This is a genomic window from Sphingosinicella microcystinivorans (assembly GCF_027941835.1).
GTDB lineage: Bacteria > Pseudomonadota > Alphaproteobacteria > Sphingomonadales > Sphingomonadaceae > Sphingosinicella.
Map to the genome: position 1 here is coordinate 569,444 of NZ_CP116005.1, position 56,819 is coordinate 626,262.

At 68.7% G+C, this 56,819-nt stretch carries 53 protein-coding genes (2 of these 53 running past the window's edge); 29 read left to right on the forward strand and 24 right to left on the reverse strand.

The genetic code is table 11. The annotated features are described in order from the left end of the window. From PE061_RS02660 to rpoN, 6 genes are all read left to right on the forward strand, one after another. On the forward strand, positions 1–28 hold the 3' end of the coding sequence (locus PE061_RS02660; protein WP_271259114.1) for a TerC family protein. 722 nt of this gene lie to the left of the window's left edge; only the last 28 of its 750 coding nucleotides appear in the window; its start codon lies off the left edge, out of view; it ends in the stop codon at positions 26–28. Next, entirely contained in the window at positions 25–642 is a 618-nt protein-coding gene (locus PE061_RS02665) for a ribonuclease D (RefSeq protein ID WP_271257676.1), read from the forward strand. Before PE061_RS02660 ends, PE061_RS02665 begins: the two co-directional genes overlap by 4 nt. Before the next feature lie 10 nt (positions 643–652). After that, positions 653–1,282 (forward strand): LPS export ABC transporter periplasmic protein LptC, encoded by a 630-nt coding sequence (gene lptC / locus PE061_RS02670; protein ID WP_271257677.1) that lies wholly within the window; start codon positions 653–655, stop codon positions 1,280–1,282. Continuing rightward, positions 1,279–1,815 (forward strand): LptA/OstA family protein, encoded by a 537-nt coding sequence (locus tag PE061_RS02675; RefSeq protein WP_271257678.1) that lies wholly within the window; start codon positions 1,279–1,281, stop codon positions 1,813–1,815. Before lptC ends, PE061_RS02675 begins: the two co-directional genes overlap by 4 nt. A 163-nt stretch (positions 1,816–1,978) precedes the next feature. Further along, on the forward strand, positions 1,979–2,749 hold the full coding sequence (lptB, locus tag PE061_RS02680) for an LPS export ABC transporter ATP-binding protein (protein WP_271257679.1): 771 nt from the start codon (positions 1,979–1,981) through the stop codon (positions 2,747–2,749). A gap of 4 nt (positions 2,750–2,753) precedes the next feature. Continuing rightward, on the forward strand, positions 2,754–4,304 hold the full coding sequence (gene rpoN / locus PE061_RS02685; RefSeq protein ID WP_271257680.1) for an RNA polymerase factor sigma-54: 1,551 nt from the start codon (positions 2,754–2,756) through the stop codon (positions 4,302–4,304). Between the two features lie 24 nt (positions 4,305–4,328). On the opposite strand, the gene dapD is transcribed toward rpoN, so the two are convergent. Next, entirely contained in the window at positions 4,329–5,150 is an 822-nt protein-coding gene (dapD, locus tag PE061_RS02690) for a 2,3,4,5-tetrahydropyridine-2,6-dicarboxylate N-succinyltransferase (protein ID WP_271257681.1), read from the reverse strand. After that, complete coding sequence (locus tag PE061_RS02695; protein ID WP_271257682.1) at positions 5,147–5,857, reverse strand: pyrimidine 5'-nucleotidase; 711 nt, start codon at positions 5,855–5,857, stop codon at positions 5,147–5,149. Before PE061_RS02695 ends, dapD begins: the two co-directional genes overlap by 4 nt. 71 nt (positions 5,858–5,928) lie before the next feature. On the opposite strand from PE061_RS02695, the gene PE061_RS02700 reads away from it, so the two are divergent. Beyond that, positions 5,929–8,250: a S8 family peptidase gene (locus tag PE061_RS02700; RefSeq protein WP_271257683.1), complete on the forward strand. Its 2,322-nt coding sequence runs from the start codon at positions 5,929–5,931 to the stop codon at positions 8,248–8,250. On the opposite strand, the gene PE061_RS02705 is transcribed toward PE061_RS02700, so the two are convergent. Continuing rightward, positions 8,247–8,453, reverse strand: coding sequence for a hypothetical protein (locus tag PE061_RS02705; RefSeq protein WP_271257684.1), 207 nt, complete (start codon positions 8,451–8,453; stop codon positions 8,247–8,249). The two genes, PE061_RS02700 and PE061_RS02705, sit on opposite strands and share 4 nt — an antisense overlap. Positions 8,454–8,675: 222 nt before the next feature. Next, complete coding sequence (locus tag PE061_RS02710) at positions 8,676–9,356, reverse strand: EF-hand domain-containing protein (protein ID WP_271257685.1); 681 nt, start codon at positions 9,354–9,356, stop codon at positions 8,676–8,678. Positions 9,357–9,491: 135 nt separating this feature from the next. Between PE061_RS02710 and PE061_RS02715 the strand changes: the two genes are divergently transcribed. Both PE061_RS02715 and PE061_RS02720 read left to right on the forward strand, forming a co-directional pair. Next, the gene (locus PE061_RS02715; protein WP_271257686.1) at positions 9,492–10,706 is read left to right on the forward strand and encodes an argininosuccinate synthase; all 1,215 of its coding nucleotides are present in this window, start codon (positions 9,492–9,494) and stop codon (positions 10,704–10,706) included. Positions 10,707–10,761: 55 nt separating this feature from the next. Then, the gene (locus PE061_RS02720; protein WP_271257687.1) at positions 10,762–11,844 is read left to right on the forward strand and encodes a phosphatase PAP2 family protein; all 1,083 of its coding nucleotides are present in this window, start codon (positions 10,762–10,764) and stop codon (positions 11,842–11,844) included. Positions 11,845–11,847: 3 nt separating this feature from the next. On the opposite strand, the gene PE061_RS02725 is transcribed toward PE061_RS02720, so the two are convergent. Both PE061_RS02725 and PE061_RS02730 read right to left on the reverse strand, forming a co-directional pair. Beyond that, positions 11,848–12,225 carry a GtrA family protein gene (locus PE061_RS02725; protein WP_271257688.1) on the reverse strand — a complete coding sequence of 126 codons (378 nt, stop codon included), beginning with the start codon at positions 12,223–12,225 and terminating at the stop codon, positions 11,848–11,850. Next, positions 12,222–13,196, reverse strand: a complete 975-nt coding sequence (locus PE061_RS02730; RefSeq protein WP_271257689.1) for a glycosyltransferase — start codon at positions 13,194–13,196, stop codon at positions 12,222–12,224. The genes PE061_RS02725 and PE061_RS02730 overlap by 4 nt, the downstream gene beginning before the upstream one ends. Before the next feature lie 124 nt (positions 13,197–13,320). Between PE061_RS02730 and PE061_RS02735 the strand changes: the two genes are divergently transcribed. Further along, the gene (locus PE061_RS02735; protein WP_271257690.1) at positions 13,321–15,096 is read left to right on the forward strand and encodes a hypothetical protein; all 1,776 of its coding nucleotides are present in this window, start codon (positions 13,321–13,323) and stop codon (positions 15,094–15,096) included. Here the strand turns inward: PE061_RS02735 and PE061_RS02740 are convergent. The 4 genes from PE061_RS02740 to PE061_RS02755 are packed head-to-tail and all read right to left on the reverse strand — an operon-like array spanning position 15,086 to position 17,422. Beyond that, the gene (locus PE061_RS02740; RefSeq protein WP_271257691.1) at positions 15,086–15,706 is read right to left on the reverse strand and encodes a MarC family protein; all 621 of its coding nucleotides are present in this window, start codon (positions 15,704–15,706) and stop codon (positions 15,086–15,088) included. The genes PE061_RS02735 and PE061_RS02740 overlap by 11 nt on opposite strands. Beyond that, positions 15,706–16,605 (reverse strand): bifunctional methylenetetrahydrofolate dehydrogenase/methenyltetrahydrofolate cyclohydrolase FolD, encoded by a 900-nt coding sequence (folD, locus tag PE061_RS02745; RefSeq protein ID WP_271257692.1) that lies wholly within the window; start codon positions 16,603–16,605, stop codon positions 15,706–15,708. The genes PE061_RS02740 and folD overlap by 1 nt, the downstream gene beginning before the upstream one ends. An 11-nt stretch (positions 16,606–16,616) precedes the next feature. After that, entirely contained in the window at positions 16,617–16,919 is a 303-nt protein-coding gene (locus PE061_RS02750) for a YggT family protein (RefSeq protein WP_271257693.1), read from the reverse strand. A gap of 38 nt (positions 16,920–16,957) precedes the next feature. Continuing rightward, on the reverse strand, positions 16,958–17,422 hold the full coding sequence (locus PE061_RS02755) for a MarR family winged helix-turn-helix transcriptional regulator (RefSeq protein WP_271257694.1): 465 nt from the start codon (positions 17,420–17,422) through the stop codon (positions 16,958–16,960). A gap of 80 nt (positions 17,423–17,502) precedes the next feature. Between PE061_RS02755 and hppD the strand changes: the two genes are divergently transcribed. The 5 genes from hppD (at position 17,503) to PE061_RS02780 (ending at position 22,806) form a co-directional block, all read left to right on the forward strand. After that, positions 17,503–18,585: a 4-hydroxyphenylpyruvate dioxygenase gene (gene hppD, locus PE061_RS02760; RefSeq protein WP_271257695.1), complete on the forward strand. Its 1,083-nt coding sequence runs from the start codon at positions 17,503–17,505 to the stop codon at positions 18,583–18,585. Positions 18,586–18,588: 3 nt separating this feature from the next. Then, a complete protein-coding gene (locus tag PE061_RS02765; protein WP_271257696.1) occupies positions 18,589–19,716 on the forward strand; it encodes a homogentisate 1,2-dioxygenase in 1,128 nt (375 codons plus the stop codon). An 11-nt stretch (positions 19,717–19,727) separates the two neighbouring features. Beyond that, positions 19,728–21,134: a M20/M25/M40 family metallo-hydrolase gene (locus PE061_RS02770; RefSeq protein ID WP_271257697.1), complete on the forward strand. Its 1,407-nt coding sequence runs from the start codon at positions 19,728–19,730 to the stop codon at positions 21,132–21,134. Beyond that, a complete protein-coding gene (locus PE061_RS02775; RefSeq protein WP_271257698.1) occupies positions 21,131–22,138 on the forward strand; it encodes a fumarylacetoacetate hydrolase family protein in 1,008 nt (335 codons plus the stop codon). Before PE061_RS02770 ends, PE061_RS02775 begins: the two co-directional genes overlap by 4 nt. Before the next feature lie 122 nt (positions 22,139–22,260). After that, positions 22,261–22,806 carry a PAS domain-containing protein gene (locus PE061_RS02780; protein WP_271257699.1) on the forward strand — a complete coding sequence of 182 codons (546 nt, stop codon included), beginning with the start codon at positions 22,261–22,263 and terminating at the stop codon, positions 22,804–22,806. Between the two features lie 113 nt (positions 22,807–22,919). Here PE061_RS02780 and PE061_RS02785 read toward each other — a convergent pair whose 3' ends face one another. After that, entirely contained in the window at positions 22,920–23,654 is a 735-nt protein-coding gene (locus tag PE061_RS02785; protein ID WP_271257700.1) for a cold-shock protein, read from the reverse strand. Positions 23,655–24,000: 346 nt separating this feature from the next. Between PE061_RS02785 and PE061_RS02790 the strand changes: the two genes are divergently transcribed. From PE061_RS02790 to PE061_RS02805, 4 genes are all read left to right on the forward strand, one after another. Beyond that, positions 24,001–25,827, forward strand: a complete 1,827-nt coding sequence (locus PE061_RS02790) for a DUF885 domain-containing protein (RefSeq protein WP_271257701.1) — start codon at positions 24,001–24,003, stop codon at positions 25,825–25,827. Positions 25,828–26,076: 249 nt separating this feature from the next. Continuing rightward, positions 26,077–26,877 carry a crotonase/enoyl-CoA hydratase family protein gene (locus PE061_RS02795; RefSeq protein WP_271257702.1) on the forward strand — a complete coding sequence of 267 codons (801 nt, stop codon included), beginning with the start codon at positions 26,077–26,079 and terminating at the stop codon, positions 26,875–26,877. 29 nt (positions 26,878–26,906) lie between these two features. Continuing rightward, entirely contained in the window at positions 26,907–28,130 is a 1,224-nt protein-coding gene (locus PE061_RS02800) for a CaiB/BaiF CoA transferase family protein (RefSeq protein ID WP_271257703.1), read from the forward strand. Between the two features lie 18 nt (positions 28,131–28,148). Continuing rightward, positions 28,149–29,315, forward strand: a complete 1,167-nt coding sequence (locus tag PE061_RS02805) for an acyl-CoA dehydrogenase family protein (RefSeq protein WP_271257704.1) — start codon at positions 28,149–28,151, stop codon at positions 29,313–29,315. Here the strand turns inward: PE061_RS02805 and PE061_RS02810 are convergent. Then, the gene (locus PE061_RS02810) at positions 29,275–30,240 is read right to left on the reverse strand and encodes a formylglycine-generating enzyme family protein (protein WP_271259115.1); all 966 of its coding nucleotides are present in this window, start codon (positions 30,238–30,240) and stop codon (positions 29,275–29,277) included. The two genes, PE061_RS02805 and PE061_RS02810, sit on opposite strands and share 41 nt — an antisense overlap. A 149-nt stretch (positions 30,241–30,389) precedes the next feature. On the opposite strand from PE061_RS02810, the gene PE061_RS02815 reads away from it, so the two are divergent. Beyond that, a complete protein-coding gene (locus PE061_RS02815) occupies positions 30,390–31,871 on the forward strand; it encodes a sulfatase-like hydrolase/transferase (RefSeq protein WP_271257705.1) in 1,482 nt (493 codons plus the stop codon). A 76-nt stretch (positions 31,872–31,947) separates the two neighbouring features. After that, the gene (locus PE061_RS02820) at positions 31,948–32,400 is read left to right on the forward strand and encodes a MarR family winged helix-turn-helix transcriptional regulator (protein ID WP_271257706.1); all 453 of its coding nucleotides are present in this window, start codon (positions 31,948–31,950) and stop codon (positions 32,398–32,400) included. Positions 32,401–32,406: 6 nt separating this feature from the next. Here the strand turns inward: PE061_RS02820 and PE061_RS02825 are convergent, their stop codons facing one another. From PE061_RS02825 to PE061_RS02845, 5 genes are all read right to left on the reverse strand, one after another. Continuing rightward, positions 32,407–33,009, reverse strand: a complete 603-nt coding sequence (locus PE061_RS02825) for a hypothetical protein (protein WP_271257707.1) — start codon at positions 33,007–33,009, stop codon at positions 32,407–32,409. After that, positions 33,006–34,055, reverse strand: coding sequence for a hypothetical protein (locus PE061_RS02830; RefSeq protein ID WP_271257708.1), 1,050 nt, complete (start codon positions 34,053–34,055; stop codon positions 33,006–33,008). Before PE061_RS02830 ends, PE061_RS02825 begins: the two co-directional genes overlap by 4 nt. Before the next feature lie 18 nt (positions 34,056–34,073). After that, entirely contained in the window at positions 34,074–35,291 is a 1,218-nt protein-coding gene (locus PE061_RS02835) for an acyl-CoA dehydrogenase family protein (RefSeq protein WP_271257709.1), read from the reverse strand. Positions 35,292–35,311: 20 nt separating this feature from the next. After that, complete coding sequence (locus PE061_RS02840; protein WP_271257710.1) at positions 35,312–36,136, reverse strand: alpha/beta fold hydrolase; 825 nt, start codon at positions 36,134–36,136, stop codon at positions 35,312–35,314. A 226-nt stretch (positions 36,137–36,362) separates the two neighbouring features. Next, positions 36,363–39,011 (reverse strand): TonB-dependent receptor, encoded by a 2,649-nt coding sequence (locus PE061_RS02845; protein WP_271257711.1) that lies wholly within the window; start codon positions 39,009–39,011, stop codon positions 36,363–36,365. 166 nt (positions 39,012–39,177) lie between these two features. Here PE061_RS02845 and PE061_RS02850 point away from each other — a divergent pair, with 166 nt between their 5' ends. Then, a complete protein-coding gene (locus tag PE061_RS02850) occupies positions 39,178–39,819 on the forward strand; it encodes a TetR/AcrR family transcriptional regulator (protein ID WP_271257712.1) in 642 nt (213 codons plus the stop codon). A 41-nt stretch (positions 39,820–39,860) separates the two neighbouring features. Here the strand turns inward: PE061_RS02850 and PE061_RS02855 are convergent, their stop codons facing one another. Continuing rightward, complete coding sequence (locus PE061_RS02855; protein WP_271257713.1) at positions 39,861–41,429, reverse strand: lysine--tRNA ligase; 1,569 nt, start codon at positions 41,427–41,429, stop codon at positions 39,861–39,863. An 83-nt stretch (positions 41,430–41,512) separates the two neighbouring features. On the opposite strand from PE061_RS02855, the gene PE061_RS02860 reads away from it, so the two are divergent. Further along, complete coding sequence (locus tag PE061_RS02860; protein WP_271257714.1) at positions 41,513–44,278, forward strand: ATP-dependent DNA helicase; 2,766 nt, start codon at positions 41,513–41,515, stop codon at positions 44,276–44,278. Then, positions 44,275–44,814 carry a SixA phosphatase family protein gene (locus tag PE061_RS02865; protein WP_271257715.1) on the forward strand — a complete coding sequence of 180 codons (540 nt, stop codon included), beginning with the start codon at positions 44,275–44,277 and terminating at the stop codon, positions 44,812–44,814. The genes PE061_RS02860 and PE061_RS02865 overlap by 4 nt, the downstream gene beginning before the upstream one ends. A gap of 23 nt (positions 44,815–44,837) precedes the next feature. Here the strand turns inward: PE061_RS02865 and PE061_RS02870 are convergent, their stop codons facing one another. From PE061_RS02870 to PE061_RS02880, 3 genes are all read right to left on the reverse strand, one after another. Continuing rightward, a complete protein-coding gene (locus PE061_RS02870) occupies positions 44,838–46,079 on the reverse strand; it encodes an alpha/beta hydrolase (protein WP_271257716.1) in 1,242 nt (413 codons plus the stop codon). Between the two features lie 104 nt (positions 46,080–46,183). Further along, positions 46,184–48,097 carry a potassium transporter Kup gene (locus PE061_RS02875; RefSeq protein WP_271257717.1) on the reverse strand — a complete coding sequence of 638 codons (1,914 nt, stop codon included), beginning with the start codon at positions 48,095–48,097 and terminating at the stop codon, positions 46,184–46,186. Between the two features lie 161 nt (positions 48,098–48,258). After that, a complete protein-coding gene (locus tag PE061_RS02880; protein ID WP_271257718.1) occupies positions 48,259–48,705 on the reverse strand; it encodes an Lrp/AsnC family transcriptional regulator in 447 nt (148 codons plus the stop codon). A gap of 132 nt (positions 48,706–48,837) precedes the next feature. On the opposite strand from PE061_RS02880, the gene ald reads away from it, so the two are divergent. Further along, positions 48,838–49,941 (forward strand): alanine dehydrogenase, encoded by a 1,104-nt coding sequence (gene ald, locus PE061_RS02885; protein WP_271257719.1) that lies wholly within the window; start codon positions 48,838–48,840, stop codon positions 49,939–49,941. 73 nt (positions 49,942–50,014) lie between these two features. On the opposite strand, the gene PE061_RS02890 is transcribed toward ald, so the two are convergent. Beyond that, positions 50,015–50,620 carry an outer membrane protein gene (locus tag PE061_RS02890; protein ID WP_271257720.1) on the reverse strand — a complete coding sequence of 202 codons (606 nt, stop codon included), beginning with the start codon at positions 50,618–50,620 and terminating at the stop codon, positions 50,015–50,017. A 202-nt stretch (positions 50,621–50,822) separates the two neighbouring features. Further along, entirely contained in the window at positions 50,823–52,571 is a 1,749-nt protein-coding gene (locus PE061_RS02895; RefSeq protein WP_271257721.1) for an acyl-CoA dehydrogenase, read from the reverse strand. Between the two features lie 50 nt (positions 52,572–52,621). Here PE061_RS02895 and PE061_RS02900 point away from each other — a divergent pair, with 50 nt between their 5' ends. From PE061_RS02900 to PE061_RS02915, 4 genes are all read left to right on the forward strand, one after another. Further along, a complete protein-coding gene (locus PE061_RS02900; RefSeq protein ID WP_271257722.1) occupies positions 52,622–53,572 on the forward strand; it encodes an L-threonylcarbamoyladenylate synthase in 951 nt (316 codons plus the stop codon). Positions 53,573–53,642: 70 nt separating this feature from the next. Then, positions 53,643–54,329 carry an aquaporin Z gene (gene aqpZ, locus PE061_RS02905; RefSeq protein WP_271257723.1) on the forward strand — a complete coding sequence of 229 codons (687 nt, stop codon included), beginning with the start codon at positions 53,643–53,645 and terminating at the stop codon, positions 54,327–54,329. A gap of 120 nt (positions 54,330–54,449) precedes the next feature. Beyond that, the gene (locus tag PE061_RS02910; protein ID WP_271257724.1) at positions 54,450–54,899 is read left to right on the forward strand and encodes a hypothetical protein; all 450 of its coding nucleotides are present in this window, start codon (positions 54,450–54,452) and stop codon (positions 54,897–54,899) included. Positions 54,900–54,984: 85 nt separating this feature from the next. After that, positions 54,985–56,472: a flavin-containing monooxygenase gene (locus PE061_RS02915; RefSeq protein ID WP_271257725.1), complete on the forward strand. Its 1,488-nt coding sequence runs from the start codon at positions 54,985–54,987 to the stop codon at positions 56,470–56,472. Positions 56,473–56,574: 102 nt separating this feature from the next. On the opposite strand, the gene PE061_RS02920 is transcribed toward PE061_RS02915, so the two are convergent. Continuing rightward, positions 56,575–56,819, reverse strand: the end of a protein-coding gene (locus PE061_RS02920; RefSeq protein WP_271257726.1) for an acyl-CoA dehydrogenase family protein. 928 nt of this gene lie beyond the right edge of the window; the window shows 245 of its 1,173 coding nt (coding positions 929–1,173); the start codon falls outside the window, past its right edge; the stop codon is at positions 56,575–56,577.

Genomic DNA, 56,819 nt, shown 5'->3' on the forward strand with positions numbered 1-56,819 from the left:
GCGCCGCCGCGAAGGGAAAGACAATTGACCGCGTATCTCCACAAGGGCGACCTGCCCGCAGACGTGCTCGCACCCGGCGCCATCGCCGTGGACTGCGAGGCGATGGGCCTCAACCAGCTCCGCGACCGGCTCTGCGTCGTGCAGCTTTCGGACGGCGGCGGCGACGAGCATCTCGTGCAGTTCCCGATCGGGCAATATGACGCGCCGAACCTGAAGGCGGTGCTCGCCGATCCCGCGCGCCTCAAGATCCTGCACTTCGCGCGCTTCGACGTCGCGCTCATCCTGCAGTATCTCGGCGTCGTCATGGCCCCGGTGTGGTGCACCAAGATCGCCTCGAAGCTCGTGCGCACCTACACCGACCGCCACGGCCTCAAGGACCTCGCGCGCGAGGTCCTCAGCGCGGACATCTCCAAGCAGCAGCAGTCGTCGGACTGGGGCGCCGACACGCTCAGCGAGGCGCAGATCGAATACGCCGCGTCCGACGTGCGCTACCTGCACCGCATCAAGGCGATCCTCGAGGAACGGCTGGAGCGCGAGGGGCGCAGGGCGCTCGCCGAGGCCTGCTTCGGCTTCCTGCCGACGCGCGCCGCGCTCGACCTTGCCGGCTGGGCCGACAAGGACATCTTCAGCCACGAGAGCTAGGCCGCAAGCGATGACGCAGGCCGCCGACGATCTTGCCAGCGACCGCCGCCGCTGGGCGATGCCGGGCAGCGCGTGGGACCGGCAGGTCGCCATCCTGAAGCGCCTGCTGCCGGCGACCGCAGCGGTGATCCTGCTCGCCTGCCTCGTCTGGCCGCTCACAGCGCAGCAGGAATTCAGCTTCATCCTCTCCCGCGACGGGGTGGAGAAGGCCGGCGAGCGGCTGCGCATGGAAGCGCCGATGTACCGCGGCGAGGACAGCCGGGGTCGCCCGTTCAGCATCCTCGCCGACGAGGCCGTGCAGCGCACCTCGAACACGCCGGTCGTCGAGCTGAAACGCATCGAGGCGCGCCTGACGATGGAAGAGGGCATCGCCACCGTGACCGCGCCGAGCGGACGCTACGACCTCGAAGCGGAAAAGCTGAACGTGCTCGGCCCGGTCGTCTTCCACCGCCCGGACGGCTTCGCGCTGCAAACCGGCGACGTCGCCGTGGACCTGCCGACGCGCAAGGTGGAAAGCATCGGGCGCGTCAGCGGGCAGATGCCGCTCGGCTCGTTTTCCGCCTCCCGGCTCGACGCCGACATCGAAACGCGCGTTGTCACCTTGTCAGGCGGCGTGAAAATGCGGATTACGCAGCGATGATCCGCACCCCCCTTCTCCTCGCCGCCGCCGCAGTGCTCACGCTTCCCCTTGCCGCCTCGGCGCAGAGCGGTTTCGGCAGCTCGGCGCTCAAGGGCCACGACACGCGCGCGCCCATTGACATCGACGCCGCGCGCATCGAGGTGCGGGACCGCGATTCGCAGGCGATCTTTTCGGGGGCGGTGCGCGTCGTGCAGGGCAACATGACGCTGAACGCGGCAGCGATGCGCGTGTTCTACGAAAACGCCGCGGGCGGGAACCTCGCGATCAACCGCCTCGACGCCGAAGGCAGCGTCCAGCTCGTGAGCCCGAGCGAGCGGGTCAGCGCCCGCCTCGGCATCTACGACGTCGAGACCCGCCAGATCACCTTCGTCGGCGGCGTCGTGCTCAACCGCGGCGACAGCGTGCTGCGCGGCGACCGGCTGGTCATCGACCTCGAAAACGGCCGTTCCACGCTCGACGGCTCGGCGAGTTCGACCGACAGCGGCACCCGCGTCACCGGCCGCTTCGTGGTGCCGCCGCGCGATACGCAGTAAGCCGCCTGCGGCATTTCTGCACCGCCCGCACCCTCCTTTTGCTCTGTTTCGTCCCGTTCGGCTTGCATTGCCGAAACCGACCATGCACAAATTGCGCCAACTGGCCGCCGAGCGGCCAGTTCCTGCATTTGTCGTTAAGTATTCGTGAGGTAGAAAGCCCGGCATGAGCGAAATCATGACGATGGAGCGCGAGACTCCCGCGGTCGACACCGATCGCGGGCTCGCGGTCGTGTCCATCGGCAAGCGCTACGACAAGCGCGTCGTGCTGCGCGACGTGTCGCTCGGCGTGCGGCGCGGCGAGGTCGTCGGCCTGCTGGGGCCGAACGGCGCGGGCAAGACCACCTGCTTCTATTCGATCATGGGCCTCGTGATGCCCGATTCGGGGCGCATCCTCCTCGACGGCATCGACATCACCGGGCTTCCCATGTACCGCCGCGCCGCGCTCGGCCTCGGCTACCTGCCGCAGGAGACCTCGATCTTCCGCGGCATGACCGTGGAGGACAACATCCGCGCCGTTCTCGAAATCTCCGAGCCCGATCCGGCGGCGCGGACGGCGCGGCTCGACCAGTTGCTCGGCGAGTTCTCGATCACGCGCCTTCGCAGCGCACCGGCCATGTCGCTCTCCGGCGGCGAGCGGCGGCGCTGCGAGATCGCCCGCGCGCTTGCGGCGAACCCGTCGATCATGCTGCTCGACGAGCCGTTCGCGGGCATCGACCCCATCTCGATCGCCGACATCCGCAATCTCGTCAGCCATCTGAAGGACCGCAACATCGGCGTCCTCATCACCGACCACAACGTCCGCGAGACGCTGGAGATCGTGGACCGCGCCTGCATCATCTACGACGGCCGCGTGCTGTTCGAAGGCACGCCCGAGGCGCTCGTCGCCGACGAGACGGTGCGCAAGGTCTACCTCGGCGAGGGCTTCAGCCTCTAGCGTCATGGCGATCGGTCCCCGTCTTGATCTGAGGCATTCGCAGCAGCTGGTGATGACCCCCCAGCTGCAGCAGGCGATCAAGCTGCTGGCGCTGTCGAACCTCGAACTCGAAAGCTACATCAACGGCGAGCTGGAACGGAACCCGCTGCTCGAGGCCGCCGGGGAAACCCCCGCCGAACCGGGCGCCTTCGATGCGCCCGAGCCCGCCGACATGCCGGAGGCGCCGCCCGACGACTGGACCGCACCCGACCCCAGCGGCGCGGACCAGCTGATCGCGGCCGGCGGCGGCGATGCCGATGCGCCGCTCGACGTCGATCACGCCGCCGAGACCTTCCACCACGACTGCGCGAGCGACATGCCCGCCCCCGGCACCGGCGGCCTCGACGGCAGCCTCAGCGTCGCCGGCCCCGCCGTCGCGGGCGCGGGCGGTGGCGAGGACGCGGAAAGCTTCGACGCCACGCTCGCCGCCGAGCTGTCGCTGCACGACACGCTGCTCGCCCAGCTCGCGGGGATGGACAGCGTCCAGCAGATCATCGCCCGCCACATCATCGACCTCATCGACGAAAGCGGCTACTTCACCGGCGACCTCAATGACATCGGCGCGCGTCTCCAGATTCCCACCGCCGATGTCGAGGCGGTGCTGAAGATCGTCCATACCTTCGAGCCGACCGGCGTCGGCGCGCGCTCGCTCGGCGAATGCCTCGCGCTGCAGGCGATGGAGGCGGACCGCTACGACCCCGCGATGGCGGCGCTGCTCTCCAACCTCGACCTGCTCGCGCGCGGCGAGATGGCAACGCTGCGCCGCCTCTGCGGCGTCGATGCCGAGGATCTCGCCGACATGATCGCCGAGCTGCGCGGCTACAATCCGAAGCCCGGCCTCGCCTACGGCGGCGAGCGGCCGCAGCCGATCATGCCCGACATCTTCGTCGCGCGCACCGCGTCGGGCGGCTGGGCGGTCGAGATCAACGCCGCGACGCTGCCGCGCCTCCTCGTCAACCGCAGCTATTATGCCGAGCTTTCGGGCGCGGGCGGCAAGGCGGCGAAGAGCTTCCTGTCGGACTGCCTGCAATCCGCGAACTGGCTCATCAAGGCGCTCGACCAGCGCCAGCGCACGATCATCAAGGTCGCGACCGAGCTCGTCCGCCAGCAGGAGGCGTTCTTCCTCCACGGCGTGCAGCACCTGAGGCCGCTCAACCTCCGCGCCATCGCCGACGCCATCGGGATGCACGAATCGACGGTGAGCCGCGTCACCTCGAACAAGTACCTGTCGTGCGAGCGCGGCCTGTTCGAGCTGAAATACTTCTTCACCTCGGCGATTCAGGCCGCGGACGGCGGCGACGCCGTCTCCGCCGAGGCCGTCAAGACGAAGATCCGCGAGCTCATCGACGGCGAGCGCGGCGGCAAGATCCTGTCCGACGACAAGCTCGTCGAGCTGCTCAATGCCGCCGGTTTCGACATTGCCCGACGCACCGTCGCGAAATACCGCGAGGCGATGGGCATCGGCTCCTCGGTCGAGCGCCGCCGCGCCGCCGCGATCCAGAGCGCCGCCGCCTGAAAAGGTCGTGCGACGACGCTTGCCTCAGTCCCGCAACAGCTCGTTGATCCCCGTCTTGCTCCGCGTCTGGGCGTCCACGCGCTTCACGATCACCGCGCAGTAGAGCCCCGGCCCGCCGTCCGCGCCCGGCAGCGTGCCCGGCACCACCACCGAATAGGCCGGCACCCGCCCGCGCGTCACCTCGCCGGTCGCGCGGTCGACGATCTTCGTGGAAGCGCCGAGATAGACGCCCATGGAGAGCACCGCGCCCTCCTCCACCACCACGCCCTCGGCGACCTCGCTGCGCGCGCCGATGAAGCAATTGTCCTCGATGATGACCGGCCCGGCCTGAAGCGGCTCCAGCACGCCGCCGATGCCCGCGCCGCCCGAGATGTGCACGCCCTTGCCGATCTGCGCGCAGCTGCCGACCGTCGCCCACGTGTCGACCATCGTGCCCTCGCCCACGTAGGCGCCGATGTTGACGAAGCTCGGCATCAACACCGCACCCTTGGCGATGTAGGCGCCGCGCCGCGCCGTCGCGCCCGGCACCACGCGGAAGCCCGCAGCGCGGAAGCGGTTCTCGCCCCAGCCCGCGAACTTGGAGGGCACCTTGTCGAACGCCGGCGCACCGCCCGCCCCGCCTTCGACGACGGCGTTGTCGTTCAATCGGAACGACAGCAGCACCGCCTTCTTCAGCCACTGGTTGACGCGCCATTCGCCGTCCGCCTTCTCGGCGACGCGGTACGTGCCCGCGTCCAGCCCCTCGATCGCGGCCTCCACGGCGTCGCGCACCGCGCCCGTGGTGGAAAGGCCGAGCCCCTCGCGCTCGTCCCAAGCCCGGTCAATGATGGCGGCGAGATCGGTCATGCGTTTACCCCTGTCGTAATGGAATGAAGCCAGTCGCCGACATCGGCGATCCGGTGGTCGATGCTGGCGTGGTCGGCCTGATAGCCGCCGCTCTCGGCGCCGTTGTCGGCCCACACCGTAGTCATGCCCAGCGCCTTCGCGGGCACGAGGTTGCGCGCCATGTCCTCCACGAACAGCGCGGCTTCCGGGCGGATGCCGTGCGCCGCGCAGAAGCCGCGATAGGCGTTCGGGTCGGGCTTGGGGCGGTAATCCATCGCGTGAATGTCGTAGACCGCCTCGAAAACGCCGCCGAGACCGAGCCTGTCGAGCACCTTCTCGGCATAGGCGGTGTCGGCGTTGGTGAACACGAGCTTGCGCCCCGACAGCTTCGCGAATGCGTCCGCCATGCGCGTGTCCGCCTCCAGCACGCCCATGTCGATGTCGTGCACGAAGCTCAGGAACTCGGCGGGGGCGACGCCGTGCCCGTCCATCAGGCCGCGCAGCGTCGTGCCGTGGTCGTGGAAGAAGCGCTTCTGCACGCGCCGCGCTTCCACGGCGTCGCAGCCGATCAGCCGCATGATGAACGCGCCCATGCGCGCGTCGATCTGCGCGAACAGGTTCGCGCGCGGCGGATAGAGCGTGTTGTCGAGATCGAAAATCCACGTCTCGATGTGGCCGAAGGCGTCCATGCCGGGGTCATGGCGGTGAGCGGCGGATTTCGCAAGCATTTGGTAATGCGTTTCGGCGACCATTCTGCCATCAGGGGCATGACAGGAACTTGAGGGGAGTGTGGGCGAAGATGCGCCGACGCGCAGGTACGCAACATCGCGGGTTCGCCGCCGTTTCGACTCTCTGCCTTGCCGCCCTCCTCGCCGCGTGCGGCGGCGGTGGCAGCGGCACGCGCCCCGTGGCGCCGGGCACGGTGACGCCGCCCCCGACCCCGACGCCGACCCCCACGCCGACCCCGCCGCCCGTCTACGACACGGCCGAGTACCGGCGCTCAGACGCCGCGGCATCGGCAGGCGCGATCGCCGCCTATGAAGCCGGCGCGACCGGTGCGGGCGTGAAGATCGCGGTGATCGACAGCGGGGTCGACATCCACAGCGCCGAGTTCGCGGGCCGCATCGACCCGGCAAGCCGCGACGTCGCGGGCGCGCGCGGCATCGACGACACCAACGGCCACGGCACGTCGGTTTCCGCCATAGCGCTCGCCGCCAAGAACGACCGCGAGATCCACGGCCTCGCCTTCGATGCGACGCTGATCGCGCTCAGGACCGACACGCCCGGCACCTGCTCGTCGAGCGACGGCTGCTCCCATTCCGACAACAACATCGCCGCCGCCATCGACACGGCGGTCGCGGCGGGCGCGCGCGTCATCAACATGTCGCTGGGCGGCGGGCGGCCCAATTCGCGCCTGCGGGCCGCGATCGCGAACGCCGCGGCAGCGGGCGTCATCATCGTCATCTCGGCGGGCAACGACAGCCTCGCGAATCCCGATCTCTTCGCGCAGGTCGCGAGCGACCCGGCCGCGCGCGGCCGTGTCATCATCGCGGGCTCGGTGAACGACCGGGACGCGCTTTCGGATTTCAGCAACCGCGCGGGCAGCTATGCCGCGTACTATCTGGCAACGCTCGGCGAGAGCGTGCGCAGCTTCGATCACACGGGCACGCCGTACCTGTTCAGCGGCACCTCCTATGCCGCCCCCGGCATCTCCGGGGCCGTCGCGCTGCTTGCCGACGCCTTCCCCGGCCTGACCGCGGACCAGATCATCGACATCCTGTTCCGCACGGCGCGCGACGCGGGCGCGCTCGGCGACGACGCCGTCTTCGGCCAGGGCATCCTCGATCTGATCCGCGCCTTCTCGCCGATCGGCGGCACGTCGCTTCCCGGTAGCGCCGTGCCCGTCACCGGCGAGGCGGGATCGCTCGCCGTGCTCGGCGGCGCGCTCGGCGATGGCGGCGCTCTCGCCGGCGCGCTTTCCGATGTCGTGGTGCTCGACAGCTACGGGCGCGCCTACGTCGCCGATCTCGGCGCGGGCGTCTCGCGGATCGCCCCCGCGCCGCGTCTTGCCGCCGCGCTCCAGACCAACACCGAGGAGGCGCGCGACGCGTTCGGCGTCGCGGGCTACAGCCTATCGTGGAACGCCGCCGTCAGCACGCGGCCGTGGCTCGGCCTCGCGCAGGCGGGCGGCATCGACGCCCGCGCCGACGCGGACGCGCGCGTCACGCGCGGCTTCGTCACCGGCAGCGTCATGCCGGGCACCGGCGTCGGCTTCGCGGCGGGCTACGGCGCGGACGACCTGCTCGCGAACATGGCGGGCACGCGCGCGCCCGGCTCCCGCTTCATCGCGAGCGGCGATGCGCTGCGCGACGACGGCGTCTCCGTCGCGGGCACGCGCGCCGCGGCGATCAGCCAGCGCCTCGGCGGCTGGACCTTCGGCATGGCGGCGGGCACCGGCGAAACCGGATCGCTGCGCCCCGGCAGCGCATGGGACCGCCGCCGCGACGTGGACGCCGTGCAGCTGTTCGCGGCCAGCGCATCGCGCCGCATCGGCGCGTCCGACGTCACCGTCACGTGGAGCCGCCTCGACGAGAGCGGCAGCATCCTCGGCGCCGAAGGCTCGGCGGCGCTCGGGCCGACGCGCGCGTCGAGCGATTTCCTCGGCCTCGACTGGGCGATGGATGCCGGGCGCGGCTGGCGCATCGCGGCGCAGGCGCGCGGCGGGCTGACCCGTCTCGACGTCGCCGCTGGCGGCCTCGTCTCCGGCGCCGACGCGCTCCGCAGCTTCGCCTTCGCGTTCGACGTCACGAAGTCCGGCCTGTTCGCGCGCGGCGACGAGGTCTCCGTGCGGATCGCGCAGCCGCTGCGCGTGGAAGGCGGCGCGCTCCGGGTCGATATTCCGACGAGCTACGACTACGAGACGGAAACCGCCGGCTACACCCGCCGCACCTTCACGCTCGCGCCATCCGGCCGCGAGATCAGCGTGGAGGCCGCGTGGTCCTTGCCCCTCGCGGGCCTCGGCCGCCTCGACACGAACATCTTCTGGCGCCGCGATCCCGGCCACATCGCGGCGCTCGACGACGACGTCGGCGCGGCGCTGCGCCTCAGGGCACGCTTCTAGCGCTGCGCCGAAACCGCATCGAGGCGGCGCACCGCCCCGTGCGCGAGCCGCACGACCTCATCGTCGAACTCCGCCACGGTCGAAAGCCGCCTGCCGCATTCGGTGCAGACGATCCAGTCGCGCTCGGCGGGCCGGTCCGACATCGCGAAGTCCGTGCCGCCGCAGTTCTCGCATTTCAGGCTGACCCTGATTCCTCCAGTCATGGCTGATCTCCCCGGTTCCATGCTTTTGACGCAAAGCTATCGGGCTGGTGCGGGAAGTCGAGTCGTCTTGTGCGGGAAACCGCGGCCTTGAAAAACAGAGGGCCGGCATCCTCTCCGGAGAGGACACCGGCCCCGGCGCGCGTTCGGGCTCATCTTCCGACAGGGGGGGATCGGAAACGGCGCCCCACGCGCTCTCAGGAAAGCGGATCGGACTGGGACCGATCAGCTGTCGCCGCGCTCCGCGCGACGTTCCGCACGCATCGCCTCGCGCGCAGCCTTGCGCTCCTCGGGGCTCAGCGTACCGTCCTTGTTCGTGTCGGCCGCGTCGAACCGGGCGAGCGGCTTCGCCTTCGCCTCGGCAAGCGTCACGCGGCCGTCCTTGTTGGCATCCGCGCTTTCGATCCACTTGGCGCCGAAACCGCCACCGAAACCGCCGAAACCGTCATGGCCGCCGCGGTGCATCATGCGGTGGCCCTTGCGGCCGTCCCGGCCGCCCTTCATCCACGCGCCGCGGTCCTTGCCGTCGGCCGAGGCGGTTTCCCGGCGCTCCTTCCACTTGGCCTTCATCCCGGCGTGGTGCGAATCCCACTCCTGCCGGCTCACCTGCCCGTTCTTGTCCGCGTCCATCGACTCGAACACGCGGGTGCGCGCTTCCGCCACCGTCTTGTCGATCTCGGCGCGGCGGGCCTCCGCGCGGGCCTTCAGTTCGGCTTCGGTGACGGCGCCGTCCTTGTTGGCGTCCGCCGCGGCGAAGCGCTCGGCGATTTTCTTCTCGAGGTCCGCGCGCGTCTGCGGCGCGTTCCAGCGGGCGGCCCTGTCAGGCGAAGGCGGGGCGGCGGTCTGGGCGATCGCGGGCAGCGCCATCAGGGCCACTGCCGAAGCGCCGATCATCAGGTATTTCATCACGTCTTTCACTCCGTATCGTCCATGCGATTACCTGCCTATACGCACGGCGCGCTGACTCTCCCTTGAATAAGCCGTTCATCAATGCGAAGGGCGCGCGCGTACTCACAGGTTTTTCGCGAAAGGTGCGGGTGGATGTCTGAAATCAAGCGCGTGGTTCTGGCCTTCTCGGGCGGTCTCGACACGAGCGTCATCCTGAAATGGCTCCAGCAGACATACGCCTGCGAGGTCGTCACCTTCACCGCCGACCTCGGGCAGGGCGAGGAACTCGGGCCGGCGCGCGCCAAGGCGGAGCTGATGGGCGTGCGCCCCGAGCACATCTTCATCGACGACCTGCGCGAGGAGTTCGTGAAGGACTACGTGTTCCCGATGATGCGCGCGAACGCGCTCTATGAGGGCCTCTACCTCCTCGGCACCTCGATCGCCCGGCCGCTGATCGCGAAGCGCCAGATCGAGATCGCGCGCGCCGTGGGCGCCGACGCCGTCTCCCACGGCGCGACCGGCAAGGGCAACGATCAGGTCCGCTTCGAGCTCGGCTATTACGGCCTCAACCCCGACATCAAGGTGATCGCGCCGTGGCGCGAGTGGGACCTCACCAGCCGCACCCGCCTCATCGAGTTCGCCGAGGCGCACCAGATCCCGGTGGCGAAGGACAAGCGCGGCGAGGCGCCCTTCTCCACCGACGCGAACCTCCTCCACACCTCGTCCGAGGGCAAGGTGCTCGAGGACCCGTGGCAGGAGGTGCCCGACTACGTCTACTCGCGCACCGTGAACCCGGAGGACGCGCCCGACGCGCCCGAGTACATCACCATCGACTTCGAGCGCGGCGACGGCGTCGCGCTGAACGGCGAGGGGCTGAGCCCGGCGACGCTCCTTGAAAAGCTGAACGACCTCGGTCGCAAGCACGGCATCGGCCGCCTCGATCTCGTCGAGAACCGCTTCGTCGGCATGAAGTCGCGCGGCATGTACGAGACGCCCGGCGGCACCATCTATCACACCGCGCACCGCGCCATCGAGCAGCTGACGCTCGACCGCGGCGCCGCGCACCTCAAGGACGAGCTTGCCCCGCGCTATGCCGAGCTCGTCTACAACGGCTTCTGGTTCAGCCCCGAGCGCGAGATGCTGCAGGCCGCCATCGACCACAGCCAGAGACAAGTCTCCGGCACCGTCCGCCTCAAGCTCTACAAGGGTTCGGCATGGGTCGTCGGCCGCAAGTCGCCGAACTCGCTCTATTCCGAGAAGGTCGTCACCTTCGAGGACGACGCCGGCGCCTACGACCAGCGCGACGCGGAAGGCTTCATCAAGCTGAACGCACTGCGCCTGCGCCTGCTCGGGCGGCGGGGCGCTTAAACCCGCCTTAACCCCGCGCCCCTAGGCTCGCCGCACCATGCAGACGGCGGGCGCGATGAAAGCGGATAGCGGCGAGCTTCGCGCGGCGGGCGCGATGCTCGGCGTCGCGGGCCTGTACATGGCCGCCGTGCTCAGCACGGGCCTCGTCCCCACGGGCCAGTTCGTCCAGCTTTTCAGCGTCTACGCGCAGTCGCTCGGCGCGCTGACGCTCGCGGCGGGCGGCATCGCGCTGTTCGTCGAATGTGGCCGCCGGGCGCGCCGCGAGGGCGCCGCCCCCTCCCCGTTCGGCGTGATCCGCGCGTTCGTGGCGCTGCGCTGGCAGCGCGACCGCTTCCTCAGCCTCGCCGTGCCGCCGCTCGTCTGCGCGACGATGCTGGCGACGTTCAACGCCTTCAAGCAGGCGATCCTGCCGCGCGCGGGCTTTCACCTCGATGCGCTGTTCGCGGCGTGGGACAAGGCGCTGTTCCTCGGCACAGATCCCTGGGTGGTGACACACAAGGTGCTGAGCGGCCCCGCCGCCACGCTCGCCGTCGACAGCTTCTACCACGGCTGGTTCGTGCCGATGACGCTCGGCGTCATCGTCTGCGCCTACCTCCGCGATTCGCACCTTCGCACCCAGTACGTGCTCAGCTACGCGGTCTCGTGGATCCTGATCGGCTCCGTGCTGGCGTGGCTGCTCCCGGCCGCCGGACCCTGTTTCTACGACGATTTCGCCGGCGGCGCGCCGACCTTCACGGCGCTGATGGACACGCTCGTGGGCTACGACCGCACGCTTGTCGCCGAAGGCGGCGCCGGTCTTGCCGCGCTCAAGAACCAGCAGGCGCTTCTCAATCACTTCGGCGGCAGCGGCCCGCTCGTGCTCGGCGGCGGCATTTCCGCGATGCCCTCGATGCACAATGCGCTCGCCGTTCTGTTTGCGCTCGGCGGGATGCGGATCAACCGCGTGCTCGGCTGGGTGATGTGGATCTACGCGGTGCTGATCTGGATCGGCTCGATCCACCTCGGCTGGCACTATGCGATCGACGGCATCGCCGCCGTCGTGCTCGTCATGCTCATCTGGTACGCCTGCGGCCGCGCCGCGGCGGCCATGCTCGCCGCGCGCCAGCACCGCGAACCCGTGCTGGCGCTCGCCGAATAGGCGTCAGCGCGCGAAGACGGCGAACTTGTAGCTGAGGAAGTTGAAGCCCATCGCCGCGACGGTCGCGGCGGCGAACGCCGGTATCGTCGCCGCACCGGCATAGGTCAGCGCCGAGAAGGTCGCGGCGTTGACCGCAAGCCCGCCGAGCGAGGCCCCGACATAGCGGCCGAACTCGCGCCACGTCGGCGGCGCGTTCACCCGGAACGTCCAGCGCCGGTTGCCCGTCCACGTCGTCAGGATCGCGAGGCCGAGCGCCGGAACCTGCGCCGCGTAGGGGGAAAGCCCGATCCGCACGAGCCCTTCGAGGCTCGCCGCGCCGACGACGAAGGCTGCGCCCCCGACGCCGAGGAACACGGCGCCTTCGCGAAGGCGCGCCTTCACGGCGTCGGCAGCCCGCGCTGCGTCAGCAGGAACATGCGCTTCAGTTCCACGCGCGAGCGCGAGACCGAATCGAGGATGAGCCCGCAGGTCGCGGACATCGCCGCGATGATCATCAGCGCGGCGGCGAGGATCGCGGTCGGGAAGCGCGGCACCAGCCCCGTCGCCAGATACTCGGCCACGACCGGCAGGCCGAACGCCAGCGACGCCGCCATCAGCAGCGCGGCGAGACCGCCGAAGAAGAACGCGGGCCGCGTTTCCTTGAGCAGCAGGAAGAACACCGAAAGGATGCGGAAACCGTCGCGGAACGTCCTCAGCTTGCTGACCGAGCCCTCGGGTCGCACGCCGTAGTCGATTTCGATCTCCGCCACCGGCAGCATCAGCTGGCTCGCGTGGACGGACATCTCGGTCTCGATCTCGAAGCCGCGGCTCACCGCCGGGAACGTCTTGGCGAAGCGGCGGCTGAACACGCGGTAGCCCGAGAAGATGTCGCTGAAATCGTCGCCGAACATCCACTGGAAGACGCCGTTGAACAGGCGGTTGCCGAGCGCGTGGCCCGAACGCCCGGCGTCCTGCCGCACGCCGCGCCGCGTTCCCACCACCATGTCGAGCCTGCGCTCGACGAGCGCCTTCACGAGCATCGGCGCGTCGACCGCCGCATAGGTGCCGTCGCCGTCCGCCATCACGTAGATGTCGGCGTCGACCTCGGCGAACATGCGGCGCACGACATGGCCCTTGCCCTGCCGCGTCTCGCGGATGACGACCGCGCCCGCGGCTTCCGCCACGCGCGCCGTGTCGTCGGAGGAATTGTTGTCGAACACATAGACGACCGCGCCGGGCAGCGCCTCCGCGAAGCCCGCGACGACATCCGCGATCGTCGCCGCCTCGTTGTAGCACGGCAGCACGACGGCGGTCGAAAGCCCGACGCGCGGGTGCGCGGTGTCGAACTGCGAGGCGGAAGGAATGGAGACCATGACGTTTCCCTGGCAGGCGGAATGTCCCGATGCTGCGGAGCCTAGGGCGGCGATGGCTTCCAACTGGTTAATATCCGCCCTTTCGAAGCCGACTGTTAACCATGTCCCGCGTAGACCGGCGCGCATGGACACCGATCGGACCCGCGGCCTCCTCGTGCCGCTCATCATCGTCTGGCTGCTCGCCGCGCTCGCGCTCACCCTCGTGAACCGCGCGGACATCGCCGCGCTCGACCTTCCGGACACCGACGACGCGCAGCGGCTGATGCAGGTGCGCGACTGGCTCGGCGGGCAGGCGTGGGGCGATGTCGACCAGCACCGCATGAACCCGCCCGCGGGCGCGGACATGCACTGGTCGCGCCTCGTCGACCTGCCGATCGCGGGCATCATCGTCGTCACCGAGCCGGTTTTCGGCCGCGCCGCCGCCGAGCGTATCGCCGGAACGGCGGTGCCGCTCCTCGCCCTGTTCGTGGCGATGGGCGCGGCCGCGCTCACCGCCTTCCGCCTCGCCGGGCGGCAGGCCGCCATCCTCGCGGCCGTGTTCATCGCGGCGAGCGGCCAGATCCTGTCGCTGTTCAAGCCACTCAGGATCGACCACCACAACTGGCAGATCGCCCTCATGCTGTGCGCCGTGGCGGCGCTCGCCGATCCGCGCCGCCGCTTCTCCTCCGGCGTCCTCGCCGGGCTCGCCACCGTCGCGGCGCTGGTCATCGGGCTCGAGATGCTGCCGCACCTCGTCGTCGCGGGCGCGATCCTCGTGCTCGGCTGGTGCCTTCAGCCCGCGCTCGGGCGGCTGCTCGCGGGCTACGGCGTCGCGCTCGTCGTGGGGTCGGCGCTCGCCTATCCGGCCTTCGTGCCGCCCGCGCGCTGGTGGTTCGCCGCCTGCGACGCGATCTCGCCCGTCTATGCCGTCCCGCTCGTGTTCGGCGGCGCGCTCGCCGCGCTGCTGCCGCAGATCGACCTGCTCACCACGCCGCTCAGGCGCGGCATCGCTGCCGCCGCGGGCTTCGCGAGCGTCGGCATCGCCGTGCTCGTCGCCTTCCCGCACTGCGCGAGCGGCCCGATGGGCACGCTCGACCCCGCCTTCCTGCCGGTCCTCGCCCGCATCAGCGAGGCGCGCTCGATCGTCAGCTACCTCGGCAGCGAGCCCGAAACCGCGATCGCCTTCGGGCTTTACCCGTTCATCGGCATCGCCTGCGCGTTCGTCATGCTGCGCCGCGCGGACGCCGACCGGCGCTTCGGCTGGAGCCTCGTGTTCGGCCTGCTCGCCATCACGACATGGCTGATGTTCCTGCAACTGCGCGCCGCGACCGGCCCGAACGCGCTCGCCGCCGTCGCCGCTGCCGCCGTCGCCGCGATGCTGCTGCCCCGCGCCCGCGCGATCCCGGCGATGCTGCCGCGAATCGGTGCGACCGCGCTCGTGCTCGTCGGCCTCACCAGCGCGCTTCCCATGTTCGCCGCGCTCGCGGCGAAGCGCGTCGGCGGCTCCGGCAACGCCGCCCCAGCAACGGACACGCTCGCGTCCTGCACGGCGTCCGCGACGCTCGCGCCGCTGAACGGCGTGCCGAAGGGCATCATCGCCGACGTGTTCGACATGGGCCCCGCGATCCTCGTCCACACGCCGCACGGCGTCATCGCCGGCCCCTACCACCGCAACGCGGCCTCCATCGCGGATTCCGTCCGGCTGTGGCGCGCGGGGGACGACGAGGCGAAAGCCATCGCCGCCCGCTACGGCGCGACCTATGTGCTCGGCTGCGTCGGCACCAACGACCTCGCCGCCGCGAAGAAGGACGCGCCCGAGGGGCTGTGGGCGCACCTCGAAGCCGGTGAAGTCCCGGCATGGCTCGAACCCGTGCCGATGCCGAAGGGCTCGCCCTTGCGGCTCTACCGGATCAAAGGCTGAAGCTCGCCCGGATTCCGTCGATCACGTACTGCGCGGCGAGCGCGGCGAGGATGACGCCGAGCAGCCGCGTGATCATCGCTTCGATCTTCTCGCCGAGCAGCCGCATCAGCGGCCCGGCGGTGAGCAGCGCCGCGAGCGTCAGCACGAGCACGATGCCGAGCGCGGCGAGCACGACGCTGCGCTCCGCCCAGCCGTTCGCCTGCGAGGTGAGCAGCATCACGCTCGCGATCGAGCCCGGCCCGGCGAGCATCGGGATCGCCATCGGGAACACCGAGACGTCCTCGATGTCCTTGGACGCCACCTCCTGCGCGCGCGCGCTACGCCGCTCGGTGCGCTTCTCGAACACCATCTCGGACGCGATCAGGAACAGGAGGATGCCGCCCGCGATGCGGAACGCATCGAGGCTGATGCCGAGCGCGGCGAGCATCCCCTTGCCGAGGAAGGCGAAGAACAGCAGCACGCCCGCCGCCACCAGCACCGAGCGGATCGCCATCGCGCGGCGCTGCTGCGGGGACGCGCCCGCCGTCAACGAGGAATAGATGGGCGCGCATCCCGGCGGGTCGATCACCACGAACAGCGTGGCGAGCGCCGAGACGAACAGCTCGGTCATTACAAGCCTTCGGGCGCCGGCAGCCCGGCGCGGCGATGCGCGGCGACGAGCGTGTTGCGCAGAAGCACGGCGATGGTCATCGGCCCGACGCCGCCCGGCACCGGCGTCACCGCGCTCGCCGTCTCCAGCGCCTCGCCGTAGGCGACGTCGCCGACGAGTCGCGTCCTGCCCTCGCCGCGCTCCGGCGCCGCGATGCGGTTGATGCCGACGTCGATGACGACCGCGCCCCGCTTCAACCAGTCGCCGCGCACCATCTCGGGCCGTCCCACCGCGGCGACCACGATGTCCGCCTCGCGCACCACGGCGGGCAGGTCGGCGGTGCGGCTGTGCGCGACGGTCACGGTGGCGTTCGCGGCGAGCAGGAGCTGCACCATCGGCTTGCCGACGATGTTGGAGCGGCCGATGACGACCGCGCGCTTCCCCGAGAGGTCGCGGCCCAGCCGGTCCTCCAGCAGCATCATGCAGCCGAGCGGCGTGCACGGCACGAGACCGGGAAGCCCGGTCGCCAGCCGTCCGGCGTTCACGATGTGAAACCCGTCCACATCCTTGTCGGGGTCGATCGCCTCGATCACCGCGCTCTCGCGCATGTGCTTCGGCAGCGGCAATTGCACGAGGATGCCGTCGACGCTGTCGTCGGCGTTCAGCCTTTCGACGAGCGCGACGAGATCGGCCTCGGGCGTCTCCGCAGGCAGGCGATGCTCGAAGCTCGCCATGCCGGCCTCGACCGTCGCCTTGTGCTTGGAGCCGACGTAGACCTGGCTCGCCGGGTCCTCGCCGACCAGCACGACCGCGAGGCCGGGCCGCCTGCCGGTCGCGGCGAGGAACGGTGCGACGCCTGCGGAAATACGTCCGCGGAGACCCTCGGCAAACGCCTTGCCGTCGATACGCTCAGCCGTCATTCGAAAAGCCCTCAACCGGCCATGATGTCGAAGACCAGCGCCGGAACCAGCCGCTGGATGAGGATCAGGCCTAGGATCAGCACCATCGGCGAAAGGTCGATGCCGCCGAGGTCCGGCAGCACGCGGCGGATCGGCCGCAGCATCGGCTCGGTCAGGCGGTCGAGCCCGGTCAGCAGGCTGCGCACGAACTGGTTGCCGGTGTTGATGACGTTGAACGCCACCAGCCAGCTGATGACGACCTGCACGATGATGATCCAGATGACGAGCTGGACGACCATCGTGAAGATACCGAGCAGAGCCGCGACCGTATTCATGCTGATCAATTCCTTGGCACGCCGTGCAGGCCTGTCTCCTAGCCGCGCGCCGGAACCGTGTCCACCGCGACGTCTTCGGTCTCCGCGGCAAGCCCCGCCTCGATGGCGTCCATCGCCGCGAGCAGCCCGGCCTTGTCGCAGCGCGCCGCGATGTCGGCCTCGACGGCGAGCACGCCCGGCGCGATTTCGCCGTACAGGCGCTCGCCGTCCGCGGTCAGCGTCAGCCGCGAGGTGCGGCCGTCGCGGTCGTCGGCCTCGCGCCGCATCAGCCCGCGCGCGATCAGCGCGGAGACGGCCCGGCTCACCGTCGCCTTCTCCATCGGGGTCATCCGCACCACGTCTTGCGCGCTGCGCCCCGGCTTTTCCGCGACCGCCGCGAGCACGCGCCACTGCGGCGAGGACAGCCCGCAGCCTTCATAGACGCACGCCAGCCGCTGGCTCAGCCGGTCTGAGAGCACCGCGAAGCGGTAGGGCAGGAACGTATCGAGACGGATCGGGGCCATATCGTTCCACTTGCAACAAGTTTCATATGAAACTAATATCACGAAATAACGACTCGAAGCAAATGAGGGAGAGAGCGTCAATGGCCGACCTTTTCGAAAACCCGGCGGGGCTCGACGGTTTCGAATTCCTTGAGTTCTCCGCGCAGGATCCCGCGCTCGTCGACCGCGTGTTCCGCCAGCTCGGCTTCACGCCCATCGCCAAGCACCGCTCGAAGGAGGTGACGCTCTACCGGCAGGGCCACGTCAACTTCCTGCTGAACGCCGAGCCGCGCTCGCCCGCCGCCTTCTTCGCCGAGGAGCACGAGGCCGGCGCCTGCGCGATGGGCTTCCGCGTCAAGGACGCGGCAAAAGCTTATGCCCACGCCGTCGCGAACGGCGCCGAGCCCGCGCCGACCGCGACCGGCTGGATGGAGTTGAAGCTCCCCGCCATCAAGGGCATCGGCGGCAGCCTCATCTACCTCATCGACCGCTACGGCGACGACGCCGACATCTACGACATCGACTTCCGCTATTTCGACGGCGTCGACCGTCATCCCAAGGGTGCGGGGCTGGAGATCATCGACCACCTGACGCACAACGTCTATCGCGGCCGCATGAAGTTCTGGGCGGAGTTCTACGAGAAGCTCTTCAACTTCCGCGAGATCCGCTACTTCGACATCAAGGGCGAATACACCGGCCTCACCAGCCGCGCGATGACCGCGCCGGACGGCAAGATCCGCATTCCGCTGAACGAGGAAGCCAAGCAGGGCGGCGGCCAGATCGAGGAATTCCTGATGGCGTTCAACGGCGAGGGCATCCAGCACGTCGCGCTGTCCACGAACGACATCTATGCCACCATCGACGCCCTGCGCGCGCTCGGCCTGCCGTTCATGACGCCGCCGCCCGAGACCTATTACGCGATGCTGGGCGAGCGCCTGCCCGGCCACGGCGAGCCGGTCGACGCCATGAAGGCGCGCGGGCTTCTCCTCGACGGCTCCACCGAGAACAACGACCCGCGCCTGCTCCTCCAGATCTTCTCCGGCAACATGCTCGGGCCGGTGTTCTTCGAGATCATCCAGCGCAAGAAGGACGAGGGCTTCGGCGAGGGCAATTTCAAGGCGCTGTTCGAATCGATCGAGCGCGACCAGATCGAGCGCGGCGTCCTCGAAACGACGGAGGCCTGAGCCATGAAGCGCTACCTGAACTTCCCGCTGGTGAAGGGCGAATCGAGCCGCCAGGCGCACGCCGACCTCCCCGAAGGCACTTACGAGCGCGAGATGTCGAAGGAGGGCTTCTTCGGCCCCGCCGCCTTCTTCTATCACCGCAATCCGCCGACGGGCTGGACCGACTTCGACGGGCCATTGGCGCCGCGCGCCTTCGACCTCACGCAGATCAACGAGGCGCCGAACTCGCTCTGGTCCGCCCCGGTCGTGCTGCACAACAAGGCCACCGAAATCCGCCTGTGGCGTCTCGCCGAGGCCATGCCGAGCCTCGACCGCAACGGCGACGGCGACCAGATCCTGTTCGTGCACCGCGGCGCGGGCGATTTCTTCTGCGATTTCGGCCATCTCGCCATCGGGCAGGGCGACTATGTCGTCATCCCGCGCGGCACGATGTGGCGCATCGCGCCCGCCGAGCCGATGCAGATTCTCGCCATCGAGGCGACGAACAGCAGCTACACGCTCCCCGACAAGGGGCTGCTGGGGCCGCACGCGATCTTCGACCCTGCGGTGATGGACACGCCCGAGATCGACGACGCCTTCCGCGCGCAGCAGGGCGACATCGAAACGCGCGTCGCGGTGAAGAAGCGCGGGGCCGTCTCGTGGATGACCTTCCCGTTCAACCCGCTCGACGCCGTGGGCTGGCACGGCGAGCTTTCGGTCGCGCGGCTCAACGTGCGGGACATCCGCCCGATCATGAGCCACCGCTACCACGTGCCGCCCTCGGCGCACACGACCTTCCTCGCCGACCGCTTCGTGATCTGCACGTTCGCGCCGCGCCCGTTCGAGACCGACCCGAAGGCGCTGAAGGTGCCGTTCTTCCACAACAACGACGACTACGACGAGGTGCTGTTCTACCACGACGGCGACTTCTTCAGCCGCGACAACATCCACCCCGGCATGATGACGCTGCACCCCACCGGCTTCACGCACGGCCCGCATCCCAAGGCGCTCGGCCGCATGTTCGAGCAGCCCAAGCCGATGACCGACGAGTACGCGGTGATGATCGACACGCGCGATCCGCTCGAAATCGGCGAAGCGGCTTCCGCTGTCGAATGGACCGGTTACAAGGATAGCTGGAAAAGCAAGTCCTGAAGGGGGTCCACATGAAGGCCATGATCCTGTCCGCGGCGACGCTGTGCCTTGCCGCGGCGGCGGCGAACGCCGCGGCGCCGGACTCGCCGCAGGGCACCGCCGCGCTCAGCCTCTACAAGGACATCGTCGAGATCCGCTCCGCCGCGGGTCACGGCAAGGTGCCCGAGGTGGCGGCGCGCGTCGCGAAGGACCTGAAGGCGGCCGGGTTCGCGGAGGCCGACATCAAGGTCGTGCCGATGGGCGAGACCGTCTACCTCATCGCCCGCTATCCCGGAAAGGCAGGGAGCAAAAAGCACCCCATCGCCTTCCTCGCGCACATGGACGTGGTGGACGCGAAGCCCGAGGACTGGTCGTTCGATCCCTTCGTGCTGCGCGAGGCGGACGGCGACTTCCTCGGCCGCGGCACGCTCGACAACAAGATGGGCGTCGCCCACCTGACGCGCGCCTTCGCCGATCTGAAGGCAGGCGGCTTCGTGCCGGACCGCGACCTCTACCTCGCCTTCTCGGGCGACGAGGAGACGGGCATGGTGACGACGCGCGCGCTCGTGGACGCCCTCAAACCGGTGAAGCTCGAATATGCGCTGAACTCGGACGCCGGCGGCGGCGCGCTCGGCCCGGACGGCAAGCCCCTCGGCTACGGGATGCAGGTGGCCGAAAAGACCTTCGCGACGTTCGACGTGACGATCCGCAACGATGGCGGCCATTCCAGCCGTCCGCGCAAGGACAACGCCATCTACGATCTCGCCGCGCTCCTCAAGAATGTGGAAGCACTGAAATTCCCGGTCATGGCGAACAGCGTGACGCGCGCCTCGTTCGGCGCGATGGCGCGGGAACTGAAAGCGGGCCAGCCGCAGGTCGCCGAGATGCTGCGCCGCTTCTCGGAAAACCCGGACGACGCCGAAGCCGCCGCCGCGCTCGCCGCGAGCGAGGAATTCGAGCCCGAGATGCGCACCACCTGCGTCGCCACCATGCTGAACGCGGGCCACGCCGAAAACGCGCTGCCGCAGCGCGCGGTCGCCACGGTGAACTGCCGCATCTTCCCCGGCGTCGAGGTGGCGGCCGTGCAGGCCGCGCTCGAACAGGCGGGCGGCAACCCCAAGGCCGAATGGAAGGTGCGCGGCACGCCCACGGCGAGCCCGGTGTCGGAGCCGCGGCCCGACGTGACGGCGGCGGTCAAGTCCGCGCTGGCGCTGCACCACCCCGGCGTCGTCATCACGCCCTACCAGGAATCGGGCGGCACCGACGGCATGTGGTTCCGCATCGCGGGCGTTCCCACCTATGCGGTGTCGCCGATCTTCATGGACATGAAGAAGATGCGCGCGCACGGGCTCGACGAGAACGCGCCGGCCCTTTCCTTCTACAACGGCCTCGACTACTGGCCGCACCTCATCCGAACGCTTGCAGGGGGAAAGAAATGAAGCTCGCCAGCCTGAAAGGCGGCCGCGACGGCCGGCTCGTCGTCGTCTCGAAGGACCTCGCGTGGTGCGCGGACGCCTCCGCCATCGCACCCACGCTTCAGGCCGCGCTCGACGACTGGGACGTGGCGGCGCCGAAGCTGGAGGCGCTCGCCACCGACCTCGCGCACGACGTGATCCCCAAGGACCGCTTCCACGAGCGCGAGGCGCACTCGCCGCTGCCGCGCGCCTATCAGTGGGCGGACGGCTCGGCCTACGTGAACCACGTCGAGCTGGTGCGGAAGGCGCGCGGCGCCGAGCTTCCCGAAAGCTTCTGGACCGACCCGCTGATGTATCAGGGCGGCAGCGATCTGTTCGTGGGGCCGCGTGACCCCATCGTGCTCGCCGACGAGAGCTGGGGCTGCGATCTCGAAGCCGAGGTCGTCGTCGTCACCGGCGACGTGCCGCAGGGCGTCTCCACCGCCGATGCCCGCGCGCACATCCGCCTCGTCGGCATCGTCAACGACGTCAGCTTGCGCAACCTCATCCCCGCCGAGCTCGCCAAGGGCTTCGGCTTCCTCCAGTCCAAGCCCGCCAGCGCCTTCTCGCCGGTGTTCGTGACACCCGACGAACTCGGCGACGCGTGGGACGGCGGCAAACTCTCCGGCACGCTCAAGGTCGATCTCAACGGCCAGCCGTTCGGCCGCGCCGAAACGCACGTCGACATGACCTTCGATTTCGGCGTGCTCATCGCGCACCTCGCCAAGACGCGCGAGCTGGAGGCGGGCTCGATCGTCGGCTCGGGCACGGTTTCGAACCGTGACGCGGGCGGCGGACCGGGAAGACCCATCGCGAAAGGAGGCCTCGGCTATTCCTGCCTCGCCGAGGTGCGCATGGTCGAGACGATCCTGTCGGGGAAGCCGGAAACGCCGTTCCTGAAATACGGCGACACGGTGCGCATCTGGGTCGACGACGCCTCCGGCCACAGCATCTTCGGCGCCATCGAGCAGACCGTCGCCCCGCGCTGAGCCAGCGCTGAGGCTACGCTGAGTCGGGTTGCCGAGGCGGCACGCGCGTTTCCAACCTGTTAACGCCTGCTCAGGCAGGGTCCCCACGGGATTCACGGGCGGGCTTCACAGGGACGCGCGACATGGCACTCGGCAGCAAGGTTTCAGCGCTTCGCCGCGCAAAGGCGCTGCCGCCTGTCGGCACGGGCGCGCGCGAACGCCGGCTGCATCTTCAGGCGCACAACTACTGGGCGACGCTGCCGCGCGCCGGCAGCGTGCCGCACTGGCGCGATTTCGATCCGATGATGATCGACGACCGCTGCACGCAGAGCTTCGTCATCGACCTCGACGCGGGCGAACCGCCGCACCTCCGGCTGATCGGCGAGGCGCTCCAGGCCGAGGGCGGCGTCGGCACCGACGTCATCGGCCTCGCCGATGCGCCGCCGGGCTCGCTGCTGATGCGGATCAGCAGCTACCTGCCCGAGCTTCTCACCCGCGCCGTGCCCCTGTCCGTCGAGGCCCCCTACGAGACCACCGACGGCATCCCCGGCATCTACCGCGCGCTGCTGATGCCGTTCACCACCGACGGCAACGGCATCGACGTCGTGTTCGGCGTCGTCAGCTGGCGCGAGACCGCGCGCGCCGGCGAACGCCCCGACGCCGCGCGCATCGTTCCGATCAGAAGCTGAAACGACTGCCCCGACCGGGGGGCGGGAAACGAAAAGGGCCGACGCGATCCGCGCCGGCCCCTCCTGCGTTCGATCCTCCCCGAATCGAAACGGCTGATCGAAACGGCCGTCGGCTACAGCAGCTCGATATTGCCGGCCGCCACCTTGCCGCGGCGGTCACGCGCCAGCTCGAAGCTGACCCGCTGGCCTTCCGCAAGGCTCGTGAGACCGGCGCGCTCCAGCGCGCTGATGTGCACGAACGCGTCCTGCTTGCCGTCGCCGCGCGAAATGAAGCCGAAGCCCTTCATCGTGTTGAAGAACTTGACCGTGCCCTCGATGCGCTCGCCCGGCGTGAAGTCGTCGTCACCCGCGCTGCCCGGGGCGGGCCCGCGCTCGCGCGCCGGACGGTCGGGACGCTCCGGCGCCTCGCCGTCGATCACGAGGTCGGAGGCCGAAAGGCGTCCGCCGCGGTCGAAGATCGAGAACGTCACCGGCTGGCCCTCGTCGAGCGTCGTGCGACCGGCGCGTTCGACCGCGCTGATGTGCACGAACACGTCCTCGCCGCCGTCGCGGGCGATGAAGCCGAAGCCCTTCGTCGCGTTGAACCATTTCACGGTGCCCGATGACGTGCCGAGCGACGTGCCGGGATCGCGGCTGCCGCCGCCGCCCCCGAAGCCGCCACCGCCGCCGCGGAAACCGCCACCGCCACCGCCACCACCGCCGGCGCCGAAGCCGCCGCGATCGTTGCCGTAGCCACCGAAGCTGCGGCCGGCATCGTAAAAGTCGTCGCCACCGCCGAACGAATCGCGGCCTCCGCCGCGGCGGTCATAGCCACGGTCCCCACCGCGCTTGCGGCCATCAAAACCCATGTCGTGATATCCAGTCTGAATGACGTCGGCAGCCGGGCGCATGCCGCCACAGCACTGTCGTTCTCGGCCAAATTCTATTCGCGGCGTTCGACAGCCTGTTGTTCCCAAAACAAAATCCGTGCGCCCACGGACATTCCTGACGAGCGTTCGCACCAGTCCGAAACTGGCACGTACCTCATGAGCTTACATGAGATTCGCGGAGCCTGCGAGCGAAAAAGACGCGTTCTCAATTCTTTCCGGCACGCGCCGCCCGGACTTGCCATATGCCCTGTTCGACGGGCGTATAGCAAGTCCGGGCGGCGCGGCGTATGAACCGGTCATGATCGCTTTTCCCGAAAGGACCACCATGACGCGCACCCTTGCGTCCGCTTTCGCCGTTGCATTGTCCCTCGCGCTTGCCGCCCCGGCGGCGGCGCAGGCCCCGGCAGCGGCCACCGCCCCAGTGCAGAACACCGCCCAGAATGCCGCGCACGAAGCGCTCTGGCAGCTCTTCCGCGATTCGGATGAGGCGAGCCTGAAGCGCAACCCGATCCAGGCGCTGTTCCGCGGCGACATGCGCTATGCGGACCGGCTCGGCGACTACATCACCGACGCCTGGTACGACGCGGAGCGCGCGGCGGGCGAAAGCGACCTCAGGCGCCTCGAAGCCATCGACCGCACCCGGCTCGACGCCACCGACCGCATCGCCTACGATGTTTTCAAATGGCAAACCGAGGAGAATCTGAAGGGCCTGACGCCCGAAATCCTCGCGCTCACCGCCGTGCGCCCGATCAACCATTTCACGGGGTTCCACACCTTCTATCCGTCGTTCGCCTCGGCGACGGGCGGCGCGCCCTTCGCCACGCTCGCCGACTACGAGAACAACCTGAAGCGCCATCAGGATTTCGTGACGCTGCTCGACCGCTCCATCGGCCGCTTCCGCGAAGGCATGGCGTCGGGCGTCGTGGAAACCAAGCTCACCATCAATAACGTCATCGAGCAGCTCGCCACCCAGCTCGCCGAGGCGCCCGAGGAGTCGCCGTTCTACAGCCCAGTGACGCAGTTCCCGGACGGCATATCGGCGGCGGACCAGACGCGCCTCAAGGCCGAGTACCGCGCGATGATCGCGGACAGGATCTACCCGTCCTACAAGCGGCTCCACGATTTCCTGAAAGCGGAATATCTCCCCGCCGCACGCGATCAGGTCGGCCTTTCCGCCATGAAGGGCGGCCCCGTGCTCTACGCGCAGCTCATCGAGAACACGACGACGCTGCCGCTGAAGGCGGAGGACATCCACAATATCGGTCTTGCCGAGGTGAAGCGCATCCACGCCGAAATGGAGAAGGTGAAGGCGGAGGTCGCCTTCAAGGGCACGCTCCCCGAATTCTTCGAGTACCTGCGCAGCGATCCGAAGTTCCAGCCGAAATCGCGCGAGTGGCTCACCGAGAAGTATTTCGAGATCGGCAAGGCCGTGGACGCCAAGGTGCCGGACTATTTCTCCACCGTGCCGAAATCGCCGCTCGACATCCGCCCCTACGAGCCGTTCCGCGAGAAGCACGAGGCGGGCGGCTCCTACATGCCCGGCACGCCCGACGGCACGCGCCCCGGCATCTTCTACTTCAACGCCTACGACCTGCCCTCGCGCACCACGCCGGGCATGACGACGCTCTACCTCCACGAAGGCGCGCCGGGGCATCATTTCCAGATCAGCCTCGCGCAGGAGAACGAGGCGCTGCCCAATTTCATGCGCTTCGGCGGCAACACCGCCTATGTCGAGGGCTGGGGGCTTTATGCGGAAACGCTCGGCTACCCGATGGGCTTCTTCGACGATCCCTACCAGCGCTTCGGCACGCTGTCGGACGAGATGCTGCGCGCCATGCGCCTCGTCGTCGACACCGGCCTCCATGCGAAGGGCTGGACCCGCGATCGGGCGATCGAGTACATGCTCGCGAACAGCGACATGGGCCGCACCGACGCCACCGCCGAGGTGGAACGCTACATCGCCATCCCCAGCCAGGCGCTCGCCTACAAGATCGGCGCGCTCAAGATCCAGGAGCTCCGCGCCCGCGCCGAGAAGGCATTGGGCAAGACATTCGACATCCGCGATTTCCACGCGCAGGTGCTGATGACCGGCGCCCTGCCGCTCGCGGTGCTGGAGAAGAAGATCGACGACTGGATCGCCTCGAAGAAGTAGGCGTCGCGCCGCCTGCCCTCGCTTTTCCGGTATTCCGTGTCGGAAACAGGAACTCACTTGACACTATGTAAAGTTGCGTGCAGTTGCCGCGCTTATACGTTGTCAGGACGAGTGGGACGGACTGCGAAGGGTATGAACGCCGGGCGGCGGCAGGCCTGAACCGGCTTGCCGAATGCCTCGTGACGCCGATTGCCGGCAAGCTTCCGACCCGCTCCGCGCTTGGCGTCTGTCTTCGCGGAAGGGAGCGAAATGTCTGACCCGGTTTTGATCGAGACGGAAGGCGCCGTCGCAATTCTCACGCTGAACCGCCCCGAACTGCGCAACCCGGTTTCCGATTCCGACATGGTGGACGCGCTCGTGGCGGCGCTTGATCGCCTGAACCGGGATTTCTCGGTCCGCGCCGCGATCCTCACGGGCGCGGGCAAGGGGTTCAGCTCCGGCGGGAACCTGCGCCGCATGGGCGAGCCGGGGGAACTCGGCGGCAGCACCCCAGTCGAGACGCCCACGGATTACGCGCGCGGCATCCAGCGGCTGCCGCTCGCCTTTCAGGCGCTCGAGATTCCGATCATCGCCGCGGTCAACGGCGATGCCATCGGCGCGGGGTGCGATGTCGCCTGCATGTGCGACATCCGGATCGCGGCGCAAAGCGCCCGCTTCGCCGAGAGCTTCGTGAAGCTGGCGCTGATTCCGGGCGACGGCGGCGCATGGCTGCTGCAACGCGTGGTCGGTTTCTCGAAAGCCTGCGAGCTGGTGTTCACCGGGGACATGATCGACGCGAACGAGGCGCTCGCCTGCGGGCTCGTGTCGCGCGTCGTGCCGGACGACGACCTGCTTCCCGCGGCGCGCGCGCTCGCCGCCCGAATCGCGGCCAATCCGCCGCACGCGCTCCGCATGACGAAGCGCCTCCTCGTGCGTGCGCGCGACACCCGCCTCGACGAGCACCTTGCGAGCGCCGGGGCGTTGCAGGCGCTCGCCCACACGACCGCGGACCACCGCGAGGCGATCGCCGCCTTCCGCGAAAAGCGCGCGCCGAACTTCACCGGCCGCTGAGCGCGCAGGTCTCGGGAGGAGGAATGGACATGCACACGGCAGGGTCAGGCGGACCGCTGAAGGGCTTCCGGATTCTCGACATGACATCCGTGCTGATGGGGCCGACGGCGACGCAGCTTCTCGGCGACATGGGCGCGGACGTCATCAAGGTCGAGCCCCCCGACGGCGATCTCGTCCGCCAGGTCGGCCCGGCGCGGAATCCGGGCATGGGCGCGCTCTATCTCAATGCGAACCGCAGCAAGCGGAGCATCTGCATCGACCTCAAGACCGCGGAAGGCCGCGATCTGCTGCTGCGCCTCGCGAGGGACGCCGACGCGCTCGTCTACAACGTGCGGCCGCGGGCGATGGCGCGGCTCGGCCTCGACTACGAGGCGGTTTCCGCGGCCAATCCGCGGATCGTCTATGCGGGCCTGTTCGGTTTCGATCAGGCAGGCCCCTATGCGGCGAAACCCGCCTATGACGATCTCATCCAGGGGGCCTCGGGCCTCGCGGCGCTGATCGCGCGCGCCGGCGACGGCGTGCCGCGCTACGTGCCCTCCGCCGTCGCGGACCGCGTCGTCGGGCTGATGGCCGTCGGCGTGATCTGCGCGACGCTGCTGGAGCGCGAGCGGTCGGGCCTCGGCCAGCGCGTCGACATCCCGATGTTCGAAACCATGACGGCCTTCGTGCTCGGCGATCATCTGGGCGGTCTCAGCTTCGAACCGCCGCTCGACGGCGGCGGCTACGCGCGGCACCTGACGCCCGAGCGCCGGCCCTACGCGACGCGCGACGGCTATATCTGCGCGCTGCTCTACAATGATGCGCATTGGCAGCGCTTCCTGCTGCGGGTCGGCGAGGCCGCGCTTGCGGAAGACCCGCGCTTCGCCACCCTCGCCAGCCGGCTTCAGAACATCGACCACGTCTATGGCGCGCTGAGGCGCATCTTCCTCGAACGAACGACGCGGGACTGGCTGGAGCTTCTGGACGAGCTCGATATTCCGGCCGCGCCCTACAACGACCTGCCGGGCATCCTCGACGACCCCCAGCTCCGGGCATCGGATTTCTTCCAGCGCGCGGTGCATCCGAGCGAGGGGCCGATCCGCACGATGCGTCTCCCTGCGCGCTGGTCGCGCACCGCCCCCGCGGTCGGTCGGCTCGCGCCGCGCCTCGGCGAGCACGGGATCGAGGTCCTTCACGAGGCGGGACTCGCCGAAAATGACATCGCACGGCTGCTCGATGCGGGCGCGGTGCGGGTCGACGCGGCGCAGCGCTGAAAACCGGAAAGGCAGGCCATGGAATTCTCGTTAACCCCCGAACAGCGCGCCGTGCAGGACGCCGTCGGCGAGATTTGCCGCGAATATACCGACGAATACTGGCTCCGGCGGGATCGCGAGGGCGGCTTTCCGGAACAATTCTACCAGGAGTTCGCGGCGGGCGGCTGGCTCGGCATCTGCATTCCCGAGGCGTTCGGCGGTTCCGGGCTCGGCATCGCCGAGGCCGCCGTGATGATGCGCACGATCGCCGAATCGGGCGCGGGCATGTCGGGCGCATCATGCCTCCACATCAACATCTTCGGCCTCAATCCGGTGGTCGTATACGGCAGCGACGAGCAGCGCCTGCGTATGCTGCCGCCGGTGGTGCAGGGCCGCACCAAGGCCTGCTTCGCCGTCACCGAGCCGAACACGGGGCTGAATACGACGCAGCTGAAGACGCGCGCCGTCCGGCGCGGCGATCGCTACGTCGTCGACGGGCAGAAGGTATGGATTTCGACCGCGCAGGTCGCCGACAAGATCCTGCTTCTCGCGCGCACCACCCCGATCGAGGAGGCAAAGTCGCCGACGCACGGCCTCAGCCTGTTCTACACCGATCTCGACAGGAGCCGGATCAGGGTCAGCGAGATCGAGAAAATGGGGCGCAAGGCCGTCGATTCCAACGAGCTCTTCATCGAGGGGCTGGAGATCCCGATGGAGGACCGCATCGGCGAGGAGGGACGCGGTTTCGAATATATTCTCGACGGCATGAATCCGGAGCGCATATTGATCGCCGCCGAGGCCGTGGGCCTGGGGCACGCCGCGCTGCGCCGCGCGACCGGCTATGCGAAGGAACGGGTCGTTTTCAATCGCCAGATCGGCAAGAACCAGGCCATCCAGCATCCGCTTGCCGAGAACTGGATGGAGCTGGAGGCGGCCTGGCTGATGGTGTGCCGGGCCGCATGGGAATACGATAGCGGACAGCCCTGCGGCGCCAGCGCCAACGCCGCCAAGTATCTTGCGGGCGAGGCGGCTTTCAAGGCCTGTCAGCAGGCCGTGATGACGCACGGCGGGTTCGGCTATGCAAGGGAATATCACGTGGAGCGTTATCTCCGCGAAAGCCTGATCCCGCGTATCGCGCCGGTCAGCCCTCAGCTCGTGCTCTGCTTCATCGCCGAGAAGGTGCTGGGGCTTCCCAAGTCATACTGACCGGCGCCCCCCCGGGGAGGCGCACCACGCAGCGGAAGCCGATGTGCGAGGTCGAGGTGTCGACCGTCTCGGGATGGCGCGCCGCGGGGCGATAGCGGCGGCAATAGTTGTCGGCGCAGAGATGCGACCCGCCTTTCAGCACCTTGCGGCCGAAAGCGACGCCGAGGGAAGGATCGCGGCTGGCGCGTTCGCTGCCGCCGCGCGGGTTATGCGCCGCGCAGCAGGACGATTTCCCGCCTGCCTTTCCCTCCGGCACCGACCACCAGTCTGCGGTCCATTCCCAGACGTTGCCGATCATGTCGTGGAGGCCGTATCCGTTCGGCGGATAGGCCCGCACCGGAGAGGTCCGCTCCCACCCGTCGAGCATCAGGTTCGAACACGGGAAAAGACCCTGCCAGTAATTGGCGAGCATACGCCCTTCCGGCGCAAGTTCGTCGCCCCACGCATAGTCGGCGCCGTCGAGGCCGCCGCGCGCGGCGAATTCCCATTCGGCTTCGGTCGGCAGCGATTTCCCCGCCCAGCGCGCATAGGCTTCGGCGTCGCTGTGGCTGACGTGGACGACCGGGTGGTCGCCGAGCGCGTCGATGCTGCTTTCCGGCCCCAGCGGGTGACGCCAGTCGGCGCCGAAGCGGAATTCCCACCACGCGCCGGGATCGCGCATGTCCACGGGGCCGCGTGTCTTTTCGAAGACCGCCGAGCCCGCACGCGCCATATGCGGCAGCAGTCCCGGATACAGGGCGGGATCGGGCGCGGTCTCGGCCGTCGTCACATGGCCCGTGGCGTTTGCGAACGCGGCGAAGTCGCGGTTCGTCACCGGGGTTTCGTCGATTAGGAAGGCGCCCACCTCGACGAGACGGACCGGCCGCTCCTCCGCATAGAAGCGCGCGGAGCCCATGCGGAAACGCCCGCCGGGAATGTGCCGCATCCCGGCCCGGCCAAGCGCAGGGTCCAATCTTTCAGCCATGCCTTTCAGCCACCCGGAAATCCCGTCCCGATGATATATCCACTTGCATATGTATGTGCATATGATACCCCCGCGCAATCGCGATTGGCGTGAAACAAGGGGTTCGCGAAATGCCGATGCCGTTCAGGAAAACCGCGCTTCTTCTGGGCGCATGTCTCGCCGTCGGCGCGGCTTCGGCGACAGCGGCGAAACCGGCGGGACCGCAGCGGCCGAACGTCGTCGTCATCGTCACCGACGACATGGGATACGGCGATCCGTCGCTCTACGGGAACCGGCTGATCGAAACGCGCAATATCGACAGCATCGGCCGCGAGGGCGTGATGTTCACCGACGGCTATGCGTCTGCGCCGCTGTGCTCCCCCTCGCGTGCGGGCCTCGTCACGGGGCGCTATCAGCAGCGGTTCGGATTCGAGCAGCAGATTTCCAACGGCGCGTTTCCCGAACTCCGCGAGGTCCGGGAAGAGGACGGCAGCCTCGCGCCCGTTCAGGGCGAAGCGGAATTCCTGCGCCGCGGCGTGCCTGCTTCGGAGAAAAACATCGGGGAGATCTTCCGGTCGCAGGGATACCGCACGGCCGTGATCGGCAAGTGGCATCTCGGCAACGGCCCCGAATTCCTGCCGAACAACCGCGGCTTCGATCATTCGTTCGTGTTCTACGGCAACACGAGCCTTCAATCGAAGAACCTCTCCGATCCGGACATGCTCAGCTTCAAGGTCGATTATCACGACGAGCTGCCGCTCGTCGCATGGAGCCGCGAGGGCCTGAACGCGGTTCGAAAGAACGGGCAGATCGTCAATGTCGAGGACTTCCTGCTGTTCCGCTTCCGCGACGAGGCCGTGCAGTTCATCGAGGACAACAAGAACAAGCCGTTCCTGCTCTATCTGCCGCTGAACGCGCCGCAGCCGCCGCTGCAGGTGCCGAGCACCTATTTCGAGCGGCTGCGGGCCGACATCCGCAATATCCACGCGCGCGCCTACAACGCCCTGCTGCTCGCCGAGGACGATGCTGTCGGCGCGGTTCTCGACAAGCTGAAGAGCACGGGCCTCGACAGGAACACGATCGTGTTCTTCGTCAGCGACAACGGCTCGGCGGTGAGCCGGCCCGGGCGCAACGTGCCCTTTTCCGGCGGCAAGACCTCCACGCTCGAAGGCGGCATCCGCGTCCCCTACATGATCCGCTGGCCGGCGCAGCTCCCGGCGGGTCAGGTCTACCGCAAGCCGGTCAGCCTGCTCGACATCCTGCCCACGGCCGCCGCGGCCGCCGGACTCGCGCTGCCCCGCGACCGCGCGCTCGACGGCGTCAATCTGCTGCCCTACCTGAAGGGCGCCGGGGGGGCGCCGCACGACATCCTCTACTGGAAGCTCGGCGCCGAATCCGCCGTTCGCATGGACAGGTGGAAGCTCTGGCTGAACACGCGGACCGGCGCGGCGAAATTGTTCGACCTCGAGCGCGATCCCGCCGAGGCGAACGATCTTTCCGCGTCCGAGCCTGCCGTGTTCACCGACCTCAAGGCCCGCTACGACGCGTGGAACGCGGCGCTGCCGCCGCGCGCGTGGACAACGGTCTCTCCCGCCCCGCGCAAGCTGAAATAGGCCGGGAGAGGTCTGGCCATTTGCGGCCGGCCGCGCGATGAAGGGCCGGGGATCGGACGGGAGGAGGGGAAGTCGCGTGAAGGCGGACGAGTTCGATCTCTCGACCTTCCTTCCCTATCGCCTCGCGCTGCTTTCGCGCGCCGTGCAGTCGCTGCTGTCGTCCGCGCTCGACGAATGCGGCCTCACCGTCGCGCAGTGGCGCGTCTATCTTTGCCTCGTGCGGAACGGTCCGTCGACGCTCAACGAGATCGTCGCGTTCACGCGCCTGCCGCAGTCCTCGCTCAGCCGCTCCATCGCGCGCATGGACGAGCGCGGCCTCGTCCGCAGCGGCCGCAATCCGGAGGATCGCCGCCGTTCGGTCATCGCGATCACGCCCGCCGGGCGGCGCCAGCTCGCCAAGGCCATCGCGGCGGTCAACCGGACCTGCGACGGCGCCCTGTCGCTGGCGCCCGAAGAACGCGCGCGCTTCGGGACGACGGTCGAATATCTGATCGACAGGCTCGCCGCGTACACGCCCGCCGCCGATTGAAGGCGCTCAATCGAGATCGACAGTGACCAGCGAGGCGGGCCGATAGTGGGCGGAGGCGAACCGGCTGCGGTCGACCGCGTCCGGGATCGGCATACGCTCCGTCCCCGAGCGCCGCGCGACCTCGGCGACGGCGGTTTCATAGGCCTCGCGGGCGATCTCGTAGAGCGCGAGGAACGGCGCCGGCGCGGCAGCGCCCGAAACGGCGAAGCGCTGCGCCGAGACATAGCCCGGAACCGCCAGCACATCGCGCAGGTGCCGCCCCGAATACCAGGCGTCGTATTCCGCTTCCCGCCCGGCGAGCGGCGCCGAGAACACGAGGCACTGGACGCAGTCGGTCGCGGATACCCTGTCGCCTCCCGCGAGGCGCGGCGTCATCGGCGTTCCCCGAAGGACGTCGGCGGTTTCCTGCGCGTGCGCGGACGCCCAGCCGGTCCGCGCGAGCAGGCGGTCCTGCACCTTCACGGGATCGCACCAGACCTTGAAGATCGCGGCCTGCGCCCAGAGGCCCGGACCTGCCGCGGACGCGAACATGCCGCGGGACAGGTTCGGCGCGAGCCCCGTGTCATCGCCGCGCGCGTCGAGGATCAGCAGCAGCCGTCCGGCCGTCATGCCTCCGCCGGAAAGCACAGCACGCCCCGATCGACCACCTTGATGTCGTCGATCATCACCGTGGTGTGGCGCAGGGGAATATCGAAGTGGTTCTGCGTGTCGCGCTTCGCGACGTGGCTGGCGCCGATGCCGACGAGGAAATTGCCGGCGAACGCGCGCGCCTCGATGCAGTTGGTGTCCGCCTTGTCGTACATGGCGAGCGCTTCCCACCGCGCGGCGGGCGCCATGCCCCAGCCGAAGTGCGAGGTCGTCAGCGCGTTCACCTCGTTCCACGCCGCCGAATAGGTGCGGAACAGGTCGGCGTCGACGCCCTCGCCCTCGACCGCGACGATGATGTCGCTTTCGATCACGAGCGTCATCGGCCGCTCGGCATAGCGCTTGAACGTGCAGTTGATGTCGCCGGTATCGACGACGATCCTGCCGTTCACCGCGCCCGCGGCCGGGTGCGAGACGATGAGCCCGCCCGGCCAGTGCCCCATCGTGCCGGGTTCGGTGACGATGCCGGTGATCCGCACCGGGACCTGTCCGGCAAGGTCGACCGTGAGGTCGGTTCCCGCGGCGGACGTGACCCGCATCGTCCGGCCCGCGGCGAGAATCTTGTGGTTGCGGTGGATCGCCTCGACATCGGCGTCGCTGAGCGACAGCCGCTCGAGCGCTTCGGGATGCTCGTTCAGGATATACATCGCCCGCACGCCCGAGCCGAGGATCTCGCGCAGTTCGGGCGAATGCAGCATCCCTTCCATCGTCAGGTCGAGGATCATGTCGCACGGCGCGAGGCCCTTCAGGATCGGCCCCAGCCCGCGCAGCGCGCCGGACGTGCCCGTCGAGCGCGTCGGCACGACCGTCGTGACCGGCGGCGTCGTCGCCACCAGCTTGAAATGCCGCGCGCCGATCATGCCGAGCGCCAGTTCGACGAGATGCACGTTGATCTCGCGCGACTGCGTTTCACAGACGATCCCGACGAAACTGTCCTCGGTTATGCCGCAGCGTTCCAGAACCTTCTGGAACATGCGGATCCACTTGGCCTCGATCCTGTCTGCGAACATGGCGGCTTCCTCCCCGGCTCAGCTGAGACGCGTGTTGGCGTCGAGACCGACCATGACCCGGCCGAGCGGCTCGAACGCGGTGTCCTGGTCGAAATAGAAGTGGTTCGCCATCATCGTGATGTCGCGCAGGTAGCGCTGCATCGGCTGGTCGCGCATGAACGCGCTCGACCCGGCGGTCGCCGCGACGAACTGCACGATCTCGCGCGACTCGTTGGCGACCCAGGCGCATCCCGAGCGCACCATCACGCGCTGTTCGGGCGTCAGCGGGCCTTCCGTCGCCCACTCCAGCAGGCGGCGGGCCAGCGAATAGAGATATTGCTCGGCGGCATCGACGCGGACCTTCGCCTGCGCGAGGCGCACCAGCGAGGGGATGTTGTTGATCGTCTGCGTCCCCATCACCGGGCTCACGTAGCCCCGCACCTTCTTGTGGAATTCGTCCACCGCGCCCTTCGCGATCGCCACCTGCGGGGCGGTCGCGCCGAAGATCATGCTCACGAACTGCGGCACGCGGTATTGCGGGGCGTCGTACATCTTGAAGCCCTGGCCGTTGCCGGCGATGCTCGCGTCGAGATCGGCGGTGCGATATTCCGGCACGAAGATGTCGGGATATTCGACGTCGTGACTCCCGGTCGCGCACATGCCGGACGTGAACCACGTGTCATGCACGACGACGTCCGCGCGCGGCACGAGGAATTCGCGCATGGCCGTCTTCGCTTCCTCGCCGGGTTCCGGCTCCACCTTGGTGCCGACGAGAATCCATTCCGCGTGGTTGATGCCGGTCGCCCAGCGCGAGCGGCCGCTCAGGATATAGCCGCCCTCCACCTTGCGCGCCTTCACGTCGGCGGGCGCGAGCAGGACGGGGCCGATGCCGAAGCCGCGCCGTCCGTAGATCTCCTGCTGGGCCTGTTCCGGAAGCAGGAGGTAGAGCCAGTTGTGCAGGATGAAGAAGGAGAGCTGCCAGCCCACCGAGCCGTCGCCCTGGCCGAGCGCGACGATTACGCGGCACTGCGTTTCCCAGTCGAGCTGATAGCCGCCGCGCTGCTTGGGGACGAGGATCTTGAAGAAGCCGGCGTCGGCCGCCTCGGCGATCGTCTCGTCGGAGATGCGGCGGGCGCGTTCGTTGTCGGCGGCGCGTGCCGCGATCCGCGGCGCGAGATCGCGCGCTGCGGCGATCAGGCGGGCACGCACCTCGTCGTCGGTCTCGACTTCGATCTTCGTCTGGCTGAGAGTCTGCACTGTCGAATTCCTATCCGCGATTATGTCTGGGAATGAATGGCTGGGACGCCCTCGAGAAACGTGAGGAGCGCGTGATTGAAGGCTTCGGGCTGTTCGATGTTGGAAAGGTGCCCGGCGTTCGGGATCACCGCGAGCCGGGCGCCCGGAATGGTCCCTGCCAGGTCCTCGGCATCGGCGATCGGCGTCAGCGTGTCGTCGGCGCCGACGATCACCAGCGCGGGCACGTCCACCTCGTCGAGACCGGCGGGATCGGGCGCGTAGGCGAGGAGTTCGATCGCCTTCAGGTACATCACCTTGTGCAGGCGCTCCATGCTGTCGATCAGCTGCTCGAGCGCGCCGGGCTGCGCCGAGGGCGAGACGAGCGAGCGCGCCACCGGCCCCGCGATGTCGCGCGGCTCCTTGCCCTCCAGCAGCGGCTGCTGCCGGGACCGCACGAATTCGGCGAGGCGCTGCGGATCGGCGGCGCGGCGGCGGCGGCTTGCGTCGCACAATGTCAGCGAGGCCACGCGCTCCGGATGCAGCCGCACGAAGTGCATCGCGAGCTTGCCGCCCATCGACAGGCCGACGATGTGCGCCTTCGCCGCGTCGAAATGATCGAGCACGCGCACGAGATCGCCGCTCATCGCCTCGAAGCTGAGCGGACCGTCGTAGTCGTCGCTGTCGCCCCAGCCGCGCGCGTCCCACGCGGCGACGTGGAAGCGCTCGGCGAGCGCGGGCATGGTGTCGCGCCAGTTGCGCCTGTTGCCGCCGATGCCGTGCAGGAGGACGACGAGCTCGCCGCATCCGCCGTGCTCGACGGCAATGCAGGGATCGGGACCGATCCGGATCGTCTCGAACGCGCTCATCGTTGTTTCCACCCCCGCATCCCGCAGCCCGTGCTTGCCGCCGGGCCGTCCCTCGCATCGCCGTTCCGGCAGCAGCACTTTACATGCTGTCAAGTTACACTGTCCTTAGACTCGACTTTACATAGTGTCAAGTGACCGTGTGCGATTCCCGGTCCATGTGAAAAGGGCGCCCCGCAGTTCGCGGGACGCCCTTCCTGCTTTGGCCCTGCTTTGGCGATGCAGGTAATCAGTCGCCGATGCGGTAGGTGAGGCGGATGCCGAAGGTGCGCGGCATTCCCATCGTGCGGGCGAAGAAGTCTTGCCCCTGGTAGGTGCTGGTCACATAATCCTTGTCCATCAGGTTCTTCACCCAGAACGAGGCATCCCACTTCCGGTCCGGACCGTAGATGCCGAGGCTCATGTTGACGAGCCCGTAGGACGGCACGGTGTGGTTGTCGCCGACATCGGGCAGCTTGTTGCCGCCGAGCAGACCGAACGACCGGCTCTGGTATGTTGCGGCCACCGTTGCGTTGAAGCCGAGAGTCTCGTTCAGCGGCCCGTCGTAGGAGAGGATGGCGCTGCCCTGGAATTTGGGCGCGTAGGCGAATTCGAAGCCTTCGTAATCGAGCGGGCGTGCCTTGGAATCGCGGCCGCAGCCGAAGTGCTGCGTGCCGGCGCACGCCGGCATCTTCGTGACCGATGTTTCAAGCCGCGTGCCCGAAAGCGTCGCGGTGAAATTCTCGGTCACGGCCCAGCTGAGGCTCGCGTCGATGCCGTAGGATTCCGATTTCGGCACGTTGATCAGCACGGGCAGCGCCGTGAAGATCACGTCCGGGAAATAGGCCTGCATCTGCTTGTCGGTGTAGTCGTAGTAGAAGGCGCTGACGTTCGCCTGCACGCGCCGGTCGAACAGCGAGAGCTTCGCGCCCGCCTCGTAGGACATCAGCTCTTCCTGCTTCACCGGCGTCAACTGCACCGCGTTGTTGGCGGACGTCGACGGCAGCACGCCGGCGAGATAGCCCTTCGCCGCGGTGACATAGAGAAGCTGGCCCGGGCCGACCTTCCAGTTCAGCCCGGCCTGCCAGGCGAGATTGTTCTCGGTGAGCTTCTGCTGCACGAGACCGAAGGCGCCGGTTTCGGCATTGAAGGTTATGCAGCCGGTGGCGTCGGTGGGCGCGGGCGGGCTCACGGCATGGCCGTTCCGCATGTAGTAAACGTACCGGAACACCGTGTCCCAGATGTAGTACTGGTTGCTGAAGCCCGGTCCGGTGCCGGGGTCCGATGATCCGCCGCACGATGCGCCGGTCTGCTTCTGGTGCGAGTAGCGGACGCCGCCCTGCGCCGTCAGCGAGTCGGTGAGCGCCCATTCGAGATGCGCGAACGCGCTCCACAGGTCGCCGTTCAGCGCGCCGTTGCTGGCGCCGTTGCGGAAGCCCTCCGAGATCTGCGCCGCCGTGTAGCTGCGCGGATTGAAGGTTCCGCCCGGCCCGGTCACGCAGCCGCCGGGAAGCCCTGTGCCCGCGCCTGAAGGGAGTGCCGCCCCCGTCGGAAGCTGGCAGTTCTCCGCCCGCGCGAACAGCGAACGCAGGTTGCTCACGGTGAACAGGTCGTCGAAGAGACCGGGTGCGACGCTGCGCACGCGGTCATGGCCGTAATAGCCGCCGACCATCCATCGCACCGCGCCGGTTTCACCCTCGAGACGCAGTTCCTGGAAGATGTTGCTGCTGTCGCCGCCATCGGCGAACACGCTCATCTCGAAGGGCGTGCCGCTGACTGCGACCGGCTCATACGAGTTGAGCGAGTTGTATCCCGAAAGCGAAATCAGGCTGATGTCGTCGCCCAGTTTCCATGTGGCGTGCAGCACGGTGCTGACGAACTCGTTGTCCTTTTCAAGTGTGCCGAGCGCCTGCGAATACAGTCCGTGGCCCGCCGTGCCGTAGCGGGTCAACGCACCCTGCGGCCCTTCCGCGATCCAGTCGGCCGCCGAATTGGAATTGCGACCCGCCGCCTGCCACGCCGTATCGAACGCGGCGAAATAGGGCGCCACGCGCCAGACCGCCGGATTCGCCGTGTAGGGATTGGTGATATAGGTGGCGTACTGCTGCGCCTGCGTGTCGGAACGGTCGCGCCAGTAATTCACCGTGAACAGGAAATCGAGCGTGTCGCTCGCCCGCCATGCCACCTCGGCGCGGGCGCCGAGCCGGTGCTTTTCGCCGAGCCGGTCGCCGGGGCGCGTGAAGCTCTTCTGCCAGCCCTTGTCGCTGTCCTCGGTGCGGAACGAGAAGCGGGTCTTCAGCGCGTCCGTGATCGGGATGTTGATATAGCCTTCGAGATTGCGGGTCTCGTAATTGCCGACCTCGACGGTGAATCCCGCGCCGAAATGATCCTGCGGCTTGTTGGTGATGAGATCGACGAGGCCGCCCGTGGTGTTGCGTCCGTAGAGCGTGCCCTGCGGCCCCTTCAGAACCTCGACGCGCTCGATGTCGAACATCGGGCCGCCGTTCATCGACGGGAACACGTAGGCGGCCTGATCGACATAGGTGCCGACCGGCGATGTCGAGGACGGCGAGATCACCGCGAAACCGATGCCGCGCAGCGTATAGATCGGCAGGCCGCTTCGCGATTGCGACACGGTGAAGCCGGGCACGACCGTGGTCAGGTCGGATACGCTCGTCACCCGCGCGTTTGCCAGCGTTTCGCCCGAAAATGCCGCGATCGACATGCCGACGTCGTTGATGGACTGCGAACGGCGCTCGGCCGTCACGATGATTTCCTCGAGTCCCGCTACGCTTTCGGCGGGTTCTGCCGCGTTGCCTTGTGCCAACGCCATGCTGCTCGATGAACCGATGAGCGCAAGCCCGAGCCAAACGGACTTGACGGCAAACTCCTTCTTCATTTCGTCCCCCTCCGCATCAGAAAACACCATCTTTTCGCCGGGCACCACGAGGCATTCGGCAAGCCCGTGTTCAGGCCAGCCGCTACCGGGCGCTCATACCCCCTTGCATTGGGCAGCGATTCTCTTGACAATATGTCAAGGCAATAACTAGGCGTGAGTTTACATAGTGTCAAGTCCATCTCCGCTCTCGACGCGCGAGCGCATTCTCGATGCAGCCCAGAAGCTCGTCCGGCGCGGCGAAGGCATTGTTTCCATGGCCGCCATCGCAAAGGCGGCGGGGCTGTCGCGGCAGGCGCTGTATCTGACCTTCGCCGATCGCGCCGACCTCTACGTGGCGCTGGTGCGGCGCGTCGACGAGGCGCGCGGCATTCCCGAAGAGTTCGCGAAGGTGCGCAATGCGCCCGACGCTGTCGCCGCGATTCGTGCGCTCGTCGATATGCAGGCACGCCTGCTGCCGCTCGTGAAGCCGATCGCCGATGTTTTCGAGCTCCTGCGCAGGCAGGACCCGGACGCCGAGCGCGCCTGGCAGGACCGGCTCGACAGCCGGCGGGACCAGTGCCGGTACATCGTCGAGCGTCTCGTCGAGGAAAAGCGGCTACGGCCCGATCTCAGCCCCGGGATCGCTGCCGATCTCGCATGGAGCCTCACGTCCTTCCGCATGTGGGACGAGCTCGTGGTGCAGTGCGGCTGGACGGCGGAGCGCTACGGGACCTACGTGTCCGCACTGATCGAGAACGCAATCGTTGCGCCGCGAAGCCGGCCGGCGCCGTCACGACAACGGCGACCCAAGCCCGGCGCGAAGCCGTGACCGTGCGGCGGGCCCGGCCTTCGCCGGGCTGACCGTGCAGATCAGGCCAGCGCCTCGGCGATCAGCCGCCGCGTGTTCGCGACGCCGTAGAGCGCGATGAAGCTCCCCATGCGCGGCCCTTGCGAGGAGCCGAGCAGCGTCTCGTAGAGCGCCGCGAACCAGTCGCGCAGCGTATCGAACCCGCCTTCCTTGCCGACGGCATAGACCTCGTTCTGGATCGTCTCGGCCTCCGCGCCCTCGGGCAGCGCCGCGAGCCGCGCGTCGAGGTCGCGCAGCGCCGCCGCCTCGCGCGCGTCGGGCTTCCTCCGCTTCAGGGTCGGCGCGACGAAATCGCGGTTGTACGCGAGCGCGTGGCCGATCAGCCGGTCGACCTCCGGATACTTGTCCGCGCTCGCGCCCGGCACGTAGTTGCCGAGGTATGCCCAGACCTGCGCGCGGTCCGCGTCCGCGCCCATCACGCCGACGAGGTTCAGCAGCAGCCCGAACGTCACCGGCATCGGCGCGTCCGGCACCTTGCCGCCGTGGATATGGTGCACGGGATTGCCGAGCTTCTTGTCGAGCGGCTGCGCCGGGTAGTTGGCGCGGAACTGGAAATACTCGTCCACCGCGCGCGGGATGACGCCGACGTGGAGCTGCTTGGCGCTCTTCGGTTCGCGGTAGGCGTAGAAGGCGACGCTCTCCTCGGGGCCGTAGGTCAGCCAGTCGTCGAGCGCGAGGCCGTTGCCCTTCGACTTGGAGATCTTCTCGCCCTTCTCGTCGAGGAACATCTCGTAGATCAGCCCCTCGGGCTTGCGGCCGCCGAGCACCTTGGCGATGCGGCCGGACTGCACGCCCAGATCGGTCAGGTCCTTGCCGTACATCTCGTAGTCGACGTCGAGCGCCACCCAGCGCATCGCCCAGTCGACCTTCCATTGCAGCTTGGCGCCGCCCGAGAGGATGCAGTGCTCGTGCGCGCGGCCGTCCTCCTCGAAGCGGATGAGTCCGGCGGCGGCGTCCACCACTTCGATCGGCACCTGCAACACCTTGCCCGAGACGGGGCTGATGGGAAGCACCGGCGAATAGGTGCGGCGGCGTTCCTCGCGCAGCGTCGGCAGCATGATGTCCATGATCGCCTGATAGTTGGCGAGGACGTTCCGGAGCTGGTCGTCGAAGCGGCCCGACGTGTAGTAATCCGTCGAGCTGGCGAACTCGTATTCGAAGCCGAAACGGTCGAGGAACGCGCGCAGCATCGCGTTGTTGTGGTGCGCGAAGCTTTCGAACTTCCCGAACGGATCGGGGATGCGCGACAGCGGCTCGCCGAGGTGCGCGGTCAGCATCGCCTGGTTGGGGACGTTGTCCGGCACCTTCCTGAGCCCGTCCATGTCATCCGAGAAGGCGACGAGGCGCGTCGGTACGTCCGACAGCTCGGCGAAGGCGCGGCGCACCATCGTCGTGCGCAGCACCTCGTTGAACGTGCCGATGTGCGGCAGGCCCGAGGGGCCGTAGCCGGTCTCGAACAGCACGTGGCCTTTCGCGGGCGCGCCGCCTTTCAGGCGCGCCAGCACCTTCCGGGCTTCCTCATAGGGCCAGGCTTTGGAAACGAGGGCGGCGGCGCGGAGGTCATCTGTCATGGCGGGACACGCGCTAGCGGCAGCGGGCCGCAAGGGCAAGGTTTCGCTTGCGCGCTTGGGCTTCGCTCGCCGAAAACGGGCGCGTGACGACCGTTCCCCTCCCCTGGCCCGCGCTCCACATCGGGCTCGACGGCATCTGGCTTGCCGATGGCGAGGGCGCGCGCCGGGTGGACCGGCAGGCGGCGATCCGCCTGCTCGCCGACACGCCGACGCTGCTCGTAAACGCCCCGCTCGTCGCCTCGAAGCTCGGCTACCCGGAAGCCTCCGGCCTCGACGTGCTGGAGTTGTTCGCCTTCGTGCATCCCGCGCGCTTCGCCGTGCCGACCGTGCACGGCCTCGCCGCGCTCCTCGGCCTCGATTCGGCGCACGACGGCGCGGCGGAGGCGCGGCTGCTCCGCGCCGTCGCCGAAACGCTGCTGACGCAGGTCCAGGGCGGCAAGTGGGACCGCGCGCCGGGCGCGTGGAACACCGCGCGCGCCCTGTCGCGCCTCAAGTGGCCGTGGGCGCCCGCCGTGCTTTCCGCGCTCGGCGAGCCCCGCGATCATGACCGCTCCGTCTTCACCAGCCTGCCGAAGTGGGAGGAAGGCGCGCCGCCCGCCCCCGTCCGCGAGGTGGAGATCAGCGGCGAGGAAGCCGCCGGCCGTCTCGCGCTGCTCACCGGCAGCGGCGCCGAGGAACGCCCCGGCCAGCGCGCCTACACCGTGGCCACCGCCGGCGCCTTCCGCCCGCGCGAAATCCGCGACGCCCCGAACGTCGTGCTCGCCGAGGCGGGCACCGGCATCGGCAAGACGCTCGGCTACCTCGCCCCCGCCTCGCTCTGGGCCGAGCAGTCGGGCGGCACCGTCTGGCTCTCCACCTACACGAAGGCGCTGCAACGCCAGCTCGACCACGAAACCGCCCGCCTCTACCCGGACCCGCGCGTCAAGGCATCGCGCGTCGTCGTCCGCAAGGGCCGCGAGAACTACCTCTGCCTGCTCAACCTCGAGGACGCCGTGCAGGGCGGCTTCGCGGGCCGCGCGGGCATCTACGCGCAGCTCGTGCAGCGCTGGGCGATGTACAGCCGCGACGGCGACATGGTCGGCGGCGACCTTCCCGGCTGGCTCTCCGGCCTGTTCGGCCGGAACGCGCGCGCGAGCCTCACCGACCGGCGCGGCGAGTGCGTCTACGCGGGCTGCCCGCACTATCGCCGCTGCTTCATCGAGCACGCCGTGCGCGGCACGGCGGACGCCGACCTCGTCATCGCCAACCACGCGCTCGTCATGGTGAACGCGGTGCGCGGCAAGAGCGAAGGCCGCGGCATGAGGCGCATCGTGTTCGACGAGGGCCACCACCTGTTCGACGCCGCCGACAGCGCCTTCGCGATGGCGCTCACCGGCGGCGAGGCGATCGAGCTGCGCCGCTGGATCATCGGCCCCGAGAAGCGCAGCAAGGGCCGCCGCCGGGGCCTCGCCGCGCGCCTCGGCGATCTCGTCGCCTTCGACGGCGAGGGCGCGATGCTGCTGGAGGACGCCGTGCACGCCGCCGCCGCGCTCCCTGCCGACGGCTGGCTCGGCCGCGTCGTCGAGGGCACGCCGGAAGGCCCGCTCGAACGCCTGCTCGCCGCCGTGCGCGCGCAGGTCTACGCCCGCGCCGACGCGGCCGAGACCGGCTACGGCCTCGAAACCGAGGTCGTCGCGCTGCAACCCGCGCTCATCGACGCGGCCGACACGGCGGCGCGCGCGCTGGAAGCCGTGTCGGTGCCGCTGGTGAAGCTCGCGCAGCGCCTCGAAGCGCTCGTCGAGGAAGCGCCGGACTGGCTCGACGGCGCCGGCCGCGCCCGCGTCGAGGGCGCGCTTTCCGGCCTCGCGTGGCGGCTTGGGCTGATCGGCGCGTGGGTGCAGCTCCTCGCGCGCATGGGCGGCCCCGCCGACCCGGATTTCGTCGACTGGCTCGCGCTCGAGCGCATCGACGGGCGCGAGATCGACGTCGGCATCCGCCGCCACTGGCTCGATCCGACAAAGCCCTTCGCCGAGGCCGTGCTGAAGCAGGCGCATGGCGCTGTCATCACCTCGGCGACGCTGCGCTCGCGCATCACCGACGACACCGCGCCCGACGCCGACTGGCGCGACAGCGAGGCGCGCACCGGCGCCGCGCACCTGCCGCTGCCGCCCGTGCGCTTCTCGTCGCCGAGCCCGTTCGACTACGCCCGGCAGGCGCGCGTCCTCATCGTCACCGACGTGCAGCGCGGCAACGTCCCGGCGCTCGCGGGCGCGTACAGGGCGCTGATCTCCGCGTCGCGCGGCGGCGCGCTCGGCCTGTTCACGGCGATCTCGCGGCTGAAGGCCGTGCACGCGCGCATCGAGGAGAGCCTCGCCCGCGAAGGCCTGCCGCTGTTCGCGCAGCATATCGACCCCATCGACGCGGGCACGCTCGTCGACATGTTCCGCGCCGATCCCGCCGCCTCGCTGCTCGGCACCGATGCCCTGCGCGACGGCGTCGACGTGCCCGGCGATTCGCTCCGCCTCGTCGTCCTCGAAGGCGTGCCGTGGCCGCGCCCCACCGTGCTCCACGCCGCGCGCCGCGCTGCGTTCGGCGGCAAGACCTACGACGACCTCGTCGCCTCCGGCCGCATGGCGCAGGCGTTCGGGCGGCTCATCCGCCGCGCCAGCGACCGGGGCACGTTCGTGCTGCTCGGCGCCGCCGTTCCGAGCCGCCTGTGCCAGGCGTTTCCGGACGGTGTGACCGTGGAGCGAGTGCCGCTGGACGAGGCCGTGCGCATCGTGCGCGAGATGTCCGCGCCTGCTCCCGCACCGACACGAAATCTTCCGATGACACCGGACGCGACATCGGGCATCAGCGCCGCGACATGAAGACGATCTTCCTGCTCCGCCACGCCAAATCCAGTTGGGACGACCCCGTCGAGCGGGACTTCGACCGCCCCCTTAACACGCGCGGCCGCCGCGCCGCCGAGACGATCGGCCGCTACCTGCGCGACGAGAGCCTCGCCTTCGACCGCGTCGTCGCCTCGCCCGCGGTGCGGGTCATCGAGACGCTGGACGGCGTGGAGGCGGGCGCGGGCCGCCGCCTCGGCGCGAGCTTCGACAAGCGCGTCTACATGGCCTCCGCGCCGACGCTGCTCGACATCGTCCACGAGACGGACGCGGACGCCGAAACCCTGCTCCTCGTCGGCCACAACCCCGGCCTCGAAGACCTCGTCTTCCTGCTGACGCCCGCGGGCAGCGGCGCGCTCCGCAAGGAGGTCGACATCAAGTATCCCACCGCCACCCTCGCCGAGATGCGCTTCGACGCGGAACGCTGGGAAGACGTCGACGAGGGCAAGGGCGAACTCGTCCGCTTCATCCGCCCCCGCGACCTCGACGCGGCGCTGGGGCCGGACGGGACGTAGGCCGCGATCCCCGCGCGCCGCTCTCAGCGCCCTTGGGGGCGGAGGCCCTTTACCAGCTTGCCGAACTCGCGCGCCGTTTCGCCGGCGGCGCGGTCCGCTTCCTTGGTCACGGCGGTTTGCTGCAGGAAGCCGTGGGGGAGGGCGGAATATTCGAGATAGACGGTCGGAACGCCTGCCTTCTTCAGCGCGTCCGCGTAGGCCCTGTCGGAATCCCGCAGCGGATCGAAGCCCGCCGCGGCGACGAGCGTCGGCGGCATCTTCGCGAAATTGCCGGCCAGGATCGGCGAGATTTCGGGCTGGGACAAATCCATGCCCGGAAACACCTTGCGGTGCACGTAATCGGTGAACGGAACATCGAGGCCGAACCCCTCCCAGAACAGGCGGGATGACACGTAGTGGACGCGCATGTCCGCAACGCTCCGGTTGTCGACCGCCGCATAATAGAGAAGCTGGCAGGCGGGGCTCGGCTTGCCGGCCTTCCGGGTCCGCGCCGTCACCACGACCGACATGTTGCCGCCGGCGCTGTCGCCGCCCACGCAGATGCGCGATGCGTCTCCTTGCAGCCGGTCCGCATTCGCGACGGCCCAGTCGAACGCGTCTTCCGCGTCGTTCCATGATGCCGGGTAGGGATTTTCAGGGGCGAGCCGATAGTCCGTCGAAATGATCATCACCCCGGCCTCGTCGGCCAGCCGCCGCATCGAGCGGTCCACGGCTTCGATGTTGCCGAACAGCCAGCCGCCGCCGTGGTAATAGACGAGGATCGGCAGCGCCCCCGCCGCCTCGGGCCGGTAGATGCGCACGGGGATCAGCTTGCCGTCACGCGCAGTCACCGTCTCGTCGCTCACCGACGCCAGGTCGGGACCGGGCCGCGTTCGGCTGATCCACTGCTGGTTGGCGCCCTGTCTGATCGCAGCGGCGCTTGCCGGGTCGTCAAAGGGGTCCGCTTCCGGCTGCTTCGGCTCCGCCTGCGCTTCCTTGGCCTTGGCCTCTTCGGCTTCCTTGGCCGCGGCTTCCCTGCCCTCGTGGAAGAGATACTGCATCCGGAGGTCCAGCGTCTGACCGTCCATGACGATGCGCTTGCCGCCGACCTGCTCCAGGACCCAGCTGTCCGGTCTGGCGGCCAGTTCGGCGATCTTCAGGGCCTCGGGGTCCGCGGTTGCTGCGGAATCGGCGGTTGCTGCGGGCGCGTCCGCCGGCTTGTCCTGCCCGCAGGCCGAGATGGCGAGGGCGAGGGCGGATATTGCGAATGACTGTCTGTGGAACACCTTGGCCTCCCGAATGTGCCGTCCGATCGTGCGGCACACGCTATTGACCGGGCAATGCCGTATGCGGGCAATCCTCCGCGGCAGATGGGTAAGCCGACGCTTCCCTAAATCTCGATCTGGCTGCCCAGCTCCACCACCCGGTTCGTCGGCAGCTTGAAGAACTCCATCGCCGTCGCGGCGTTGCGCAGCATCCATGCGAACAGCTTCTCGCGCCAGATCGCCATGCCCGGCCGCGGCGCCGCGATCAGCGTCTGGCGGGAGAGGAAGAAGCTCGTCTGCATCATGTCGAACTTCGGCCCGCAGGCGTTCACGGGGGAGAGCGCCTTCGGGATGTCCGTCTCCTGCATGAAGCCGTAGCGCAGCTTCATGCGGTAGAAGCCCTGCCCGAGGTCCTGCGTCTCCACCACGTCGCAGGTCTCCACGTAGGGCACGTCCTCGATCGCCACGGTGAGCACGATCACGCGCTCGTGCAGGATCTTGTTGTGCTTCATGTTGTGGAGGAGGGCGTGCGGCACGCCGGTCGGCTCGGAGGACATGAAGATCGCCGTGCCCGGCACGCGCGTCGCGCTGCTGGCCGCCGATTTCACGAAGATCTCCATCGGCATCGCGGCTTCCTGCATCCGCCGCCGCATCAGCAGGCGGCCCTTCGACCATGTCGTCAGCATGGTGAAGGCGACGATGCCGACGAGAAGCGGGAACCAGCCGCCGTCCGGCACCTTGGTGAGGTTCGCCGCGAAATAGGCACCGTCGACCACGAAGAAGATGCCGAGCAGCGGCACCGCCAGCCACGGCTTCCACTTCCACAGCGAGAACAGCACCACCGCGAGCAGGCAGGTGTCGATGAACATCGCGCCCGTCACCGCGATGCCGTAGGCGGCGGCAAGGCTGCTCGAATTCTGGAACATCAGCACCAGCAGGATCACCGCCGCCATCAGCAGCCAGTTGATGACCGGGATATAGATCTGCCCCTGCGTCGAGGCGCTGGTGTGTTTGATGGTGAGGCGCGGCATGAAGCCGAGCTGGATCGCCTGGTGCGTCACCGAGAAGGCGCCCGAGATCACCGCCTGGCTGGCGATGAAGGTCGCCATCGTCGCGAGCACGACGAGCGGCAGGCGGAAGCCTTCGGGCGCGAGCAGGAAGAACGGGTTGCGGATCGCCTGCTCCGCCTCGGCGGCGGGCAGGCTGATGATCATCGCCGCCTGCCCCATGTAGTTGAGGAGGAGCGCGGGCATCACGAACCAGAACCACGAGATGCGCAGGGGCCGCCGCCCGAAGTGCCCCATGTCGGCATAGAGCGCTTCCGCGCCCGTCACCGCGAGCACCACCGAGCCGAGCGCGAGGAAGGCGAGGCTGCCGTCGATCATGAAGAACTGGATCGCGTACCACGGGTTGATCATCGCGAGGATGATCTCCGGGTGGTGCACGATCTTGCCCATGCCGAGCGCGCCGATCGTCACGAAGTAGACGAGCATGATCGGGCCGAACCACGCCCCGACCTTCGCCGTGCCGCGCGATTGCAGCAGGAACAGGAACACCAGCAGCCCGACCGCGATCGGCAGCACCAGCGGCTCCATGCCCGCGCGCACGACGGTGATGCCCTCCACCGCCGACAGCACCGAGATCGCCGGCGTGATCATGCTGTCGCCGTAGAACAGCGCCGTCGCGAACACACCGAGCAGGATGATCAGCGGCCCGATCCGGGAATGCGCCGTGCGCCGCGAGATCAGCGCCAGCAGCGCGAGGCTGCCGCCCTGCCCCTTGTTGTCCGCGCGCATCAGGATGGTGACGTACTGGATGCTCACCACCAGCGTCATCGACCAGAAGATCAGGCTGATGACGCCGTAGACGTGCATGGTGTCGAGCGCGAGCGGGTGGTGGCCCACGAACGTCTCGCGGAAGGCGTAGAGCGGCGAGGTGCCGATGTCGCCGAACACGATGCCGATGGCGGCGACCGCGAGCTTGGCGATGCCGTCGTGGCGGTCGGAGGCCGACGCGTGCGGGTTGTGGGGTCCGGTCATGGACGGTGCGGGATCGGCGCCGCGGTCAGCGGGCCTCGGCCCTCTGGTCCTCATATTGCCGGGTCATGCGACTCATGCCTCGCGATGCTTTCGTTCCGAACCGAAACGGCGGCGGTGACTAGCATAGCGTGCCGCACTGCACAATGGGCGACCGGAATCCGCTACTCGCCGGCGATCTTGCGGATGCTCACCTGCGTCACCAGCCGCTGCACGCCGGGCAGCGCGGCCAGCAGCTCGCGGTGCACGCGCTCGAAGCTGTCGCCCTCCTTCACGAGGATTTTCAGCATGTAGTCCGAATCCCCGGTGATGAGGTGGCCCTCGGCGATCTCGGGGGCGCGCGCCACCGCGGTCTCGAAGGCGGCGAGCGTTTCCTTGCGCTGGTCGGTCAGCGTCACCGCGACATAGACGGCGGACGGGTTGCCCCGCGCCTCCGGCGACAGCACCGCCCGGTAGCCGCGGATGAACCCCGAGTCCTCCAGAATCTTGACGCGCCGGTGCGCCGCGGACGCCGAAAGCCCCACGCGGCTGCCGAGCTGCTCGCTGGTCAATCCCGAGTCGATTGCAAGCTGGGCGATAATCTTGCGGTCTATCTGATCAAGATCGGACAATTTCCCGAAATCCTCTTCTCCATCGGGATAATCTCTACACCAAAACCCTCGCCGCCGACAACTTCACAAACTTTTCCGACACGATTTCCGGTAGATTCCCCGCCATTCGATCGGGATGAGGGAGAACAGGCCATGCGCGTCGGGGTGCCGAGGGAGATCAAGGTTCACGAATACCGGGTCGGCATGACGCCCGCCTCGGTCGCCGAGCTGACGCAGGCGGGCCACGAGGTCTTCGTCGAGACGGGCGCGGGCAGCGGCATCGACTTCGGCGACGACGCCTATGTCGCGGCCGGCGCGAAGATCCTGCCGACGCCGCAGGAGGTGTTCGCCGCATCCGACATGATCGTGAAGGTGAAGGAGCCGCAGCTCCACGGGATCGCGTGGCTGGAGCCGCGCCACACGCTGTTCACCTACCTGCACCTCGCCGCCGACAAGCCGCAGGCCGAGGCGCTGATGAAATCGGGCGCGACCTGCATCGCCTACGAGACGGTGACGAACGCGCAAGGCCGCCTGCCGCTCCTCCAGCCGATGTCCGAGGTCGCGGGCCGCATGGCCGTGCAGGTCGGCGCGCACTATCTCGAAAAGGAGCAGGGCGGCCGCGGCATCCTGCTCGGCGGCGTGCCGGGCGTCGCACCCGCCAAGGTCTCGATCCTCGGCGGTGGCGTCTCCGGCTTCAACGCGGCACAGATGGCGGTCGGCCTCGGCGCCGACGTGACGATCTACGACGTCTCGTCCACGCGCCTCGCCGAGCTCGACGCGCTGTTCCAGAACCGCATCAAGACCGTCTACGCGAGCGGCGCCGCCGTCGCCCGCGCCGCCGAGAACTCGCACCTCATCATCGGCTGCGTGCTGATCCCCGGCGCCGCCGCGCCGAAGCTCGTGACGCGCGAGATGCTGAAGACGATGAAGCGCGGCGCGGTGCTCGTCGACGTCGCCATCGACCAGGGCGGCTGCTTCGAGACCTCGCGGCCCACGACGCACAGCGATCCCGTCTACACGGTGGAGGGCGTCATCCACTACTGCGTCGCCAACATGCCGGGCGCCGTCGCGCGCACGTCCACCTTCGCGCTCAACAACGCGACGCTGCCGTTCATCGTGAAGCTGGCGAAGCTCGGCCCGGAGGCGGCGATGCGCGCCGACCCGCATCTCAGGAACGGCCTCAACGTGGCGGGCGGCTTCATCACCTACAAGGCGGTCGCCGACGACCTCGCCCTCGCCTACCGCGCGTGGGAATAGACGGTTTCATCCCGGGCAAAAGAAAGGGCCGGAGGCGATACCTCCGGCCCAACTGTTTTCGGACCGGCAATGGTCAGAAGCGGAACGCGAGTCCCGCCAGGACCTGATCGGCCGCATAGCCGCCGTCCATGTCGCGGTGGCGGTATTCGGTGCGGATGCTCGCCGCCTCGTTGAGGCCGTATTCGAGACCGCCGCCGTAGAGGATGCCGTCCGACCAGCCCTTGTCGCTCGCCGAGGCCACGCCCTGGATGGTCGAGACCGTGGAGACGCGCGTCCGCTCGGCGCCGTAGCCGAGGCGGCCGTAGACGAGCAGGTTCGGCGTCGCGAGGAAGCCCGCGCGCGCGCTCACGTCGTAGTTCCACTTGGGGTCGATCTCGGCGGTGAGCCCGGCGACCGGCGTGCCGCGCAGCGTCTTGCCGCCGAAGCCGATGCCGGCCTCGACGCCGACGATGACATTCTGGCCGACGCCGTAGTCGTAGCCGGCGAAGATGCCGTAATCGATGCCGTCGCGGTTCTTTTCGAAATCCTGAACTCCGGGCAGGCCGAAGTCGAGATCGACCGACCGCTTGCCCCAGCCGATCTGGCCGCCGACGAACGCGCCGCCGATGGCAGCGTCCTGAGCAAGCGCGGACGCCGGGAGAAGGGCGGTCGCGAGCGCGGCAAGAATGAGCTTTTTCATGAATACACCTCTACAAAAATTGCACTGCCCGCAGGCCTGAGGCTGCGGACGGCGGCAGAGGTGGTGGCGAATTGCGGCCGTGAAATGGCGCGGCGGCACGGCTTCGGCGAACGACTGTCGAGAACGGGACGAACAACAGACAGGCTTCGACAAACGACGTTCAGCGCACGTTAAACCGTCATATCGGGTGGCAAAGAGGCCTCTAAAGCGCCTCTTCCGGAATCGCGAACAGCGTCTCCGCCCCGCGCGTCACCGGCCCCAGCAGCGCCGCCGCCTGCGGCAGGAACTGCTCGGCGAAGAAGCGCGCGGTGACGATCTTGGCGTTCAGGAAGGCCGGATCGCCCTCGCCCGCCGCGCGCCGCCGCGCCGCCGCCGAAGCCTGCTTCGCGAGCAGCCAGCCGCCCACGGTGAGGCCGAACATGCGCAGGTACGGCGTCGCCCCCGCGGCATTGTCGTCAGCGCCGCCGGCCGCGCCGCCGTCTGCAAGCCACGTCGTCGCGCTTTCGAGCGCGGCGAGCGCGTCTTCGAGATAAGGCACCAGCCCGCCCTGATCGCCGGCCGCGAACAGCACGAAATCCGCGCGCATGTCGGCGAACAGGCTCTTCCAGCGCCCCTGCGGCAGCTTGCGTCCGACGAGGTCCATCGCCTGGATGCCGTTGGTGCCTTCGTAGATCGGCGCGATGCGCGCGTCGCGGTAGTGCTGCGCCGCGCCCGTCTCCTCGATGAAGCCCATGCCGCCGAAGATCTGCACGCCGAGGCTCGCGACCTCGACGCCGACATCGGTCGAGAACGCCTTCGTCACCGGCGTCAGCAGGTCGGCGAGGCCCTGCGCCTCACGCTGCGCCGCCTCGTCGGTCTCGGCGTGCGCGCGGTCGACGGCGGCGGCGTTGAGATACGTCAGCGCCCGCGCCGCCTCGGTCAGCGACCGCATCGTCATCAGCATCCGCCGCACGTCGGCGAATTCGATGATGCGGCGCACCTGCACGCGCTCCTTCGCGTAGGCGAGCGCGTGCTGATACGCGCGCTCGGCGATGGAGACGCCTTGCAGGCCGACGTTGATGCGGGCGTGGTTCATCATCGTGAACATGGCGCGCATCCCGGCGTTCTCGTCGCCGATCATGTAGCCGACGCAATCGTCGTCATCGCCGTAGCTCATCGTGCAGGTCGGCGAGGCATGGATGCCGAGCTTGTGCTCGATCGAGACGCAGCGCAGGTCGTTGCGCGCGCCCAAGGAGCCGTCCGCGTTCACGAGGAACTTCGGCACGATGAAGAGGGAAATGCCCTTGGTGCCCTTCGGCGACCCTGGCGTGCGCGCGAGGACGAGGTGGATGATGTTCTCCGCCACGTCATGCTCGCCCCACGTGATGAAGATCTTGGAGCCCTTGATGCGCCACGTGCCGTCCGGCGCGGGCGTCGCGGTGGTGCGGAGCGCACCGACGTCCGAGCCCGCCTGCGGCTCGGTGAGGTTCATCGTGCCGGTCCATTCGCCCGAGACGATCTTGGTGAGGTAGGTCTGCTTCTGGTCCTCGGTGCCGTGCGCCGTCAGCGCCTCGATCGCGCCCTGCGACAGCATCGGGCAGAGCGACAGCGCCATGTTGGCGCTGGTCAGCTGCTCCTGCACGGCCGTCGCCAGCGCGAATGGCAGCCCCTGCCCGCCGTAGCCCGGATCGGCGCCGAGCGTCATCCAGCCGCCCTCCACATAGGCGGCATAGGCCTCGCGAAAGCCCGCGGGCAGCGTCACCGCGCCGTTCGCGAGCGTCGCGCCCCCGGTGTCGCCGGGGCGGTTGAGCGGCGCGAAGACCCCGGCCGAAAGCTTGCCCGCCTCTTCGAGGATGGCATCCGCGAGGTCCGGCGTCGCGGCCTCGAAGCGGGGCAGCCGCGCGAGGCCGGGCAGGTCGGCGACGGTTTCGAGGACGAAGCGCTGCTCGGTGACGGGGGCGGTGTAGGTCATAGGCTATCTATCGCTTGTGAGAGGAAACGGCGCGGGTATAGCGGGGGGCTGTGAGCGGGCAACCTGATCTTTTCGGCACTGAAACCGCGCTGCCGGACGCGGCGGGCCTTGCGCGCGCCGCCGCGCTGCTGCGCGCCGGCGAGGTCGTCGCGCTCCCCACCGAGACTGTCTACGGCCTCGCCGCCGATGCCACGAACGCCGAAGCCGTCGCCCGCATCTATGCCGCCAAGGGCCGCCCCGCGTTCAATCCGCTGATCGCGCATGTGAGCGGCGTTGACATGGCGGCGGCGCACGTGGAGGTGACGCCGCTCGCCCGCCGCCTGATCGACGCGTTCTGGCCGGGGCCGCTGACGCTCGTCCTGCCGAAGCGCCCCGAAAGCACCGTCGCCGCCATCGTCACCGCAGGGCTCCCGACCCTCGCCGTGCGCTGCCCGGATCACCCGGTGCCGCAGGCCTTGATCGCCGCGCTCGGGCGCCCGCTCGCCGCGCCGTCCGCCAACGCCTCCGGGCAGATCAGCGCGACGCGCGCCGAACACGTCCTCAAGACCCTCGGCGGCCGCATCCCGCTCGTCATCGACTGCGGCGCGTGCAGGGGCGGCATCGAATCGACGATCGTCGCGGTGGAGGCGGGCCGCCTCCGCCTGCTGCGCCCCGGCGGCGTCCCGCGCGAGGCGCTGGAGGCCTTCGCGCCGCTCACGCTCGCGGGCGGCCGCATCGAGGCCCCCGGCATGATGGAGAGCCACTACGCCCCCTCGAAGCCGCTCCGTCTCGAAGCCGAAAGCGCCCGCGCAGATGAGTTCCTGATCGGCTTCGGCCCGGTCGCGGGCGACGTCAGCCTCTCCCCGGCGGGCGACCCGGTCGAGGCCGCCGCGCGTCTGTTCGACTGCCTGCACGCCGCCGACGCCAGCGGCGCGCGCGCCATCGCCGTCGCGCCCGTTCCGCCCGAAGGCCTCGGCGCCGCGATCAACGACAGGCTCCGCCGCGCCGCCGCGCCGCGCTGATTCTCCAAGGCTTCCGAATGTGTTATGGGAGGGCGCCGCACGCGATGCGGCCCTTCAGGGGAGCGATAGCATGTTCGATCTCAAGAAACTGACAGCGGAACTCTTCGGCACCTTCTGGCTCGTCCTCGGCGGTTGCGGCAGCGCCGTGCTCGCCGCGAAATTCCCGGAGGTCGGCATCGGCCTCGCCGGCGTCGCGTTGGCGTTCGGTCTCACCGTGCTCACCGCCGCCTTCGCGCTCGGCCCGATCTCCGGCGGCCACTTCAATCCGGCCGTCACGCTCGGTCTCGCCGCGGGCGGGCGCTTCAAGTGGCAGGAGGCCCCCGGCTACATCGTCGCGCAGGTGGTGGGCGCCATCCTCGCCGCCCTGCTGATCTACACGATCGCGAGCGGGCAGGCGGGCTACGCGGGCGGCCTCGCCTCCAACGGCTACGGCGAGCACTCGCCGGGCGGCTATTCGATGACCGCGGCGCTGTGGACCGAGATCGTGATGACCTTCGGCTTCCTCATCATCATCCTCGGCGCGACGGCAAAGCGCGCCTCGCCGGGGTTCGCGCCCATCGCCATCGGCCTTGCGCTGACGCTCATCCACCTCATCAGCATCCCGGTGACGAACACGTCGGTGAACCCGGCGCGCTCCACCGGCCCGGCGCTCATCGAGGGCGGCATCGCCCTCCAGCAGCTCTGGTTCTTCTGGGTCTATCCGATCGTCGGCGGCCTCGTCGCCGGCTTCGTCTACAAGTTCCTCTGGGAGGAATGATTCCGGGCGGGAGGGGCGCGGCCGCGCTCCTCCCCCTGCCGCAAGGCCGCCCGACGCAAAGCCATTGACAGACTCCTTATTGCGAATGATTATCATTTTTATCGCAACGAGGATCGCATCATGGCGACGATTGTCGAAACAGCCGAGTTCCACGGCGGGCCGTGGCTGAACCTGCCGCCCGACAGCCAGACGATATTGTGGGCGCTGCGGCGGCTCGTCATCGGCTGGCCGCGCCCGCCCTGTCTCCACGCGGCGCTGATCGAGGCCTACGGCGACAACGCCTGCGGCATCGAGCATCTGCTGCGCTGCCTGCTCACGGGCATCGCCATGCACGGCCGGCGGCGGCTGGAGATCGGCGCGCCCTGCTGCGCGGCGCTGCTTCCGCACGAAGCCGAACTGCTGGAAGCCATCGGGCTCGACGGCGCCGAAGCCGATCCCTCCGCGCTGGTCAGGCTCTGCGACAACCCCGCGGCCGCGCGGCTTTCGGTGCTTGCCGCCGGTATCGGCGCGGCGGTGGCCGATGCCCATACCGCCCGGCTTCGCACATTCCCGGTGCGTGCTGCGCATTAGGCCCGGTGCGCGCTGCGCATTAGGAGAGTTTCCGTTCGCCCCGGCCTGATTTATGTTCCGCTCAAATTGGCGGAAGAGGGACCGCATGACCGAACATTTCGACATGATCGTCGTTGGCGCCGGCATCTCGGGCATCGGCGCCGGCGTTCACCTGAAGAAGCACTGCCCGGACCGCAGCTACACGATTCTCGAAGGCCGCGCGGGCATCGGCGGCACGTGGGACCTGTTCCGCTATCCCGGCATCCGGTCGGACAGCGACATGTACACGCTGGGCTTCAACTTCAAGCCGTGGACCGACCAGAAGGCGATCGCCGACGGTCCCTCGATCCTCCGCTATCTGGACGAGACCGCGCGCGAATACGGCATCTACGAGCACATCCGCTTCGGCCACCACGTCGAGGCCGCCGCGTGGGACTCGTCCGCGGCGCGCTGGACGGTGACGGCGCGCGCGGACGGCAAGCCCGTGCAGTTCACCTGCAACTTCCTCTACATGTGCTCGGGCTACTACCGCTACGAGGCGGGCTACACGCCGCACTTCGAGGGCGCGGAAAGCTTCCGGGGCCGCATCGTCCACCCGCAGCACTGGCCGCAGGACCTCGACTATGCGGGAAAGCGCGTCATCGTCATCGGATCGGGCGCGACCGCCGTCACGCTCGTTCCCGAAATGGCGAAGGCCGCGCACGTCACCATGCTGCAGCGCTCGCCGACCTACATGATCTCGCGCCCCGCGGAGGACCGCCTCGCCAACTGGCTGCGGCGCTGGCTGCCGCCGATGCTCGCCTACAACATCGTGCGCTGGCGCAACGTCGCCATGCAGCAGTGGGTGTTCCGTCTGGCGCGGACGAAGCCCGAGAAGCTGAAGAAGAAGCTGCTCGGCGGCGTCCGCGACCTGCTCGGCCCCGGCTATGACGTGAAGACGCATTTCACGCCGACGTACAACCCGTGGGAACAGCGGCTTTGCCTCGTTCCCGACGACGACCTGTTCGACGCCATTCGCGAAGGCCGCGCCGAGGTCGTGACCGACCACATCGACCGCTTCACGGAAACCGGCATCCTCCTCAAGTCCGGAAAGACGCTGGAGGCGGACGTCATCGTCACCGCCACGGGCCTCGACCTCCTGTTCATGGCGGGTATCGACGTGACGCTCGACGGGCGGAAGGTCGCGTTCCCCGAAACCTACGGCTACAAGGGTATCATGTTCTCGGGCGTCCCCAACCTCGCGGTGGCGTTCGGCTACACCAACGCCTCGTGGACGCTGAAGGCGGACCTCACCAGCGAATATCTGTGCCGCGTCCTCAACCACATGAAGGAGACCGGCACCGACGTCGCGACGCCGACGCTGGACGACCCGGACATGGACTCCGAGCCGTGGATCGACTTCTCCTCGGGCTATTTCAAGCGCGGGCTTCACCAGTTCCCGAAGCAGGGCAAGACGCTGCCGTGGCGGCTCAACCAGAACTATGCCGGCGACGTGAAGATGTTCCGCCACGCCCCCGTCGACGACGGCGTGCTGCGCTTCAGCAAGGCGGCGGGCGCATCGGCGCAGGCGCCCGAGGCGATCGCGGCGGAGTAGGAAATCGTTTTCCTACAGCAGCTTGCCTGCCGCAGCCCACGCCTGAAAGGTCACACTGAAAGAAAACGCGATCTACGGTAACTTTGTAAACTTCGGCACGGCCTATCGCCCCGCGAAAAGCTGCCGCCCGGCGAGATCGAGCAGGATCTCCTCCGATCCGCCGCCGATCGCGTTGACGCGCACCTCGCGGTAGATGCGTTCCACCTTGGAGCCCTTGAGGTAGCTGGCGCCGCCGAGCACTTGCGCCGCATCGCGGGCCACGGCCTCCAGCATCCGCGTCGCCTGAACCTTCAGCATCGCGAAGTCGGCGGGCCGGGTCTTGCCCGCGCGCACCTGCCACGCGCACT

Bases quoted from the DNA above. Each gene is read 5' to 3' on its own strand.
- lptC (WP_271257677.1), top strand. From the start codon at position 653: ATGACGCAGGCCGCCGACGATCTTGCCAGCGACCGCCGCCGCTGGGCG.
- PE061_RS02675 (WP_271257678.1), top strand. From the start codon at position 1,279: ATGATCCGCACCCCCCTTCTCCTCGCCGCCGCCGCAGTGCTCACGCTT.
- lptB (WP_271257679.1), top strand. From the start codon at position 1,979: ATGAGCGAAATCATGACGATGGAGCGCGAGACTCCCGCGGTCGACACC.
- rpoN (WP_271257680.1), top strand. From the start codon at position 2,754: ATGGCGATCGGTCCCCGTCTTGATCTGAGGCATTCGCAGCAGCTGGTG.
- dapD (WP_271257681.1), bottom strand. From the start codon at position 5,150: ATGACCGATCTCGCCGCCATCATTGACCGGGCTTGGGACGAGCGCGAG.
- PE061_RS02695 (WP_271257682.1), bottom strand. From the start codon at position 5,857: ATGCTTGCGAAATCCGCCGCTCACCGCCATGACCCCGGCATGGACGCC.
- PE061_RS02700 (WP_271257683.1), top strand. From the start codon at position 5,929: ATGCGCCGACGCGCAGGTACGCAACATCGCGGGTTCGCCGCCGTTTCG.
- PE061_RS02705 (WP_271257684.1), bottom strand. From the start codon at position 8,453: ATGACTGGAGGAATCAGGGTCAGCCTGAAATGCGAGAACTGCGGCGGC.
- PE061_RS02710 (WP_271257685.1), bottom strand. From the start codon at position 9,356: ATGAAATACCTGATGATCGGCGCTTCGGCAGTGGCCCTGATGGCGCTG.
- PE061_RS02715 (WP_271257686.1), top strand. From the start codon at position 9,492: ATGTCTGAAATCAAGCGCGTGGTTCTGGCCTTCTCGGGCGGTCTCGAC.
- PE061_RS02720 (WP_271257687.1), top strand. From the start codon at position 10,762: ATGAAAGCGGATAGCGGCGAGCTTCGCGCGGCGGGCGCGATGCTCGGC.
- PE061_RS02730 (WP_271257689.1), bottom strand. From the start codon at position 13,196: ATGGTCTCCATTCCTTCCGCCTCGCAGTTCGACACCGCGCACCCGCGC.
- PE061_RS02735 (WP_271257690.1), top strand. From the start codon at position 13,321: ATGGACACCGATCGGACCCGCGGCCTCCTCGTGCCGCTCATCATCGTC.
- PE061_RS02740 (WP_271257691.1), bottom strand. From the start codon at position 15,706: ATGACCGAGCTGTTCGTCTCGGCGCTCGCCACGCTGTTCGTGGTGATC.
- folD (WP_271257692.1), bottom strand. From the start codon at position 16,605: ATGACGGCTGAGCGTATCGACGGCAAGGCGTTTGCCGAGGGTCTCCGC.
- PE061_RS02750 (WP_271257693.1), bottom strand. From the start codon at position 16,919: ATGAATACGGTCGCGGCTCTGCTCGGTATCTTCACGATGGTCGTCCAG.
- PE061_RS02755 (WP_271257694.1), bottom strand. From the start codon at position 17,422: ATGGCCCCGATCCGTCTCGATACGTTCCTGCCCTACCGCTTCGCGGTG.
- hppD (WP_271257695.1), top strand. From the start codon at position 17,503: ATGGCCGACCTTTTCGAAAACCCGGCGGGGCTCGACGGTTTCGAATTC.
- PE061_RS02765 (WP_271257696.1), top strand. From the start codon at position 18,589: ATGAAGCGCTACCTGAACTTCCCGCTGGTGAAGGGCGAATCGAGCCGC.
- PE061_RS02770 (WP_271257697.1), top strand. From the start codon at position 19,728: ATGAAGGCCATGATCCTGTCCGCGGCGACGCTGTGCCTTGCCGCGGCG.
- PE061_RS02775 (WP_271257698.1), top strand. From the start codon at position 21,131: ATGAAGCTCGCCAGCCTGAAAGGCGGCCGCGACGGCCGGCTCGTCGTC.
- PE061_RS02780 (WP_271257699.1), top strand. From the start codon at position 22,261: ATGGCACTCGGCAGCAAGGTTTCAGCGCTTCGCCGCGCAAAGGCGCTG.
- PE061_RS02785 (WP_271257700.1), bottom strand. From the start codon at position 23,654: ATGGGTTTTGATGGCCGCAAGCGCGGTGGGGACCGTGGCTATGACCGC.
- PE061_RS02790 (WP_271257701.1), top strand. From the start codon at position 24,001: ATGACGCGCACCCTTGCGTCCGCTTTCGCCGTTGCATTGTCCCTCGCG.
- PE061_RS02795 (WP_271257702.1), top strand. From the start codon at position 26,077: ATGTCTGACCCGGTTTTGATCGAGACGGAAGGCGCCGTCGCAATTCTC.
- PE061_RS02800 (WP_271257703.1), top strand. From the start codon at position 26,907: ATGCACACGGCAGGGTCAGGCGGACCGCTGAAGGGCTTCCGGATTCTC.
- PE061_RS02805 (WP_271257704.1), top strand. From the start codon at position 28,149: ATGGAATTCTCGTTAACCCCCGAACAGCGCGCCGTGCAGGACGCCGTC.
- PE061_RS02810 (WP_271259115.1), bottom strand. From the start codon at position 30,240: ATGCGGCACATTCCCGGCGGGCGTTTCCGCATGGGCTCCGCGCGCTTC.
- PE061_RS02815 (WP_271257705.1), top strand. From the start codon at position 30,390: ATGCCGATGCCGTTCAGGAAAACCGCGCTTCTTCTGGGCGCATGTCTC.
- PE061_RS02825 (WP_271257707.1), bottom strand. From the start codon at position 33,009: ATGACGGCCGGACGGCTGCTGCTGATCCTCGACGCGCGCGGCGATGAC.
- PE061_RS02830 (WP_271257708.1), bottom strand. From the start codon at position 34,055: ATGTTCGCAGACAGGATCGAGGCCAAGTGGATCCGCATGTTCCAGAAG.
- PE061_RS02840 (WP_271257710.1), bottom strand. From the start codon at position 36,136: ATGAGCGCGTTCGAGACGATCCGGATCGGTCCCGATCCCTGCATTGCC.
- PE061_RS02845 (WP_271257711.1), bottom strand. From the start codon at position 39,011: ATGAAGAAGGAGTTTGCCGTCAAGTCCGTTTGGCTCGGGCTTGCGCTC.
- PE061_RS02855 (WP_271257713.1), bottom strand. From the start codon at position 41,429: ATGACAGATGACCTCCGCGCCGCCGCCCTCGTTTCCAAAGCCTGGCCC.
- PE061_RS02865 (WP_271257715.1), top strand. From the start codon at position 44,275: ATGAAGACGATCTTCCTGCTCCGCCACGCCAAATCCAGTTGGGACGAC.
- PE061_RS02875 (WP_271257717.1), bottom strand. From the start codon at position 48,097: ATGACCGGACCCCACAACCCGCACGCGTCGGCCTCCGACCGCCACGAC.
- ald (WP_271257719.1), top strand. From the start codon at position 48,838: ATGCGCGTCGGGGTGCCGAGGGAGATCAAGGTTCACGAATACCGGGTC.
- PE061_RS02890 (WP_271257720.1), bottom strand. From the start codon at position 50,620: ATGAAAAAGCTCATTCTTGCCGCGCTCGCGACCGCCCTTCTCCCGGCG.
- PE061_RS02895 (WP_271257721.1), bottom strand. From the start codon at position 52,571: ATGACCTACACCGCCCCCGTCACCGAGCAGCGCTTCGTCCTCGAAACC.
- aqpZ (WP_271257723.1), top strand. From the start codon at position 53,643: ATGTTCGATCTCAAGAAACTGACAGCGGAACTCTTCGGCACCTTCTGG.
- PE061_RS02910 (WP_271257724.1), top strand. From the start codon at position 54,450: ATGGCGACGATTGTCGAAACAGCCGAGTTCCACGGCGGGCCGTGGCTG.
- PE061_RS02915 (WP_271257725.1), top strand. From the start codon at position 54,985: ATGACCGAACATTTCGACATGATCGTCGTTGGCGCCGGCATCTCGGGC.